Here is a 56,866-nt window from a genome sequence, read left to right on the forward strand (position 1 = left end):
CCGCGCTCGGACTGGGTCTGACGGCCGTCCTGCTGCTGGTGATCGTACGCGGCGACCTGCTCGATGCGTGGCACAACCGGCTGCCGGCCGATGCGCCGAACCGCTTCATCCTGAACATCCAGACCGATCAGCTGGCCGCGGTGCGGGAGGAATTCGCCCGCGCCGGCCTGACACCGCCGGAACTGCTGCCGATGGCGCGTGCCCGGCTGGCCGCGATCAACGGCAAGCCGGCGTCGCCCGACAACTACGACTCGATGCGGGCGCAGCGCCTGGTCGAGCGCGAATTCAACCTGTCCTGGTCGGACAGCTTCCAGGTCGGTAACCGCATCGTCGACGGCACCTGGCGGGCCGACCAGCCGGGTTTCTCTGTCGAAGCCGGGCTGGCGAAGGAACTGGGGTTGCGCGTGGGCGACCGGCTGGCCTTCGACATCGCGGGCCAGCGCGTCGAATCGACGATACACAGCCTGCGCGAGCTGGCCTGGGACTCGATGAATGTCAATTTCTTCGTCGTTGCCTCACCCGGCGTGCTGGAGGACTTTCCGGCCAGTTACATCACATCCTTCCACCTGCCGGCGGCCTCGGCCGGCTTCACCAACGAGCTGGTGGCGCGCTTCCCGAACCTGACGGCGATCGACGTCGATGCCGTGGTGCGCCAGTTCCGCGCGCTGATGGACCAGTTGTCGGCGGCCGTCAGCGTGGTGTTCGGCTTCGCGCTGTTGGCCGGCGTGGTCGTGCTCTTCGCGGCCATCGAGGCGACGCATGACGAACGCCGCTTCGAACTGGCGGTGCTGCGCACGCTGGGCGCGCGCAACCGTCAGCTTCGCGCATCGCTGCTGACCGAATTCGCGCTGCTCGGCGCGCTGGCCGGCATGCTGGCCGCCGCGGGCGCGGTCGTGATGACGATGGTGCTGGCGCGCGAAGCCTTCCAGCTGCCCTACGTGCCATCCATCGTCCAGCCGCTGGGCGGCATGCTGTTCAGCACGCTGGCGGTGGTCGGCGCCGGCATGCTCGGCCTGCGTGCGGCGCTGCGCGCACCGGCGCTGGCCAGCCTGCGCGCCGCCTGAGGCCGGTCAAAGCCACAGCGGCGCCACGAAGGCGAAGAACGCGCCGATCGCATACAGCGCAACCGATGCCGCGTACACGCCGGCCGACAGCCGGCGCGCCCGCTGACAGGTGCGTGCGGCCGCCGGGTCGGACGGGCAGGGAAGCGAGCGGGCACGCCACTGCGCAAGGCCTGCCAGCAGCAGCGCCAATGCCGCCCCGCCGAATACCAGCGCCTTGTGTTCCGACAGCCAGATCAGCTGAGGCACATGACCGGTCAGCGTGACCAGGCTGGCGCCGGCGCCGATCGTCACCAGCAGCGCCGGCAGCGCGCAACACACCAGGGTGGAGCTGCTGGTCAGCAGCGACAGCCAGCTCGCGCCCAGTGTGGCGCGCAGACTTTCCGCCGGCTCCATGTCAGCGCGCCTTCAGGCCGGCGCGCAGGCTGTCCAGCGTGTCGGGCACGCGCTCGATGCTTTTCACCAGATAGCCGGCGTCGGTGATCTGCTTGCGCAGCAGGTCGTCGGCAAGGTCCTGCCCGTCCTTGAGACTCAGCGCAACGATCTTGTGCTCCAGACTGACCAGCACGTCGGCGGTCGCGGCGTTGGTGCGCAACTTCTTTTCGATGGCCGAGCCGCAGAAGGCGCAGACCAGACCGTCCACCTGCATCCGGATGGTCTGGGCCGCCCAGGTCTGACCGACGGACAGGGCGCACAGCGACAAGGCAGCAGTGAAGGTACGAATATTCATTTGATATCTCCTTGAATTCAAAATAGAAGCATGACGTTTACGAAGCCGTCGCCGCGATGCTGGCTGTTGACGCTGACACCGACGTCCACCCACCAGCGGCGCTGGAACAGCCGCACCAGCGGGGTGATCTGGGTTGCGTCCGACAGGGTGCTGCGCCGTTCGGCCTGCAGGCCGAACCACAGCGCGATGTCTTCGTAGTCGGCGGCGTAGGGCGCCCACAGCGCCTGGGCGGTGGTGACCGCCTGGGTCTGGCTGCCGGCGTGGTACAGGTGGGTGGACAGCCGGGTGTAGATGCGCCGGGTTTCGTAGTCCATCCAGAAACCGCCATGCACACCGCTGCGGCTGCCGCTGTCGGTGCCACCTTCGTCGTAGGCGCTGCCGCGTGCGGCGAGTGGTCCGCCATATATATATGCATTGGCGATGCCGTCCCGGCCGTAGTGGCGATGCACCAGCCAGTTGGCCTGCAGCGTGGTGTAACGGCGTTCGATGCTTTCGTCGTCCGACAGGTAGCGCGACTGGCCGGCGGCCACCGACAGGTCGGCGCGGAAGCCGTGCGCCACTTCGGCCATCTGGGCGTCGGGTGACGCAGTGAACATGAACATCGTGATGTCGCGCGGAATGAAGAAACCAGCGTGCGCCTGGCCGGCGAGCGCAGTGAGCGCAAGGGCGGCCAGCGTACGCGAGCGGAAGTCGCGCGCGGGCGAACCCGATGGATCGAGCATGATGAACTCCTGAACGTTGAACAACGGCTGCGACGCGCAGGCGTCGCGATCGGCGTGTTCAGCCGTGTCTGGGCGGACGTTCGGGAGGAAGTGGCGTATGCGACGACCGGTCGGGCGCGGGCTGTGCGCTGACCCGGTCAATTGCCGCCGGACAATGTGTGGCGCCAGTCATCGGCAGCGCGATCGCGTGGGCAGCAGCGCACTGCGCACCGCACTGTCCATCATTCGGGCAGTCGTCGGACACGTCGACCGCACTGTGGCAATCATGGCCGGACATGGCGTCATCCATGGCGGCATCGAGCTGCACCTGCCCGGGCATCGCCGGATCGGCGAGTGCGCAACGAACCTGGCACTGCAGCGCGAACGCCTGCAGCGGCACGGCGCCGACCAGGATCAGCAGGACCAGGGTCCGCATCCAGGGGCGCATCAGGTTGGAAAATGCATTCATCGGAAAAAGGTAACACGGCAACGACGTTGAAGACAGGTCGCGCGTGCGACGGTTCAATCGTGTCGCGGCGTCCCGGTGCGTCAGACCACCTGCGGCCAGTGCAGGTCGCCGCACAGCACGCGCAATTCGTCATCCCAGTCGCGATAGGCGACCGATACGGTGACGCACAGCACGCCGGATGAAATCGACAGGTAGGGACGGGTGACCTGCACCTTGCCCAGATTGTCGACCGCGCGCCGGAAGTAAGGGCGGCGCGACCAGCGGGCGTGGCGGTTGATCGACAGCGCGCGGTACTGGCTTTCTTCAGGGCCGGCGGAATGGGCAGGACGCACATTGCGGCCGACCTGACGGCCCTGCTCATCGAGCAGGAAACAGCAGTCGGCGCGTTCAAGTTGCAGGAAGGCCTGGCAGGCCTCGGCCATCGGCACACCTTCCTCGAGCAGCACGGCGCAGCCGCCCATGGCGTGGATGTAGGGGCCGATCAGTTCGCGGTAACGCTGGGCGCCGGTGCCGCGCGTGGTGTTGAAGCGGTCCCACAGCGCATTGATCACCGGGCTCACTTCGCGCGTATCGATTGGCGCGGCGGCCGGCATGGCGAAATAGAAGCCCTGCACGAAATCGATGTCCGAATCGAATGCGGCCAGGGCCTGCGCTTCGGTTTCGACACCTTCGAGCAGCACCAGCGAGCCGGCTTCGTGGATAAGGCTGACGATCTGCGGCAGCAGGCGACGGGCCGACGGATCATCCACCGACTTGATCGCGAAGGAACGGTCGAGCTTGACGATTTCCGGCTGCAGCGACCAGATGCGATCGAAATTTGAATGGCCGGCGCCGAAGTCGTCGAGCGCAATCATGCAGCCCATTTCGCGCAGGTAGTCGACCGTGCGGGCAAAGCCGGCGTGTTCGGATACGGCTTGCTCCATCACTTCGATGACGATGCGGCGAGCATCGATGTCCGGGTGTTCGCACAACTCGGGCAGGAAGTCCGACAGGTCGCTGTCCGGGCCGCGCCGGAACACTTCCGGATGGATGTTCAGGAACAGCCAGCCGCCGTGAGTATCGTGGGCCGAATGGTTGTTTACGTGCAGATAGCGGCACAGCTGATCGAGATAGCGCAGGTCTTCGTAGCCCGACGTGCTGGCGATGACCCGTCCCGGTGCCACCGGGTTGAGGTCGGCGTCGGCTGCGCGCAGCAGGCCTTCGTGGCCGATGGCGCGGCAGTGCGAGAGGCTGAAGATGGGCTGGAAGTGACTGGTCAGCTTCAAACCCTTGTATCGCGCCGACACGCCACTGGTGCTGTGGACGATGTCGGCTCCGCAGGGCGTTTCGGCCTCCGCTACCACTGCTAACGTTGCTTGGGCCATGAAGGACGCTCGAATGGAGAAGTTAAGTGGTGCTAACGGCAGTGCACCGCGCACTCTTGAATACGTGACCCCGTGATGGCATCAGCGCCCGCTGCTATCCTGCGCGTCGTTCATCCTTCGCAGTTGCCGCCCGCTTCCGTGTTCGAACTCCCTTGTCGTTCGCATTTCACATGCTGCCCGGACTGCCGCGTGGTGCATCCATGAACCCGGCCCTGCAACAGATCCTGCTGGCCGCGCCGCTGTTCGTCCTGGTGTTCGTCGGCTACGCCATCATGAAATGGGGTGGCTGGAACAAGGCCGGCGCCGATGCGCTGGCGAAATTCGTGTTCACCATTGCACTGCCGGCCATGCTGTTCCGCCTGATGAGCGGCTTCGCCAGTCTGCCGCCGGTCGATGCGGGCCTGCTGATTGCCTTTTTCGGTGCCTGCCTGATCGTGTTCGTGATCGGCCGCCTCGTGTCGGCGCGGTTGTTCGGTCTGGACGGCGTGTCGCAGTCGCTGTTCGCGCTGGGGGGCGTGTTTTCCAACAATGTGCTGCTCGGACTGCCGCTGACGCATACGCTGCTCGGCGAGTCGGCCATGCCGTCGGCGGCGCTGGTGGTTGTGTTCAACGCCCTGATCCTGTGGACGCTGGTCACTGTTTCGGTGGAATGGGCGCGCCACGGTGCGCTGACGCTGGCCGGATTCGGCAAGACCGCGCGCGGCGTGCTCACGAACCCGCTGGTGGCCGCGATTCTCGCCGGTACGCTGTTCGGTCTGAGCGGACTGACGCTGCCCGGGCTGATCGATCAGCCGCTGAAAATGCTGGCCGACGCCGCGCTGCCGCTGTCGCTGATTGCGCTCGGCATGGGGCTGGCCGAATTCGGTGTGCGCTCGCACTGGCGGCAGAGCGCGTCGATCAGCGTGCTCAAGCTGGGTCTGCATCCGCTGATCGTCTGGGGACTGGCGGTGGCGCTGGGCCTTCCCGAAACTGAAACGCGCACCGTCGTGCTGCTCGCCTCGCTGTCGGTCGGTGCCAACGTCTATCTGATGTCGCGCCAGTTCCAGGTCATGCAGGGCCCGGTGGCCGGCAGCCTTCTGATATCGACCGCACTGGCCGCCGTGACGACGCCTCTGATGCTCGCGCTGGTCAGCCGATAGGCCCCCGCGCCGGCTTGGTCCGGTTGTCTGAGTCCTGCCCTGCGACAGCGGGATTTTTTACCGCTTCTTCGGGTCTGTGTCCTCAGATGACACAGGTGAACACCCCGACATGACAGACCTTTTTTCCGACCCGCACTTTGCCGACGCCACCGGCGGCGTGGCCGACTTTCCGGCGTCCGTCGCTGCGGCACTGGCACGCATCGACGCCATCCAGCCGATGACGTACGCCCGCACGCGCAACCACATCGATGGCGCGGTCAGCCGCGTGTCGCCGTACCTGACGCACGGCTTCGTCGACGTGCCGCAGGTGATCGAGCGCCTGTCGCAGCGCTGCGCGCTGGCGCCGGAAGACAAGATCGTGTTCGAACTGGCGTGGCGCGAGTATTTCCATCACCTATGGCGGCACTGGGGCGACGACATCTTCGAGTCGCGCCGCCCGCCACCTGCCCCGCACTACGCGCCAGCCATGCCGCAGGATGTCGTCGAAGGACGCACCGGTGTGCCGGTGATCGATCAGGCGGTGCGCACGCTGTACCGCACCGGTTATCTGCACAACCATGCCCGGATGTGGCTGGCCAGCTATGTCGTGCATCTGCGCAAGACCGACTGGCGCGCCGGCGCGATGTGGATGTATCGCCACCTGCTCGATGGCGATCTCGCGTCCAATACGTTGTCCTGGCAGTGGGTGGCCGGCACGCTGACCGGCAAGCCCTATCTGTTCAACGCGGAGAACGTGGAGCGCTACGCACCGCAGTGGGCCAGTCGCGATACGGTGCTCGATGCCGGATACGACGCGCTCGACCAGCTTGCCCGTCACGGCGGCGACTGCCGCCCGCACAGCCTGCGTACCGGAGCGATCGACGAGCCGCCGGTGGGTGCCGTGCTGGATCCCGACAACTGGTCGATGCCGCAGGATGACGAGGTGTGGCTGATGCACCCTTGGTCGCTCGGCTGTCCGCCGCAGGGACGGGTGATCGGCTGGATCGAACCGTCGTTCCACGAACGCTTTGCGTGGAACGAGGCGCGCTGGCAGTTCGTGCTAGCCCGGATGCGCGAGGCCTGCGACGGCATCGTCGTCGGCGATGCGAAGACCCTGCATCGGCAGCTCGGCGGTGTGCGGCTGATGACCATGCAGACGTACAACCCGGGCTATCGCGAGGCGATCGCCGAAGCAGGCATGCTGGCCGAACCGGTGGCGCGGCAGTTCGACGACCCGCCGCGCGCCATGCCGTCGTTCACGCGCTTCTGGCAAAACGTGGCGCCGAAAGCCGTGGTGGGCCGGCCCTGGCACCGCTGATGCCCATGAATACCGTACTGAATCCGCTGGCGCGCGCGCCGGCCCGGGTGCTGGGTCTGGCCGGGCTGATCCCGTTCGTCGGCCTGACGGTCGCGATGTATGTCGACGCCGCGCCACGCGGCTGGATTGCCCTGGCCCAGCTGGCCTATGCGGCCACCATCGTCAGTTTCATCGGTGCGCTGCACTGGGGACTGGCGATGCGTGATGCCACGCTCGACCGCGCCGCGCTGTGGCAGGCGCTCGGCTGGGGCGTGCTGCCGTCGCTGCTGGCCTGGCTGGCGCTGCTGGCGCCGCTCGGCACCGGCTTCTGGCTGCTGTGTGCCGCCGTGCCCGCCTGCTGGTGGATGGACGCGCGGCTCGCGCGCACGCTGACGCTCGAACCCTGGTACCTGCAGCTGCGCACGCTGCTCAGCGTCATCGTCACGATCTGCCTCGCCGCGTCGGCACTGGCGTTGCCCTGAACCGGCGATGCAGGTCGTCTGGTTCAAGCGCGACCTGCGCATCACGGATCACGCGCCGCTGCGCGCGGCGGCGCTGGCTGGCCCGGTGCTCGCCCTGTACGTCTACGAAGACGCGCTGCTGGGCGCGCCCGATGCAGATGCCCGTCACCTTGGCTTCCTGAACGAAGCACTCGATGAGCTCGACGCCGCGCTCGCGGACATCGGCCTGCGTCTGCTGCGCCTGCGCGGCGCGCTGCCCGGGGTGTTCGATGCGCTGCATCGCGGCCAACGCATCGCAGGGCTGTGGAGCCATGAAGAGACCGGCAATGCGTCGAGCTTTGCCAGGGACCGCGCGGTGGCTGCATGGTGCCGTGCCCAGGGGGTTCCGTGGCGCGAGTTTCCCAATGGTGCGGTGGTCCGGCGTCTGCGCGATCGCGACGAGTGGTCCGCGCACTGGATGACGGTCATGCGCCCGGCGCCGGCCGGCCCGCCGCCGCGCATCACACCGGCGAGGCTGGCTGGCATGATGTGTGTGGCGCCGCCGGACGCCGCGGCGATCGGCCTGGCATCGCGCGACATCGACGGGCGTCAGCGCGCGGGCAGGGCGCGGGCGCTGAATGAACTCGATCAGTTTCTCGATGAGCGCGTGCTGCGCTACCGGCGCGGCATGTCCAGCCCGCTGTCGGCCGGCGACGATTGCTCGCGCCTGTCGCCGCATCTGGCCCTGGGTATCGTGTCGTTGCGCGAGGTGGTGCATGCGGTGTGGCGTGCGCGTTCCAGCTGGCTGGCTCGTGCCCACGTTCCGCAGGCTGCGGCGGCGCTGGCCGGCCTGAAGTCGTTCGAAAGCCGGCTGCACTGGCACTGTCACTTTATGCAGAAGCTGGAATCCGAACCGGAGATCGAATTCCACCCGGTGAATCGTCTGTACGAAGGGCTGCGCGAGGCGGACTTTTCGGCTGCCCGCCACGCCGCGTGGTGCCGTGGCGAAACCGGCTATCCGTTCATCGATGCCTGCATGCGCTCGCTCGCTGCCACCGGCTGGATCAATTTCCGCATGCGCGCCATGCTGATCGCGTTTTCGTCCTATCAGCTGTGGAATCACTGGCGCGAGCCTGCATTGCATCTGGCGCGCCTGTTCACCGACTACGAACCGGGCATCCATTACCCGCAGGTGCAGATGCAGTCCGGCGTGACCGGCATCAACACCCTGCGCATCTACAACCCGGTCAAGCAGCAGATCGATCAGGACCCGAAAGGCATTTTCGTTCGCCGCTGGCTGCCGGAACTGGCGCGCGTACCGATCGAATTGCTGGCCGAACCGTGGCGCATGACGCCGGATGAGCAGATGCGGGCGGGTTGCGTGATCGGCCGCGACTATCCGGCGCCGGTGGTCGAGCACCTCGCTGCCGCCCGCGCGGCGCGCGATGCGGTGTGGTCGGTTCGCCGCCTGCCGGAGGCCGGTGCCGAAGCGCGCCGCGTATTCGTGCAGCACGGCAGCCGCAACCCCGATCGCGAAGGCGTGCGTCGCCGTCGCAAGGCGAAGGCCGATGACGGCGGCCAGATGGGCTTCGGGTTCTAGGGCAAGTCACGCACCTGCACCAGGCGTCGCCCAGTGCCTGCTGCAGATCCGCGATCAGGTCATCGGCGTCTTCGATGCCGATGGACAGCCGCAGCATCGCGTCCGGAATGCCGCGTCGGGCGCGCTCTTCCGGTGCGAGGCCGTGATGGGTGGTGGTGCACGGCTGGGTGACCAGACTTTCGACGCCGCCCAGGCTGGGCGCCAGCCTGATCAGGCGCAGGCGGTCGGCGACGCGGGTGGCTTCGCTGCCGTCGCCGCGCACGACGATGCTCAACATGCCGCCGAAGCCGTCCATCTGCGCCTTCGCCAGTCTGTGGCCCGGCGCTTCCGGCAGGCCCGGGTAATGCACGCGAGCGATCTTCGGGTGACGCGCCACGGCCTCGGCCACCGCCAGCGCACTGGCATTGTGCTGACGCACGCGCACGACCAGCGTGCGCAGGCTGCGCGACAGCAGCGCGGCGGTTTCCGGTGACGGCACGGTGCCGAGGTTCTTGCGCCAGGCCCACACCGGTTCGAGCAGCGCCTTGCTGCCCATCAGGACGCCGGCGGTGAGATCGCTGTGACCGCCCAGATATTTGGTCGCGCTGTGCATCACGAGGTCCGCGCCCAGTTCCAGCGGACGCTGGTTCACCGGCGAGGCGAAGGTGTTGTCGATGGCGACCAGCGCACCGTGCGCATGCGCCTTGCCGGCCATGGCGCGGATATCGACGATGTCCAGCGTCGGATTGGTCGGCGTTTCGAAGAACACCAGCTTCACGCCGTCTGCGAGCAGGGCATCCAGCCTGTCACCCTCATTGCCCAGGATGCAGTACGTGCGCAGCCCGAGACCGGGCAACTGCTGGCCCAGCAGTTCCAGCGTGCCGCCATAGGCGTCACCGACGCAGACGATGCCTGCGCGGCCGTGCGTCAGGAACAGCGCGCTCAGCGCCGCCATGCCGGAAGAGAACACCCACGCGGCCTCGGCCGACTCGAGACCGGCGAGCGTCTCCTCCAGCGCGTAGATCGTCGGGTTCAGCCCGTAACGCGTGTACAGCCCGCCGCGCGTGCGGCCGTCGATCACATCGAGCAGGTCGGCCGTCGAACCGAAACCGAAGGTGGTGGTGTTGTAGATCGGCGGGTAGGGACTACCGTAGGCGTCATCGGCGGTGTGGCCGTGAATCGCACGGGTGGCGAGAAGATACTTTCGGGCGTGGTCCATCAAAGACTTCCAATCTGCACAAGTCGCTGAGGATACGCCGCAGGTTCGGTGCGATCAGCCGAGGCAGAAGAACTCGACCACGTCGCTCGCCGCGCTGCGTGGCGAGCCGAAAGCCAGCCAGCCGTGGCCGTCGATGACCACTTCTTCGCGGGTCAGCGCGAATTCCTGCCGGCCTTCGATGGTGACGAAGGTGCCGTTGCTCGAGCGGTCGGTCAGCACGAAGCGGTCGCGCCTGAATTCGAGGTCGCAGTGCTGGCGCGAAGCGCGCGCGTCCTTGATGCCGATGTCGACATCGATGTCGCGCCCCATGCGCAGCCGCGGGTGTTCATCGCCGAGCAGCCAGACGCGGCCGCCGTGATAGACGCGCATTTCGACCCGGCCGCTGCTCATCGTCAGGCCGCCGATCTGGGTGACGTGGTCGGAATGCTCGCAGCGCATCTCGCACAGTTCGACCGAGCGCGCGACGCCCTTCACGACGCGCGGCGGCAGCGGGCGGATTTTCGGTTGCCAGTGTTCGCTCAGCCGCACGGCGGCTTCGGTCGATACGATGGCGCGGCCATGGCTGGCCAGTTCCGAAAGTCGGGCCGCTATGTTCACCGACTCGCCATAGATGTCGTTGCCCGATTCGACCACCGGACCGAAGTGGAAGCCGGTGCGCACGCCGAGTGAAAAGTGCTTGGCCAGCGGCAGACCGTCGATGTCGCGGTGAATGGCTAGCGTCGTTTCAGCAGCGTGGTCGCAGGCGCGGAAAATCGCCAGCAGACCGTCGCCGGTCATCTTTATGACGGTGCCGGAACTGCCGATCACCGAATCGCACATGGTGCGCAGGCAGCGGTCGATCAGCGCGAACGCGGCCGTGTCGCCCATGCGTTCGTAAAGCTGGGTGCTGCCGACCAGATCGGCAAACAGCACGGCACATTCACGGGTACGGGGCGGGCTGGTCGGCATCTGGGGTCAGAAAAAACGGTGTCGCATCGCATCCGGCAGGGCCATGCCGGTGGCGTGGGCACGTGCCAGCAACTCCCAGTAGTAGCGGTAGGACGCACGATCGTGCAGCGTGTCGCGGTGGCGCGTCGGCCCCCAGCTCGCGTCCTGTGCCGCGCACAGGATGGCGATCGCGTCTTCGACTTCGCTGAAATCCGGTCGCATGGCGCTCAGGATAGGCTCGATCTGGTTCGGATGGATGCTCCACATGCGCATGAAGCCGAAATCGTGGCGCGCCTGTTCGGCGTCGCGCCGGATGTACTCGATGTCGCGGATTTCGGTGGTGACGTTGTGCGTAGGCACCACCCCGCACCCATGCGCCGCGGCGGCGATTTCGCACTTGGCGCGCACGATGATCGGGTGCTCGAACTGCTTCGGGCTTTTCATCGCGTCGCCCGGCAGCGCGCCATGGTGGGCGCTGACGAAATCCATCAGCCCGAGATCGAGCGATTCGACGCGATCGAGGCGCGCGATGTCCCACACCTCGCGCAGCGCGCCGTGGCTTTCGATCAGCACATGCACCGGAATCGCGCGCTTCACGCCGGCCAGCGTTTCGCAGGTGCGCAGCCAGTCGAGCTGGGTGCGTACATCGTCGGCGGAGCGCGCCTTGGGCAGCGTGATGAAGGCCAGCCGGTCGCCGGCTTCGCCGACCAGAACATCCATGTCGGCTTTCCACTGCGCATGCGTGACATCGTGGATGCGCACGCCGATCCGCCCGAAAAGGTTGTCGGCATCATTGATGATGGACGCGCACAGCAGGCGGTGTGCGCCTTCGTTGCCGGCCGCGGCACCGTCCTCGCAATCGCAGGTGAGGTCGAACACCGGGCCCCGTTCGCCCTGCAGCGCGAGCGCCTTGCGCATCAGCTTTTCCGAGCCGGCGTAGTGATCGACGGCCGGGAGGATGGGGAAGGCCCGCTCGCCCTGATAGAGGACGTCGCGTGGATGAACCGGCGCGGCTGAGGTCATGCGGGATGTCCGGGCAACAAAAAAGCGGCCACGTTACCGGGCCGCTTCTTCTGTTTCAAGCCTGACGGATCAGAGCAGGTCGGCGACGCCGGCGCGCTCCTCTTCCAGTTCGGCCAGCGTCTTGGCCACATAGGGCTTCGAGAACTCGTCGATTTCCAGGCCCTTGACGATGCTGTACTCGCCGTTGGCGCAGATGCACGGGAAGCCGAAGATCAGGCCTTCCGGAATGCCGTACGAACCATCCGACGGTACACCCATCGTTACCCAGTCGCCATCCGAACCCAGATGCCAGTTGCGCATGTGGTCGATGGCCGCATTGGCGGCCGAGGCGGCCGACGACAGGCCGCGCGCCTCGATGATGGCGGCGCCGCGCTTGCCGACGGTCGGCAGGAAGGTCTTGGCGTTCCACTCCTGGTCGTTCACCAGCTGGGCCACGCTGTCGCCATTCGACGTCGCGAAACGGTAGTCGGCATACATCGTCGGGCTGTGGTTGCCCCACACGGCCATCTTCCTGAACGAAGCCACCGGACGGTTCAGCTTGGTTGCCAGCTGCGACAGCGCACGGTTGTGGTCCAGACGCAGCATGGCGGTGAAATTCTTCGCCGGCACGCGGCCACCCGCCTTGGCAGCGGTCTTCAGCGCGATGTAGGCGTTGGTGTTGCAGGGATTGCCGACCACCAGGATCTTGCAGGTCGGGGCGGCATGCGCGCCGATTGCGGCACCTTGCACGGTGAAGATCTTGGCGTTCTCGGTCAGCAGGTCCTTGCGTTCCATGCCGGGGCCACGCGGACGTGCGCCGACGAGCAGGGCAAAGTCGGCATCCTTGAACGCGACGTTCGGGTCATCGGTGGCGACCATGCCGGCGAGCAGCGGAAACGCGCAGTCGTCCAGTTCCATCATCACGCCGGTCAGCGCCTTCTGGGCCTGCGGCAGGTCGAGCAGTTGAAGGATGACCGGCTGGTCCTTGCCCAGCATTTCGCCGCTGGCAATACGGAACAGCAGGGCATAACCGATTTGACCGGCGGCGCCGGTCACCGCGACGCGGAGGGGCGTCTTTGACATGTGAGTCTCCTGGATGAGGATGGGACGGGTGCGTAAAAATGCGTTGTGCGCGGCAGGATTATGGCCGACCTGCGGTGTTTTGACACACAGCACAAGACAGACGTACCGGAGCGGAACAAGCCGGGTTTCCGGGCGCCTGTCAGCGCGGGAACGATTTATATCATATATAAGACATGAGACACCTTGTAGACGTGATGGGATTTCTGTGCTGAAATTGTTGCATGGCACAGGAATCCCCAACGTTCAGTCCGCTGTATCGCCAGATACGTGTGCTGCTGACCCAGGCGCTGCAGAGCGGCGAATGGCGTCCGGGTGAGTCGATACCGAGCGAAACCGAACTGGCCCAGCGCTTCAGCGTGAGTCAGGGTACGGTGCGCAAGGCCATCGACGAGATGGCGGCCGACAACCTGCTGGTGCGCAAACAAGGCAAGGGGACCTTTGTTGCGACGCATCACGATCCGCGTGCCTTCTTCCGTTTTCTCCGCCTCGCTCCGATCAACGGCAGCATCGAAACATCACAGAGCGTGCCGCTCGAATGCTGGCGGGCCCGCGCAGGCCAGGAAGTGGCCCGCACGCTCGACGTCGAGGTGGGCTCGCAGATCATCATCGTGCGCCGTTTGCTCAAGTTTGCCGGCAAGCCGGTCGTGATAGACGAAATCTATCTGCGCGGAGACCTGTTCCCCGGGCTGAATCTCGATGTGCTCAAGGAACACCAGGGCTCCCTGTACTCTTTTTTCGAAACGCGCTTCGGCGTGCGCATGGTGCGCGCGGAAGAGCGCTTGCGCGCAGTGCCGGCAGATCGCCAGAGCGCCGAATATCTCGAGGTGCAGGAAAACACGCCGCTGCTGTCGGTCGAGCGTGTCGCCTATACCTATGATGACGAACCGGTCGAATGGCGGCGTGGCCTGTGCTCCACCGCTGATCACTACTACCTGAACACCCTGAGTTAGCAGAGCCGGCGCAATCCCGTTTCCTGCCACACGATCATTCTAGGAGAGCGAGCCAGATGGCCAATACAGCCAGCAAGACCCGACCGAAACACCTGCAGCTGACCGCAATACGGCTGCCGATCCCGGGCATCGTGTCCATCCTGCACCGGGTCAGCGGTGCCGGGCTGTTTCTCTGTCTGCCGCTGCTGTTGTGGCTTTTTGCCGCCAGCCTCGGCTCGCCGGAAACCTTCGATACCTTCAGCACGGTGGTGGGTCATCCGCTTGCGAAGCTCCTTCTGCTGGGCCTTATGTGGGCCTACCTGCACCATTTCTGCGCCGGTATCCGTTTCCTGTTGCTCGACATGCACCAGGGGCTGGAACTGGCTGCCGCGCGCAAAAGTTCTGTTGCAGTGCTGGTCGTGAGCTTGACGCTTACCGTGATTCTGGGGGTGAAACTGTGGTGACTCGCGTTGTTGTCGGTGCCCATTACGGGCTGAAGGACTGGCTGGGCCAGCGCATCACTGCGGTCGTGATGGCCGTATATACGTTGATCTTCGCAGTTGGCGTGCTTTTCATGGGCGAATTGAACTACGACAACTGGCGTGGTCTGTTCGCCGGTGGGTTCATGCGTTTCGCGACCTTCCTGTTCTTTGCGTCACTGATGTATCACGCCTGGGTCGGCGTGCGCGACATCTACATGGACTACATCAAGCCCACCAGCGTGCGCCTCGTGCTGCATGCGGTGACCCTGCTGTTGCTGATCGGCTATCTGGGCTGGGCAGCGCAAGTTTTGTGGAGACTGTAAGTGAGCACACCCATACGCAAGTTTGACGCAGTGATCGTCGGCGCCGGTGGCGCCGGCCTGCGCGCCGCGATCCAGCTGTCGGAAGCCGGTCTGCGCACGGCCGTGCTGTCGAAGGTGTTTCCGACCCGTTCCCACACCGTGGCGGCTCAGGGCGGTGTGGCGGCGTCGCTCGGGAATTCCGAGGAGGACCACTGGCACTGGCACATGTACGACACGGTCAAGGGTTCCGACTGGCTCGGCGACCAGGACGCGATCGAATTCATGTGCCGCAAGGCCAACGAAGTCGTGATCGAGCTCGAACACTACGGCATGCCGTTCGACCGCCTGGACAGCGGCAAGATATATCAGCGCCCGTTCGGCGGTCACATGTCGAACTTCGGCGAGAAGCCGGTGCGCCGCTCCTGTGCGGCCGCCGACCGCACCGGTCACGCGATGCTGCATGCGATGTACCAGCGCAACGTCAAGGCCAACACCCAGTTCTTCATCGAATGGATGGCCCTCGACCTGATCCGCGACGACGCGGGTGATGTGGTTGGCGTGACGGCGATGGAAATGGAATCGGGCGAGGTCTACATCTTCCATGCAAAGGCGGTGCTGTTCGCCACCGGTGGCGCCGGCCGCATCTACTACAGTTCGACCAACGCCTTCATCAACACCGGCGATGGCGTGGGCATGGCGGCACGCGCCGGCATTCCGCTGGAAGACATGGAGTTCTGGCAGTTCCACCCGACCGGCGTGGCCGGCGCGGGCGTGCTGATCACCGAAGGCGTGCGCGGCGAAGGCGGCATCCTGCGCAACGCCGATGGCGAGCGCTTCATGGAGCGTTACGCGCCGAACGCCAAGGATCTTGCTTCGCGCGACGTGGTGTCGCGCGCCATGGTGACCGAAATCAACGAAGGTCGCGGTTGTGGTCCGAACAAGGATCACGTGATGCTGGACATCACCCACCTTGATCCGGCCACGATCATGAAGCGCCTGCCGGGCATCCGCGAAATCGGCATCCAGTTTGCAGGTGTCGATGCGATCAAGGAACCGCTGCCGGTGGTGCCGACCTGTCATTACCAGATGGGCGGCATCCCGACCAATTACCACGGCGAAGTCGTCATGCCGAAGAACGGCAACCCGAGCGAGCCGGTACCCGGCTTCTACGCTGCCGGTGAGTGTGCCTGTGCATCGGTGCATGGCGCCAACCGACTGGGCACGAATTCGCTGCTCGACCTGCTGGTGTTCGGCAAGTCGTCCGGCGAGTCGATGGTCGAGTACATCAAGGCGCAGCCGGTGGCACACAAGCCGCTGCCCGTCAACGCGGCCGACTACTCGCTGTCGCGCCTGAACCGGCTCGACACGCAAACAGGTGGCACTGCCGTCGGCGCGACCCGGCTGGCGATGCAGCGCACGATGCAGGCCCACTGTGGCGTGTTCCGCTTCAAGCACATGCTGGAAGAAGGTGTCAGCAAGATCACCGAGATCGAACAGCAGGTGGCCAACACCGAAATCAAGGACAAGTCCAAGGTATTCAATACCGCGCGTCTCGAAGCGCTCGAACTGGACAACCTGATCGAGGTCGCCAAGGCGACCATGGTGTCGGCCAATGCGCGCACCGAATCGCGCGGTGCCCACGTGCGTGACGACGCGATCGACAGCCCGGAGTTTCCGGACGGCCGCGACGACGCCAACTGGCTCAAGCACACGCTGTGGTACCGCGAGGGCAACAAGCTCGACTACAAGCCGGTGAACATGACGCCGCTGACCGTTGACACCATCGCGCTGAAGAAGCGCGCTTACTGAGGATCACAGGATGACCGCCCGTACTGTCGAATTCAGTATCTACCGCTACGACCCGGACCGCGACGAGAAGCCCTACATGCAGTCGATCTCGCTTGAGCTCGACGGCACCGAACGCAAGCTGCTCGATGCGCTGACCAAACTCAAGGATGTGGATGACACGCTGTCGTTCCGCCGCTCGTGCCGCGAAGGCGTGTGCGGCTCGGATGCGATGAACATCAACGGCAAGAACGGTCTGGCCTGTCTGACCGACATGGATTCGATCGCCACGCCCATCGTGCTGCGCCCGTTGCCGGGCCTGCCGGTGGTGCGCGACCTGATCGTCGACATGACCCAGTTCTTCAAGCAGTACCACTCGATCAAGCCCTACCTGATCAACCCGGAACACCCGCCCGAGCGCGAGCGCCTGCAGTCGCCGGAAGATCGCGAGGAACTGAACGGCCTGTACGAGTGCATCCTCTGCGCATGCTGCTCGACATCCTGCCCGTCCTTCTGGTGGAATCCGGACAAGTTCGTCGGCCCGGCCGGTCTGCTTGCCGCCTACCGCTTCATCGCCGACACGCGCGACCAGGCGACCAGCGAACGGCTCGACAACCTTGAAGATCCGTACCGACTGTTCCGTTGCCATACCATCATGAACTGCGTCGATGTATGCCCGAAGGGGTTGAACCCGACGCGCGCCATCGGCAAGATCAAGGACATGATGGTTCGCCGGGCCGTCTGAGCATGGACAGCGCGAACGATCAGCAGGTCAGCCCCGGTCGGCTGCTCTGGCATTGCCGACGCGGTTTGCTCGAGCTCGACCTGATCCTGCAGCGCTTCATCGAGCATCATCTTGAAAGCTTGACTACAGACCAGAGGGCAGAGTTGTTCGAACTGCTCCATTACGACGACATCACCTTGTTGGCGATTGTCAGCGGACGCGAGCAGTGCGAGGAGACGCGTCTGAAGGGGATGGTTGACCTGTTGCGTGCAGCGTAAGAGCGCAACGGAGTCGATCCGGGCCATTTTGAGGAAGTGAAGAGGTTAGACATGACAAATCAACGCACTGCTACGCTGACCATCGAAGGTCAGACCACCGAGTTCCCGATCATGAGCGGCGTCGCTGGCGCTGATGTGGTGGATATCCGTTCGATGTATGCCAAGACCGGCATGTTCACCTACGACACCGGTTACCTCTCCACCGCAAGCTGCAAGTCGACCATCACCTACATCGACGGCGACAAGGGCGAGCTGTGGTACCGCGGTTACCCGATCGAACAGCTGGCCGAGCACTGCGACTTCCTTGACGTGTGTTACCTGCTGAAGAACAGTGAATTGCCCAGCGTCGAAGAAAAGGCCGAGTACGTCAGCCAGATCAAGCGTCACACACTGCTGCACGAACAGTTGGCCCGTTTCTACGCCGGCTTCCGCCGTGACGCGCACCCGATGGCCATCATGGCCGGTGTGGTCGGCGCACTGTCTGCCTTCTACCATGACGGCATGGACATTTCCGATCAGGCGCATCGCGACATTTCGATCAACCGTCTGATCGCCAAGATGCCGACGATCGCCGCCATGGCCTACAAGTATTCGGTCGGCCAGCCCTTCATGTACCCGCGCAACGACCTGTGCTACGCCGGCAACTTCATGTACATGATGTTCGGTACGCCGTGCGAGGAGTACAAGCCGAATCCGGTGCTGGTCAAGGCGCTGGACCGCATCTTCACGCTGCACGCAGACCACGAGCAGAACGCCTCGACCTCGACCGTGCGTCTGGCCGGCTCGTCGGGCGCCAACCCGTATGCGGTGATCGCCGCCGGCATCGCCTGCCTGTGGGGTCCGGCGCATGGCGGTGCGAACGAAGCCTGCCTGCAGATGCTGGAAGAGATCGGCGACGTGTCGCGCGTGCCCGAATTCATTGCGCGCGCCAAGGACAAGAACGACAGTTTCAAGCTCATGGGCTTCGGACACCGCGTCTACAAGAACTTCGATCCGCGCGCCAAGCTGATGCGCCAGACCTGCCACGAAGTGCTGACCGAACTGGGCCTGCAGAACGACCGCCTGTTCAAGCTGGCGATGGAACTGGAACGCATCGCGCTGGAAGACGAGTACTTCATCGAGAAGAAGCTGTACCCGAACGTCGACTTCTACTCGGGCATCGTGCAGAAGGCGCTCGGCATTCCGACCTCGATGTTCACCTGCATTTTCGCGCTGGCCCGTACGGTTGGCTGGATCACGCAGTGGAACGAAATGATCACCGATCCGGAGTACAAGATCGGTCGTCCGCGCCAGCTCTATGTCGGCCCGGCGCGACGCGACATCAAGCCCTGATCGGAGCAGTTTGCGCAACACGCCCTGCGGTCATGCGGAGACCGCAGGGCGAATACGAACAACCGCATGCAGCAGGCCTTCTCGACGCCCACGAGACGCGAGGGTCCGGAGCACGACAGGTGCGCCGGGATCCGACCGCGTGGGTATCGCCATAACAAGCCCGGGCAACCCCGGGCGGGGGAGCGAGTCATGATGCAGATGTTGAGTCATTCCTACCTCTTCGGGGGCAATGCGCCCTTTGTCGAGGAACTGTACGAGTCCTATCTCGCCAATCCGGGTTCAGTACCGGATGCCTGGCGCAGCTACTTCGAATCCCTGCAACATCTGCCTGGCGCTGCTGCCGATGTGGCCCATGCACCGGTCGTCGCGTCGTTTGCCGAACTGGCCAAGCGCGGTCCGACCCGTTCAGCCGGCCCGGCCGCCGACGACAAGCGTCAGGTCGGCGTGCTGCAGATGATCAACGCCTACCGCTTCCTCGGCAATCGCTGGGCTCAGCTTGATCCGCTCAAGCGCGCCGAACGGCCCGACATTTCCGAACTGGAGCCGTCGCACTACGGCTTCACCGAAGCCGATCTGGGCGACGTGTTCAGCACCGGTTCCTTCCGCTTCCCGCCGGATGACCGCGCCAGCTTGCGCGAAATCCTCGAAGCGGTGCGTCAGGTGTATTGCGGCAGCGTCGGCGCCGAATACATGTACATGACCGACATCGCCCACAAGCGCTGGATACAGGCGCGGCTGGAGCCGATGCGCGGCAACTACGGTTACTCGGTCGAAGACCGCAAGCGCTTCCTGGAACGGGTGACGGCGGCCGAAACGATGGAGCGCTACCTGCATACCAAGTATGTCGGCCAGAAGCGCTTCTCGCTCGAAGGCGGCGAATCGACCATCGTCGCCATGGACGAACTGGTGCGTGTGGCAGCCGCGCAGGGCGCCCAGGAAATCGTCATCGGCATGGCGCACCGCGGCCGGCTGAACGTGCTGGTGAATACGCTGGGCAAGGCGCCGTCGATGCTGTTCTCGGAATTCGAGGGCAAGGCGGCGTCCGACCTGTCGGCCGGCGACGTCAAGTACCACATGGGTTTCTCGTCCGACGTGAATACCCCGTCCGGCCCGGTGCACCTGACGCTGGCGTTCAACCCTTCGCACCTGGAAATCGTAAATCCGGTGGTGGTCGGTTCGGTGTATGCGCGCCAGCGCCGCCGTGGCGACAAGAGCGGCACCCAGGTCATTCCGGTCATCCTGCACGGCGACGCGGCCGTGGCCGGCCAGGGCGTCAATCAGGAAATGCTGAACTTCTCGCAGACGCGCGGCTACGGCGTGGGCGGCACGGTGCACATCATCGTGAACAACCAGATCGGTTTCACTACCTCCGATCCGCGTGACTACCGCTCGTCGCTGTACTGCACCGACATCTTCAAGATGGTCGAAGCGCCGATCTTCCACGTCAATGGCGACGATCCGGAGGCGGTGGCCTACGTGACGCGCATGGCGATGGAATTCCGCGCCGAATTCAAGAAGGATGTCGTGATCGACATCATCTGCTACCGCAAGCTCGGCCACAACGAGCAGGACGAGCCGATGGTGACCCAGCCGCTGATGTACAAGAAGATCGCGGCGCACCCGGGTACGCGCAAGATCTACGCCGACCGGCTCATTTCGCAGGCGGTGATCGGCGAGCAGGAGCCGGAGCAGATGATTGCCGACTACCGTGCCGCGCTCGACGAAGGCCGGCTGGCGCAGGACCCTGTGCTGACCAATCACCAGCGTCGTTTTGCTGTCGACTGGACGCCGTTCCTGAAGCAGCCCTACACCGACGAGTGCGACACGCGCGTACCGAGGGACGAACTGGCGCGCCTGGGCAAGCGCCTGACGACGGTACCGGACGGTTTCGCGTTGCATTCCCGGGTGCAGAAGATCATCGACGATCGCGCCGCCATGGCGCAGGGCAGCCTGCCGGTCGACTGGGGCATGGGTGAGAACCTCGCCTATGCGACGCTGCTGGTCGAGGGCTACGGCGTACGCGTGTCCGGCGAAGATGTCGGCCGCGGCACCTTCTTCCACCGCCATGCCGTGCTGCACGACCAGAGGCGCGAAAAGTGGGACAGCGGCAACTACATGCCGCTGCAGCACCTGCAGGAAGATCAGGCGCCGTGCGTGGTGATCGATTCTGTGCTGTCGGAAGAGGCCGTACTGGCTTTCGACTATGGCTACGCAACGACCGAACCGAACGAACTGGTCGTGTGGGAAGCGCAGTTCGGCGACTTCGCCAACGGTGCGCAGGTCGTGTTCGACCAGTTCATCGCATCGGGCGAAGCAAAGTGGGGTCGCCTGTGCGGGCTCGCGATGATGCTGCCGCACGGCTTCGAAGGTCAGGGCCCCGAGCATTCGTCGGCGCGCATCGAGCGCTACATGCAGCTGTCGGCCGAGAACAACTGGCAAGTGACGATTCCGAGTACGCCGGCGCAGATTTTCCACCTGCTGCGTCGCCAGATGCTGCGCAAGGTGCGCAAGCCGCTGGTCATCATCACGCCAAAATCGCTGCTGCGTCACAAGGACGCCGTATCGTCGCTCGATGAACTGGCCAACGGCCGCTTCCAGCCGGTCATTCCGGAAGTCGATGCGCTGGACGACAAGAAGGTCGAGCGCATCATCATGTGCAGCGGCAAGATCTACTACGAACTTCTGGCGCACCGTCGTGCGAACGACATCAAGAACGTCGCCATCGTACGGCTTGAACAGCCCTATCCCTTCCCGTCGTCGGAGGTGACCGCGCAGGTTGCTCGCTATCCGAAGGCGAAGGGCATCACCTGGGTCCAGGAAGAGCCGCGCAATCAGGGCATGTGGTACTGGCTCATTTCGCGTCAGCACCTGGGCAAGGCAGTGGGCGACATGAAACTGGAACTGGTATCACGGCCTGCGGCAGCCTCGCCGGCGGTCGGCTATGCCGCCAAGCACCAGGCTCAGCAGAAGGCGGTCATCGAAGCAGCGTTCGCAGGAGTGGGGCGCTGAGACGCCCCCGACAGGGAGACAGGATCAAATGCTTATCGAAGTGAAGGTTCCGCAGCTGTCCGAATCGGTGGCCGAAGCCACATTGGTCAGCTGGCACAAACAGGTGGGCGACGCGGTCGCCCGTGATGAAAACCTGATCGACATCGAAACCGACAAGGTGGTGCTGGAAACCCCCGCGCCGGACGCCGGCGTACTGGTCGCCATCATCAAGCAGAACGGCGCCCTGGTCACCAGCGGCGAGCTGATCGCGCAGATCGACACCGAAGGCAAGGCAGCCGCGGCCGCACCGGCTGCGGCTGCAGCGCCTGCTGCAGCACCCGCCGCCGCTGTGGTGGCAACCGCCAGCGCGTCCTCGTCGGCGCCCGCCAGCCCGGCCGCACGCAAGATCATGGACGAACGCGGTCTGGCGGGTGGTGACGTGCAGGGCACCGGTCGCGGTGGCCGCATCACCAAGCCGGATGCCGTCGGTGCCGCAGTACCCGCACCGGCCGCCGCGCCCGCCGCGCCACGTGCCGCTGCAGCGCCGGCTCCGGCCGTCGCGTCACTGCCGCAGCCGCCTGTGCCGGTCCGGCTCGAAGAGCTGCTGGCCGACCGGCCGCAGCAGCGCGTGCCGATGTCGCGCCTGCGTGCCCGCGTCGCCGAGCGCCTGCTTCAGTCGCAGGCGCAGAACGCCATCCTGACCACGTTCAACGAAGTGAACATGCAGCCGGTCATGGACCTGCGCAAGAAGTACGCCGAGAAGTTCGAGAAGACGCACGGCGTCAAGCTCGGCTTCATGTCCTTCTTCGTGAAGGCGGCGCTGCAGGCGCTGCGCAAGTTCCCGCTGCTGAACGCCTCGATCGACGGCAACGACATCGTCTATCACGGCTTCTTCGACATCGGCATCGCCGTCGGCAGCCCGCGTGGTCTGGTCGTGCCCATCCTGCGCGACGCCGACCAGATGAGCTTCGCCGACATCGAAATGAAGATCGCCGAATTCGGCCAGAAGGCGAAGGACGGCAAGCTGTCGATGGAAGAGCTGACCGGCGGCACGTTCTCGATCTCGAACGGCGGCGTGTTCGGCTCGATGCTGTCGACGCCCATCATCAACCCGCCGCAGTCGGCCATTCTGGGCGTGCATGCGACCAAGGACCGGCCGGTTGCCGAAAACGGCCAGGTGGTGATCCGTCCGATCAACTATCTCGCCATGTCCTACGACCACCGCATCATCGACGGTCGCGAGGCGGTGCTCGGTCTGGTGACTATGAAGGAAGCGCTGGAAGATCCGGCGCGCCTGCTGTTTGACGTCTGAACCGGATTCAGGTCGAAAGATGCAGGATGCAAGTGGAGACCCCTCCCTTGCATCCTGATGCTTGAATCTGTTTTTTGTGGAGCAAATCTGGATGTCCAAGGAATTTGATGTCGTCGTGATCGGTGCCGGTCCTGGCGGATATGTCGCAGCGATTCGTGCCGCCCAGCTCGGCCTGAATGCCGCCTGCATCGAGTACAACAGTTACGCCGACCCCAAGGGCGAGGTGCGCCTCGGCGGCACCTGCCTGAACGTGGGCTGCATTCCGTCCAAGGCGCTGCTGCAGTCGTCGGAGCTGTTCGAGCAGGCCAATCACAGCTTCGTGATGCATGGCATTTCGGTTGATTCGCCGCGCATGGACGTCGGCGTGATGATGAAGCGCAAGAACAACATCGTCGATCAGCTGACCAGCGGCATCCGCGGCCTGTTCAAGAAGAACAAGGTGACGCTGCTGAGCGGTCTGGGCAGTTTCGCCGGCCGCGAGGATGAAAAATGGAAGATCGCCGTGACGCGCAACGGTGAGACCGAACACGTGATGGCGAAGCACGTCATCGTGGCGACCGGCTCGCGTGCCCGCCATCTGCCGGACATTCCGGTCGACAACGAGGTGATCTGCGACAACGAGGGCGCGCTGGCGTTCGACGGTGCGCCGAAGCGTCTGGGCGTCATCGGTGCCGGCGTCATCGGTCTCGAACTGGGCAGCGTATGGAAGCGCCTCGGCGCCGAGGTGACCATCCTCGAAGCCGCACCGGACTTCCTTTCGGCAGCCGATGCGGCCATCACCAAGGAAGCCTGGAAGACCTTCACCGCCAAGCAGAAGCTCGGCATCAAGCTCGGCGTGAAGATCGGCAAGGTCGAACGCACGGCCGATGGCGTGCGCGTCGAGTACGAACTGAAGGACGAGCAGAAGGTGCTCGAATGCGACCGCCTGATCGTGTCGGTCGGCCGCATCCCGAATACCGATGGCCTCAACGCCGAAGCGGTCGGCCTGAAGGTGAGCGAACGCGGTTTCATCGAGGTCGATGAACAGTGCCGTACCAATCTCGCCAACGTGTGGGCGGTCGGTGACGTCGTGCCGGGTCCGATGCTGGCACACAAGGGCATGGAAGAAGGCGTCATGGTGGCCGAATGCATCGCCGGCCAGAAGGGGCACGTCAATCACGATACCGTGCCCTGGGTCATCTACACCCACCCGGAAATCGCCTGGGTTGGCAAGACCGAGGCGCAGCTCAAGGCGGCCGGCATCGAATTCAAGGCGGGCCAGATTCCGTTCGCCGCGAATGGCCGCGCGCTGGGGCAGGGTGACACCACCGGCTTCGTGCGCATGTACGCCTGCGCCGAGACCGATCGCATCCTCGGCGTGCACGTGATCGGCAACAATGCCTCGGAGCTGATTGCTGAAGCGGTCGTGGCGATGGAATTCGGCGCCTGCTCGGAAGACATCGCACGCATCTGCCATGCCCACCCCACGCTGTCGGAGGTCATGCACGAAGCCGCACTGGCCTGCGACAAGCGACCTTTGCACTTCTGACACCGGGCGATGCCGCACGAAATCCTCCAGGTGCCCGAACGGGGCATGATGGACGCCTTCGAGGCGGCACTCAAAACACACGGCTACCAGGCTGACGCGTCGCAGCGCGCCGCCGCCGACAGGCTGCAGCAGCTCTATACCGAGCTGCTCGGCTTCAAGGCGGCGCGACGTACCCAGCTGCGCAAGCTGCTGTCGCGCGCCCAACCGCCGCGTGGCGTCTATTTCTGGGGCGGCGTCGGACGCGGCAAGAGCTTCCTGATGGATTGCTTCTTTGACGCCGTTCCCTATCGGCGCAAGCGTCGTGTGCATTTCCACGCCTTCATGCAGCAGGTGCACGCGGCGCTCAAACAGCACAAGTCGGAGGCCGATCCCCTGGCCCGGGTGGCCGAAGAGCTTGCGCAGTCCGCTCGCTTGCTGTGTTTCGACGAATTCCACGTGTCCGACATCGCCGACGCGATGATTCTCGGCCGGCTGGTCGAGGCGCTGTTCGAGCGTGGCGTGGTGCTGGTCGCCACCTCCAACTATCCGCCCGACGGCCTTTATCCGAACGGGCTGCAGCGGCAGAACTTCCTGCCCACCATCGAACTGCTGAAGAAAAAGCTCGAAGTGTTCGAACTCGATGCCGGCATCGATTACCGGCTGCGTTCGCTCGAACGCATGGACATCTACATGGTGCCCAACGGTACCGACGCCGACCGCCGGCTGGAAGAGGACTTCCGCGAGCTGTGCGGCGAGCCATCGTCCGACGGCACGCTTGACATCCTCGGTCGCACGCTGAAGACACACGCCTGTTCGCTGGGCGCGGTCTGGTTCGACTTCGAGGAGATCTGCGGCGGCCCGCGCTCGCAGAATGACTACCTCGAACTGGCTCGGCGCTTCCACTCTTTCGTACTGTCCGACGTGCCGAAGATGAGTCGCGAAAAGTCGAACGAGGCGCGTCGCTTCACCTGGCTTGTCGATGTACTGTATGACTTCCGGGTCAAGCTCATCCTGTCGGCCGAAGTCGAGGCGCACCTGCTTTATGTCGAAGGCCCGAATGCCAACGAATTCACCCGCACGGTCAGTCGCCTGATCGAAATGCGCACGCGCGAGTACCTCGCGTCGCCGCACCGGGTGGATTTTGCCGGCGGCACGCCGGCCGCCGGCATCTGACCCGTATTGCAGCAGCTGTGGCGCCGCTCCCACAGCAGGCTCCCACAGCAGGCTCGCCTGAACGCGCTACGCGCTGCGCAGATGCAGGGCGCGGGCGATCAGAATGGCGCTGACGGGCATCAGCACGGCGATGGCGACCACGGTCAGCAGCAGTGATGTGAGGTCGCTGTAGTTGGCGGCGGTCACCACGACACCGGTTGCCGGGTCCTTCACTTCGCGTGCCAGCGTGAAGATCTGATTCAGATACTTGGTGCCGAGCTGGCTGGCCGACAGCGCCAGATTGGTGAACGACGCCATCACCGCGAAGAAGGTCGCCTTCAGATGGGCCGGTGCCGAATTGGCGATCCAGGCCAGCATCGGAATCATCGAAATCTGGCCCAGCGGAGACTCGAGCGCGGTATCGATCACGGCGATGAAGCGTGCATCCACGACGCCGCCGGTCACGCTCGCCGTCCATTCGTGCAGGCCCATGCTCATGCCCAGCGTGGGCAGCGACAGCACAAAGCTGGCTGCCGTGAGGAATCCGACGACGTAGAGGATGGACCGCTCCGCCATGAAGCGGCGGAACAGGAACATGCCGATCAGCGTCAGCGTGCTGGCGATCAGCGACAGCACCGAAAAGAAGGCCTGATCGAAGCCGAGCACATCGATTGACCACCACGATACGCCGGGCCCGGTGCCGGGTGTCGCGCGGAACATGAAGATGACCAGCGCGGTGCCGATCAGCGTGTTGCGTGCTGTCGCGTCCAGTTCGCGTGTGAGCTTCGCCATCAGGAAGGCGATGATGGTGAACGACCCGACGAAGATGATTTCCTGGCTCCACTTCAGGTCCGACAGCCCCATCGTCAGCGTGAACGCCACGAAGGCTGCGCTCCCGCCGATGATCCACCAGTTGGGTCGGGTATTTCCGTCCGCGTCGCGCAGCAGCGCGGCCGCTTCGGCGCGCGACAGGCCGCGCGCCATGTGCGCCCGGATGTGGCGCATCCTGAGCAGCGCCGCGAAGGCGACACCGGCCACCGACACCGCCGGAATGACCAGCGCCATCAGATATATGTCGCGGTACAGCAGCACCTTTTCCGCTTCCGGCAGCGCTTCGGTGCCGGAAAACAGATACAGGTTCACCAGCGCCACCAGCACGCTGCCGCCGATGATGGCGACCCGGCCGAGCGTCTGCATCGTGGTGTGCATCAGCTTGAGGCGTTCGGGCGTGACCGGCGTGCCGTCCTCTTCGACATGCGGCACCGCCTCGACCGTCATCGCATCGGCCACCGCGTCCTGCAGCACGTAGCCGATCGGGCTCAACAGTGCGCTCAGCACGAACCAGGTGTTGATCGGCAGGATGGCCGCCATCGCATCGCGTTCGGCAATCAGGCCGGCCATGATCAGCAGGCTGGCGGCGATGATGCTGGCCCCGAGGTAGATCAGCAGGCTCTTGTGGCGCCACACCAGATCGACCAGATGTCCCATCGGAATCTTCAGCGCCCATGGAATGCCGACCCAGAAACCCAGTGCGGCGAGAAACTCCGCCGACAGACCGAGGTAGTCCTTGACGAAGAAGGTGCCGACGATGCCGGTCAGGCCCTGGATGCCGGCCGCCATGTAGACCATCAGCGGCGGCAGGTAGGAGAGGCGCATGTCGCGCCCGAGCGACAGGATGTTCAGGTCTATCCAGTGCAGCAGTCGGGATGTCATGTCTGTAATTATCGTTATGGCCGTGCCTGTGACCGGCAAGGATAGGGGGAATTCCGCGCCCGGCATACTTTCGCGCGCACAAAACTCGGTATGCTGCAGCGTTGATATCAACGCCCCACCCAACGGAGTCCGACGTGCGCTTGTTTGGCCGCCATGATGCACACAAAGCGCCGCATCCGCTGCGCCAGATCAAGCTGTTTTCGACCCTGAGCCGGCGTGAAATGCCGGTGGTGCAGGCACTGCGCCACGAGCGCAGCTACCTCGCCGGCGAGGTGGTGTTCGACGAAGGCGACGACGGCGAGGCGATCTACGCCATCGTGTCGGGCGAGGTCGAAATCCTGCGCCATGACGGCGGGCGTCAGCAGCGTCTGGCCGTGCTGGCGGCCGGCGAGGTGTTCGGCGAACTGGCGCTGCTCGATCAGGCGCCGCGCGCCGCGCAGGCCCGTGCCACGGCCGACTGTGTGCTGGTCGTGTTCTTTCGCGCCGACTTCATGAACCTGCTGGAAACCCATCCGAAGATCGCGTCGAAGATTGCACTGTCGCTGGCGCGCCACCTGGGCGGTCGGCTGCGTCAGGCCAATGCGGGGCAACCGCAGGACGGTCATCTGTGAGCGTCGCGGCATGAGACGGCTGCGACCGTCCGGTGCCGGGCCACTGGCCTGGTGCGGCATCCTGCTCGCCACCACCCTGGCGCTCTACCTGTTCCAGCAGGTGCTGTGGCTGGTGCTGCCCTTCCTGTTCGGGCTCATCGCCTACTACTTTCTTGCGTACCCGATGCAGCGCCTGATGTTCGCCGGCCTGTCGCAGGAATCGGCCGCCAACATCACGGTGGGCGTGTTCGCGCTGCTGCTGGTCGGCGCCTTCGCCTTCATGCTGCCACGCTTTGCCGCGCAGGCGGTCGGTGTGCAGGAAACCGGCATGCGCTATCTGCAGGGCGGCCTGCTGCTGCTCGACCAGACCCTGCGTGCGCTGGAGCAGCAATCCCGTTTCATGCGCGATGCACATGTGGCCGACGCCGTGTCGTCCTACATTGCGGCGGCCGGCGAGGGCTTTGCGCAGAACCGCCTGCCGTCGCTGATGATGTCGGTCGCCGCCTGGCTGCCGTCCATGCTGCTCGCACCTTTCCTCGCCTATTTCTTCCTGCGCGATGGCCGCCGCTTCCAGCGCTTCCTCGCGCGCGCCGTGCCCAACGCCTACTTCGAGCGCACGCTGCATCTGCTGTACGAGGTCGACCGCACGACGCGCGCCTATTTCCAGGGTCTGGTCAAGCTGACCGTGCTCGATGCGGTCTGTCTGGCGGCCGGCCTGTGGGTCATCGGACTGTCGTCGCCGCTGACGCTGGGCATCATCACCGCGGTGCTGGCGTGGATTCCATTCGTCGGCTCGGTCATCGGCTGCGCGCTCGTGGTCATGGTCGCCGCAACCGATTTCCCCGGTTCGCCGTCGATTGCCTACGCGTCGATCGGCCTGTTCATCCTGGTGCGCCTGCTCGACGACTTCATCTTCATGCCGCTCACCATCGGTCGCAGCCTGCGCATGCATCCGCTGATTACCGTGCTGATGATTTTCGTCGGCGGTGCGGTCGCAGGTGTGGCCGGCCTGCTGCTCGTGCTGCCGGTGCTCGGCGTCATCATGGTGGTCGGCGAAACGCTGAGCATCGTGGCGTCCGATCCGCGTCTGCGCGCCCGCCACGCGCACGCCCGCCGCCTGCGCTGGCAGGCGGTCACGCGCGACCTCTGATTGCGCAGGCATCTTCCGTACCCCGATTCCGCTTGCTAGTATGACAATCGGGTTTATGGAGGCGCGACATGAAAAGGTATGCAACCAGACCGCTGGTAGAGGATGTAGCGGCCGCCCCGGCTGACGGTTCGCCGGTCGCGCAGCTCAAGCACCTGCTCGACGTGCCGGCCGAAGCCTGCTTCCTCGGCTTCGCGCTGACCCACACCGGCACTGGCGATTATCTGTCCGTGGCACCCGATCGGCTGCACGCGGCGTTGTGCAGCTGGTCCGGCAGCCCTGACCGGGCGGTCTTTTTCCGAAACTGGTCCGATACGGTGCAGGCTGCGGCAGCCCGTCCCGAGGCCGACATCGTCCTCATCTTCGATGTCGGCGACGCGCTGCTGGTGTTTCCGGCGCGCTAGCGGCGAACGCCGCCGGGATGGCATCGCAATGCAGCCAAGCTCAGTGCGGTCTCATGTAGCCGTGCAGCCTGATTGTCGTGTCGCGCAGACGCTGCGCCAGCGTACAGGCCAGATTGGCATACAGCAGATTGGCAACCTGCGGATGCTCACGTTGCAGAAGCTCCAGTCCGGTGCGTTCCAGCACCAGACACTCAACCGTCGTGTCGGCGATCGCATCGGCGGTGCGCGGCTGATTTTCGATCAACCCCATTTCCCCGACCACCAGACCGGCGCTCAGACAGGCGATGCGTATCCGCGGCGTGCCGGCATCGCCCGCGCGCAGGATGCTGACGCTGCCCGCCAGCAGCACATACATGGCATCGCTGGCGTCGCCGGCGTTGAACAGCACGTCTCCGCGCACATAAAGCCCCCGCCGCATCAGGCTTTCCAGCGTGGCGGCCTGGTCCTCGCTCATGCCCGTGCATACATCGAGATGACGCAGCTTCGTGGCCGAGTCGAGTCGGCGTGTTGCCATACCCGAGTCCAGCACCTGGTTTTCCGCCCATTCGAGCGCTGCATCGGCATTGGCGAACCATCGCTTGCGCGGCAGTACCTGTGCCAATCCGCTGCTGGCCAGAAAAGTTGCCCGCGCACCGGCCGGATCGAGGCCGGCCAGCGCGAGCCGCGTGTGACGGATACGCAGGCGCGTCGCCATGCGTGACAGCACCTGCGCGGCTGAGAGATCGATGTCGATCAGGCGGGAACAATCGAGCACGATGAAGCGTGCCTCAGCCAGGCGTGTTTCGATCACTTCTTCGAGTTCCTCGGCGGTGCCGAAAAACAGCAATCCCTCAAGCTCGACCAGCGCATAGCGTGTCGATTGGGACGCCAGCCTGATCTGCTGCCAGGCTGGCCTGACCTGCAGGCTGGACGCGACCGAACCGTCGGCGACGCGTCGTACGATGCTTTTGCTGTGATCGCGTGCGAAAAGGAACATGGCGCCCACCAGTCCGGCCGACACCGCCTCCAGCAGACCGACGAACGCCGCCACCAGCGTGACCAGGGCGCTGACGGCCAGATTCGACATCAGCCGCCGTTCCGGGAGCGATCGGCCGCGCAGGCAGTCACGTATCGCATCGACGCTCCAGCGATCGGCCACGCCGACGGACAGCAGCACCAGACCGGCGCCGATGGTCGAGTGTGGAAGCATGGCCAGCATGTCGAGGCCGAACAGCCACAGCAGTGCGATCAAGAGGGCGTAGCACAGCGCCGGAACACGGGTTCGGCCGCCCGCCGAATAGGCTGCATTGGCGCGCGATACCGCACCCGCGGCCGGCAGCGCGCCCGCCGCGGCGAGGGCGAGATTGGCGCCACCGATTGCAGCCAGTTCGCGTCGCGTGTCGTGCCGGCTGTGGGTCAACGTGTCGAGCCGGTTGGCAGCAAACAGGGTTTCCAGTGCCGATACCAGCGCGATGGCAACGCATGAGCCGCCAAGCACGCGCAGCCAGTCTCCCGGGCCGTGCAGCGCCACTGCATCGGGCAGGTGCAGCAGGTGGTCGAAACTGAGCCGGGTGTCGGCCAGCGCGCCCAGTGTCAGGCCCATCGCCATGCCGCGTGAAGCCAGTGCGTGATGCAGCAGTGCGCCGACACACAGCAGCACGGGCAGAAAAGGCCGCTCCGGCCAGCGTTGCTGCAGCACGACGCCAGGCAGCACGATGACTGCCGCCACTAGCGCCGGGCCGGGTGACAGATGCCAGGTGCCGCCCTGCATGAAAACCAGCTTCAACCCGCCGAGCAGCATCAGCAGCGCGACGCCGTTGAAGAACCCGGCCTGTACCGGATAGGGGATGTAACGCACGAAGCGGCCCCAGCCAGCGGCTGCGGTCGTCAGCTGCAGCAGGGCGGCGCCGGTCAGTGCCAGGCCCATCAGGATGAGTGCGCCGTCCTGATGCGGTATGCCGGGCAGCCAGTTGGCCTTGATCAGCGTATGTCCGATCAGGGCCGACACGATGAGCGCCAGCGCTGGTCGTGCACCGTGTATCTGTCCGACCCGGCTGCCCAGCGACAGGGCGACCAGCGTGCCCAGCATGCCCGCGAGCATGGCTGCGAGAATGCCGCGCCCTTCCATTGCCAGGCCCAGAGGCGCCATGGCGAGCAGGCCATAGCTGAGTTCGTTCGGGATGGATCCGGCCGCAACGGTCACGCCTGCGCCGATCTCCTTTCGCCAGAGCCGGGTTCCGACCGACTTTGATTCTTCTGGCACTGCGCTCGATGGCGGTGGCGTACTCATGTGAAGGATGCAGGTCTTGTTGTTATGCGCCTGAGCGAGGGGCTCAGGCCTTCGGCTGCGATTCGGGTGAACAACCTCTCACCTTCGCATCCGATTGTTTCACTTTCGCGTCAGGATGTCGTGCTGTTGCGATACACATGCCGACGACCGCTGACGTCAGTGAAAGTCACGGCTGCGCGGCGTCAGCGCACCGAGCAGTGGCGAGCGGTCGACCAGCCGGCGGGCGATCAGGTGGATCACCTCGCCTTCGCGCGACACCTGGCCGTAGATGCCGAGCAGCGTGGCGCCGAGCACTTCGCTGCGCTGCCTCTCCTGCAGGTCCTTGTGCACGATGATGTTGGCCAGCCCGGTTTCGTCTTCGACGGTGACGAACATGACGCCGCTGGCCGTACCGGGGCGCTGGCGGCAGGTGACGATGCCGGCGGCACGCGCCAGCGCGCGGTCGGGCAGGCGGCGCAGTTCGGCCGCGGTGATGAAGCGCTGCGCGGCGAGCTGGCTGCGCAGCAGCGCCAGCGGATGGCGGCCGAGCGTGAAACCCAGGCTGGCGTAGTCGGCCACGATGTTCTCGCCTTCGCGCGGCGCCGCCAGCGCCAGCATCTTTTCGTGCACCGGTGCATCGCGCAGCAGTGCGTCGGGCCGGCGCGCGGCCGACTGCCAGTGCGCCTGATGGCGGTGGCCGGCCAGTGACTGCAAGGCACCGCCGCTGGCCAGGCAGCCAAGTTGCCGGCGATCCAGCCGGGCGCGGCGGGTCAGTTCGTCGACAGTCGACACCGGCGCCTGCGCACGCGCCGCCACGATGCGCCGCACCGCGTCCTGCTCCATCCCCTTGACCATGCGCAGGCCGAGGCGGACACCCGGTGCCGCGTTGTGCGGTGCCGCTTCAAGCACGCAGTCCCAGTCGCTGACCGACACATCGGCCGGCCTGATGTCGACCCCGTGCGTGCGGGCGTCGGCGATCAGCTGCGCCGGCGCGTAGAAACCCATGGGCTGGCTGTTCAGCAGGCCGCACAGGAAGGTGGCCGGGTGATGGCATTTGAGCCAGGACGAGATGTACACCAGCAGCGCAAAGCTCGCGGCGTGCGATTCCGGAAATCCATAGCCGGAAAAGCCTTCGATCTGGCGGTAGATCTGCTCTGCGAATGCCGGCGTGTAGCCGTTCCCGAGCAGGCCGTCGGTCAGCTTCTGCTGGAATTTTTCCATCGTGCCGCGCTGCCGCCAGGCGGCCATCGAACGACGCATCTGGTCGGCTTCGCCGGCGGTGAAACCGGCCGCGACCATGGCCAGCTGCATCACCTGCTCCTGGAAGATGGGTACGCCCAAGGTGCGTTCGAGCACCGGGCGCAGTGCGTCCGACGGATAGTCGATGCGCTCCGGCGGCAGGTGGCGGCGCGCCAGATAGGGATGCACCATGCCGCCCTGTATCGGCCCCGGCCGCACGATGGCGACCTGGATCACCAGATCGTAGTAGCGGCGCGGCCGCAGCCGCGGCAGCATGTTCATCTGCGCGCGCGACTCGACCTGGAACACGCCGGTCGACTCGCCGCGGCACAGCATGTCGTAGGTCGCCGGATCTTCGTGCGGAATGTCGGCCAGCGTGCGCGGGGCCTTTCTTGCCGCGGCCGGATACCTGTCTTCGAACGCCGCCAGCGCGTCCAGCGACTTGCGGATGGCGGTCAGCATGCCCAGCGCCAGCACGTCCACCTTCATCAGGCCGAGCGCTTCGAGGTCGTCCTTGTCCCACTGGATGACGCAGCGCCCGGCCATGCGGGCGTTTTCGATCGGCACCAGCCGGGACAGCCGGCCGCGCGCGATGACGAAGCCGCCGACGTGCTGCGACAGGTGGCGCGGTGCGCCGATCAGTTCGTTCGACAGTTCGAGCAGCAGCTGCACGCGCGGTGCTTCGGGCCGGAAGCCGGCTTCGAGCAGGCGGTCTTCGCGCACCCGGCCGCCGTCCCACCACATGTGGCCCCGGGTCAGGCGGTCGAGCGCGTCGTCGGTGTAACCGAGCGCGCGGCCGACGTCGCGCAGTGCCGAGCGCGGCCGGTAGGTGGTCAGGCTGGCGGCGAGGGCCGCACGGTCGCGGCCGTACTTGCCATAGATGTACTGGATGACCTCTTCGCGCCGTTCGTGCTCGAAGTCGACGTCGATGTCCGGCGCCTCGTTGCGTTCGCGCGAAATGAAGCGGCCGAACAGCATGTTGGCGCGCCACGGGTCGACTTCGGTCACGCCGATGCAGTAGCACACGGCCGAATTCGCCGCCGACCCGCGGCCCTGGCACAGGATGCCCTGCGTGCGCGCCCAGGCGACGATGTCGTACACGGTCAGGAAGTAGGGCTCGTATTCAAGCTCGGCGATCAGCGCGAGTTCGATTTCGATCTGTGCGCGCATCTCCCGCGCCTTGCGCGCGAAGGTGACGTCGTCCAGCGTGACGATGCGGCGGATCTGCGCACAGCGCTCGACGTAGCCGCGCTCGGTCAGTTCGCGCAGCCAGGAGGTGGTGGTATGGCCGGGCGGCGCGATTTCCTCCGGGTATTCGTAGCGCAGTTCGGCGAGCGAGAAATGGCAGCATGCGGCCACCTTCAGCGTTTCGGCCCGCAGTGCTGCGGGGTATATGCCGGCCAGCTTGTGCGGCAGGCGCAGGTGGCGCTCGCCGTTGGCGTACAGCGCGTAGCCGCACTCGGCCAGCGTGCGCCCGAGCCGTATCGCAGTGATCGTGTCCTGCAGGCGGCGGCGCTTGCGCACATGCATGTGCACGTCGCCGGCGGCGCACAGCGGCAGTCCGCTGGCGGCACCGGTGGCCTGCAGCCGGTGCAGCCGGGTGGCGTCGTCCGGACCATGGTGCAGTTCGACGGCCAGCCAGGCACGTTCCGCAAAGCGCTGCTTCAGCCAGCCGGCGTGCGCCGCCAGTGCAGCATCCGTGTCGGGCCGGGGATCGCCGGGTACCAGCAGCGCGACGCAGCCGGGCAGGCCGTCGTCCAGATCGGCGCAGCTCAGGTGGTAGCGGCCTTTCTCCGCCCGCATCCGGCCGAGCGTGATCAGTTCCGACAGATTGCCGTAACCGTCGCGGTCGCAGGCGAGCAGGACCAGCTTCGGTCCGTCGGCCAGCTGCACTTCGCAGCCGATGATCAGCTTCATCCGCGGTTCGGGCAGATTGCGCCAGGCCAGGTGGGCGCGCGCGGCGCCAGCCAGCGAACATTCGTCGGTGATGGCCAGGGCGGCATAGCCCAGTTCCGCGGCGCGCGTCACCAGTTCGTCCGGTGCGGAGGCGCCGCGCAGGAAGGTGAAGTGGCTCAGGCAATGCAGTTCGGCGTATTCGACGAGTGGGGCTGGCATGGTGCATCGGCACGAATGAATGGGGTGATACGAATGTACTGTTATTTTATACAGTAATACGGGGTGGTGAATCGCGTGTTGCGGCATCGGTCGGGTTGCGTCAGGCACCTTGATGGTGCATTTCCGGGCGCTACCAGTGCATGGCGACGCAAGGTGCAGCGCATGCCGCAACACGCGCCGGATACGTCTCCGCGGTGGCCGGTCGTGGCGGCTTCCGCCTGCAGGCCGCGTGCGGCGAGGCTGTACCCGACTTCGTCTGCCACCCATCCGGTGCGGTCGGGCATGACCTTGCGGAATGCCCGACGTGAACTGGACCGCTACTTGCTGAACACCGGTCAACGGTCTGGATTGCCGGCGCGTCAACTGCTTGAAAGAGGAAGTGTGTCGCGCGCTGACCGGACCACCCGGAACGGGGAACTTAGGGGGCATCGCGACATCGACATCGACAGATGTTTCGACATCGCGCGGCACGGGTGTTCGACCGGATCAGAATGGTGATTGCAGTGTTTATCGAACTTTGCACAAGCGCTGCCGTAGACCAAGCTGAAAGCAGTACGAACGATAGTGCGCCGCGGGTCGCGCATGCCGGGCAACAGGTGTTTTGCAGCTCAACGGATTGTGGAGATCAACATGGACATCGTCAGTCATTTCGCCGCACGCTACGAACGCACGCGTGAGGAAGAGCTTTCGCTGGAAGAGTATCTGGCGGAGTGCAAACGTGACCCGCTGAGCTACGCCAGCGCGGCCGAGCGCATGCTGAAGGCGATCGGCGAACCGCAGACGGTGGATACGCGCAACGATCCGCGGCTGTCGCGGCTGTTTGCCAACAAGGTGATCAAGATCTATCCGGCCTTCGCCGAGTTCTACGGCATGGAAGACGCAATCGAGCAGGTCGTGAGCTATTTCCGCCACGCCGCCCAGGGGCTGGAAGAGAAGAAGCAGATCCTCTACCTGCTCGGGCCGGTCGGCGGCGGCAAGTCGTCGATCGCCGAGCGGCTGAAGTCGCTGATGCAGGAAGTGCCGTTCTATGCGATCAAGGGTTCGCCGGTGAATGATTCACCGCTCGGACTGTTCGATGCGATCGAGGACGGCGCCATCCTGGAGAAGGAATACGGCATCCCGCGCCGCTACCTCAACCGCATCCTGTCGCCGTGGGCGGTCAAGCGACTGGAGGAATTCGGCGGCGACATCCGCAAGTTCCGCGTGGTCAAGCGCTACCCGTCGGTGCTGAAGCAGGTCGGCATCGCCAAGACCGAGCCGGGCGACGAAAACAACCAGGACATTTCGAGCCTGGTCGGCAAGGTGGACATCCGCAAGCTGGAAACCTTCGCGCAGGACGATCCGGATGCCTACAGCTTTTCCGGCGGCCTGTGCCTGGCCAATCAGGGCCTGCTCGAATTCGTCGAAATGTTCAAGGCGCCGATCAAGGTGCTGCACCCGCTGCTGACCGCGACCCAGGAAGGCAACTTCAAGGGCACCGAAGGTTTCGGCGCCATCCCGTTCGACGGCGTGGTGCTGGCGCACTCGAACGAGAGCGAATGGAAGGCCTTCCGCAACAACAAGAACAACGAAGCCTTCCTCGACCGCATCTACATCGTCAAGGTGCCGTACTGCCTGCGCGTCAGCGAGGAAGTGAAGATCTACGAAAAGCTGCTGCGCGGCTCGTCGCTGGCCGAAGCCATCTGCGCCCCGGGCACGCTGAAGATGATGGCGCAGTTCGCCACGCTGACCCGCCTGAAGGAACCGGAAAATTCCAGCCTGTATTCGAAGATGCAGGTGTACGACGGCGAAAACCTGAAGGACACTGATCCGCGCGCCAAGAGCTATCAGGAGTACCGCGACTACGCCGGGGTGGACGAAGGCATGAGCGGCGTGTCCACCCGCTTTGCGTTCAAGATCATTTCCAAGGTGTTCAACTTCGATTCGACCGAAGTCGCGGCGAACCCGGTGCATCTGATGTACGTGCTGGAACAGCAGATCGAGCGCGAGCAGTTTCCGCAGGATGTCGAGCAGAAGTACATATCCTTCATCAAGGAACACCTGTCGCCGCGCTACGCCGAATTCATCGGCAAGGAAATCCAGACCGCCTACCTGGAGAGCTACAGCGAGTACGGGCAGAACATTTTCGACCGCTACGTCACCTACGCTGACTACTGGATCCAGGACAGCGAGTACCGCGATACCGACACCGGCGAGGTGTTCGACCGCGCGTCGCTGAACGCCGAACTGGAAAAGATCGAAAAGCCGGCCGGCATCAGCAACCCGAAGGATTTCCGCAACGAGATCGTCAATTTCGTGCTGCGTGCGCGGGCCAACAACGGCGGCAAGAATCCGGTGTGGAGCAGCTATGAAAAGCTGCGCACGGTGATCGAGAAGAAGATGTTCTCCAACACCGAAGAACTGCTGCCGGTGATCAGCTTCAATGCCAAGGCGAGCGCCGACGATGCGAAGAAGCACGAAGATTTCGTCACCCGCATGGTGGACAAGGGCTACACCGCGAAGCAGGTCAGACTGCTGTGCGAGTGGTACCTGCGTGTGCGCAAGAGCTCGTGAGGGCGCCGGCGCAAAAAGGGCAGGGACGTAGATGTCGGATCGACTGACGGCTCGGAGAACACATCTTGCAGCAGATCATTGATCGACGGCTGGCCGGCAAGAACAAGTCCATCGGCAACCGCGAACGCTTCCTGCGCCGCCACAAGGAACAGATCCGCGAGGCGGTGCGCCGGGCCGTTGAAGGGCGCGGCATCCGCGACATCGCGCAGGGCGAGGACATCCACATCCCGCGGCGCGACATCAGCGAGCCGGTGTTCGGTCACGGTCAGGGCGGCAAGCGCGAAATGGTGCACCCGGGCAACAAGGACTTCGTGCGCGGCGACCGGATCGAGCGGCCCAAGGGCGGGCAGGGCGGTGGCGGCGGCCAGGCAAGCGATTCCGGCGGGGGTGAGGACGACTTCGTGTTCCACCTTTCGAAGGAAGAGTTCATGCAGGTCTTCTTCGACGACCTCGCGCTGCCGAACCTGATCCGCACCACGCTGGCCGACACGCCGGAGTACAAGACGCATCGCGCCGGCTTTTCCAGCGACGGCACGCCGAACAACCTGCACGTCGTGCGTTCGATGCGCGGCGCCATCGGCCGGCGCATCGCGCTCGGCAGCGAGTCGCGGCGCGAACTGCACCGGCTCGAAGACCTGCTGACCGAGTTGCGCGCCCAGCCCGCCAGCGCTGAACGGCTGCACGAAATCGAGCAGCTCGAAACCGACATCGCGGCATTGCGCGCGCGCATCGACCGCATTCCCTACCTCGATCCGATAGACCTGCGCTACCGCAGCCGGGTACGCACGCCGGTACCGACGGCCAAGGCGGTCATGTTCTGCGTGATGGACGTGTCCGGCTCGATGGACGAGGCGCGCAAGGATCTGGCCAAGCGCTTCTTCATCCTGCTCTATCTGTTCCTGACGCGGCACTACGAAAAGATCGACATCGTGTTCATCCGCCACCACACGCAGGCGCAGGAGGTGGACGAGCACGACTTCTTCCATGCCACCGAAACCGGCGGCACCGTGGTGTCGAGCGCGCTGGTGCTGATGGAAGAGATCATCCGCGCGCGCTACCCGCGCAACGAGTGGAATGTTTACGGGGCGCAGGCCAGCGACGGCGACAACTGGCACGATGACAGTCCGCGCTGCCGCCAGTTGCTGGAACACGGCATCCTGCCGCTGTGCCGTTACTTCGCCTACATACAGGTGGTCGATCAGGAACAGAACCTGTGGCATGAGTACGCCTCGCTGGCGGAAGAATCCGACACCTTCGCGATGCGCAAGGCGAGCGAGGTCGACCAGATCTACCCGGTGTTCCGCGACCTGTTCAGGAAGGAAGGAGCGGCAAAATGAGCGACACCTTCAATCGCCGGCATGTCGGTCAGGCGGCCACGCCCGACGAATACGGTGGTCGCCGTCCGCGTCCGCCGCTGCGCGTGCCGCTGCCGCCGACCGACAGACCGGCGCAGACACTGCCCGGTCCGAGCGACTGGACCTTCGATCTGATCGATCAGTACCACACGGTGATCCGCGCCACGGCACAGCGCTTCAGTCTCGACACCTACCCGAACCAGCTGGAAATCATCACTGCCGAACAGATGATGGACGCCTATGCGTCGGTCGGCATGCCGGTCAACTACCGGCACTGGAGCTACGGCAAGGAATTCATCAGCACCGAAAAGAACTACCGGCGCGGTCAGATGGGGCTGGCGTACGAAATCGTCATCAACAGCAATCCGTGCATCAGCTATCTGATGGAAGAGAACACGATGGCCATGCAGGCCCTCGTGATCGCGCACGCGGCTTACGGGCACAACAGCTTCTTCAAGGGCAACTACCTGTTCCGCATGTGGACCGACGCAGGTTCGATCGTCGATTACCTCGTGTACGCGAAGAATTATGTCGCGGCCTGCGAGGAGCGCCATGGCGTCGACGCCGTGGAACTGCTGCTCGACAGCTGCCATGCGCTGATGAATTACGGCGTCGATCGCTACCGCCGCCCGGGCAAGCTGAGCCTGACGCAGGAACTCGAACGCGCGAAAGACCGCGAGGCGTATGCGCAGCAGCAGGTGAATGAAATCTGGCGCACCCTGCCGCCGAAGTCGGGCAAGGACGCCGCGGAGAAGGAGCAGGCGCGCTTTCCGGCTGATCCGCAGGAAAACCTGCTGTATTTCATCGAGAAGAATGCGCCGCTGCTCGAACCCTGGCAGCGCGAAATCGTGCGCATCGTGCGCAAGATCGCGCAGTACTTCTATCCGCAACGCCAGACCCAGGTGATGAACGAGGGTTGGGCCACGTTCTGGCACCACCACCTGCTGAACACGATGTACGACGACGGCTATCTCGAAGACGGCATCATGATCGAGTGGTTGAAGTCGCACACCAATGTGGTGTTCCAGCCGCCGGTCGATCACCCGGCCTACAGCGGCATGAACCCGTACGCGCTCGGGTTCGCGATGTACAGCGACATCAAGCGCATCTGCGAGGCGCCGACCGACGAAGACCGTTACTGGTTTCCCGACATCGCCGGCCGCGACTGGCTGGAAACGCTCGACCACGCGATGCGCAATTTCAAGGACGAAAGCTTCATCGGCCAGTATCTGTCGCCGCGCGTCATGCGCAATTTCCGGCTTTTCTCTATCGTCGACGACGAGACCGATCCGACGCTGGAAGTGTCGGCCATCCATGACGAAGCCGGTTACCGCAGCCTGCGCGAAGCGATGTCGCGCCAATACGATCTGGGCTCGCGCGAGCCGAACATCCAGGTGTGGTCGGTCAATCTGCGCGGTGACCGCTCGCTGATGCTGCGCCACACGCAGCACAACGAGCGCCCGCTGCATGACAACGCCTACGAGGTGCTCAAGCACGTCGCCCGGCTGTGGGGCTTTCCGGTGCATCTGGAAAGCGTCGGCAGCCTGGGCAATGTGTCGCGCCGCTGGACGGTGGACCCGAGCACGGCCTGAGCCGGTCGTGACTTGACGTGCTCGCGGTTGCGCGATTCCGGTCGGCGCCGTTTCAGTCCGATCCGGACTCGCCGGCGCCCGCCCGGATCAGCGCCACCAGTTCGGGCAGTCGGCGTGCAGCGGCGACGCGCGCGTCCTCCTCGATCGCCCGGTAAAGCGCGAGCACCTGCTGTCCGGTGGGGGTGAGCCGGGCGCCGCCGCCCGCCGTGCCGCCGCGCTGCTTGATGACCAGCGGTTCGACGAAATCCTTGTTCAGCGCATCCACCAGCGACCAGATCCGCTGGTAGCTCATGCCCAGCCGGCGACCGGTTTCGGCCAGCGACCCGGTCGCGGCGATGCCCTGCAGCACGTCCGCCTTGCCCGGGCCGATCGCGACGGCGTGCTTGATCTGCACGCGAAACCGCGTGCTGTGTTCGGGCGTGTCGGGCGCGGCGTTCCTGGTCATCGTTGATCGGCGTCCATCGGGCGCGATGGACGCACTTGGGGCAAGTTGATGCATGGACGACCATGCACGGCATACGGTACTCGTTATACTCGTTGAACGATATCCATACGAATGTATATCGAACCGTGCGGAGGCCTGTCGCCCGTGAAACCTGTTCGCCTGATCCACCGAATCCTGCTGTTGTGCGTCGTTGCGTTCTCCGTCGCGTCGCCTGCGCGCGCTGCCGAGCCGCCGACCGTGGCGGCGGCATCCGATCTGAAGTTTGCGATTGAGGAACTGGCGGCCCGCTTCGAGCGCGACACCGGCCACAAGCTGCGTCTGGTGTTCGGCTCGTCCGGAAATTTCTTCTCGCAGATCCGGCAGGGCGCACCGTTTCATCTGTTCATGTCGGCCGACGAAGATTTCGTGTTCAAGCTCGCCGAGCTGGGGCTGACGCAGGACCGCGGCCGGCTGTATGCCTACGGCCGGCTCGGCGTGATGGTGCCCAGGGGTTCGTCGCTGAAGGCCGACGGCGAATTGAAGGATCTGGCGCTCGCGCTGCGTGACGGACGACTGAAGAAGTTCGCCATCGCCAATCCCGAGCATGCACCCTATGGCGCGCGGGCGAAGGAGGCGCTGCAGCATGCCGGACTGTGGGCCGACATCGAACCGCGTCTGGTGCTGGGCGAAAACATTTCACAGGCGGCCCAGTTCGCCACCTCCGGCTCGGGTCAGGGCGGCATCATCGCGTTGTCGCTGGCCATGGCGCCGCAGGTGGGCGGTCTGGGAGAGTTCGCGCTGATACCCGAGAGCTGGCATCGCCGACTGGCCCAGCGCATGGTGCTGCTGCGCGGTGCGCCACCGGCCGCGCGGGCCTTCTACGATTACATCGCTACGCCGGTTGCGCAGGACACGATGCGTCGTTACGGTTTCGAAATGCCGAAGGAGTGACCATGCGGGCGCCACTGCGGCTGACGCCGGCCTGCCGATCCGGAAACGGAGACTGAAATGGACTGGCAGGCATTCTCGTTGTCGATCGAACTGGCGGTGGTCACGCTGCTCGTGCTGCTGCCGCTCGGCGTGCTCGCCGGGCGCTGGCTGGCGCGCACGCGATTTGCCGGCAAGGCCTGGATCGAAGCGTTCGTCGTGCTGCCGCTGGTGCTGCCGCCGACGGTGCTGGGCTACTACCTGCTGGTGTCGCTGGGTGCGGGCTCGCCGCTCGGCCGCTGGCTGCTCGACAGCTTCGATGTCAGGCTGACCTTCAATTTCGCCGGCCTGCTGATCGCGTCACTGGTATTCAACATCCCGTTCATCGTACAGCCGGTGCAGCGCGCCTTCGAAGGGATACCCGAAAACCTTGCCGAAGCGGCGTCGGTCTGCGGGCTGAGCGGCTGGCAGACCTTCTGGCGTGTCGAATTGCCGTTGGCCTGGCCGGGCATCCTGTCGGCCATGGTGCTGACCTTTGTACATACGCTGGGCGAATTCGGCGTGGTGCTGATGATGGGCGGCAGCATTCCGGGCGAAACCCGGACTGTGGCCATCGCCATCTACGATCGCGTACAGTCGTTCGACCTCGCCGGGGCCGACCGCATGGCGCTGCTGCTTCTTGTGCTGTCGCTTGGCGCGGTCGCGGCATCGTTCTTCGCGTCGGCCAGACTGGTGGCCCGGCGATGAGCGACCGGCGCGACGGACGGCGCGCCTTGCGCGTCGAGATCGATCAGCAAGAACCGATGCCGCTGCGCGGCCGCTTCGAGTGTTCAGCCGGCGAACTGCTGGCGCTGGTCGGCCCGTCGGGTGCCGGCAAGACATCGATGCTGCGCGTGCTGGCCGGGCTGATGCGCCCGCAGCGCGGACGCGTCGAGGTCGGCGGGCAGCTGTGGTGCGACAGTGATCAGGGCGTCTTCCTGCCGCCACAGCGTCGGCATGTCGGGCTGGTGTTTCAGAACTACGCGCTGATGCCGCATCTGAGCGCCGCCGACAACGTCGCATTGGCCATGCTGCACCTGCCGGCGGCCGAGCGCGACGCGCAGGCCCGGCGCTGGCTCGACCATGTGCACCTGTCCAGCGAACAGCAACAGCGACGGCCGGCTGCGCTGTCCGGTGGCCAGCAGCAGCGCGTGGCGGTGGCGCGTGCGCTGGCCCGCGAACCGAAGCTGCTGCTGCTCGACGAACCCTTCTCGGCGGTCGACCAGATGAGCCGGCAAGGGCTTTACCGCCTGCTGGCCCAGCTGCGCAGCGATCTCGACATCCCGATCCTGCTGGTGACCCACGACCTGAACGAGGCGCGCCTGCTGGCCGACCGTCTGGTGGTGATGGATGCCGGCGCGGTATTGCAGGAAGGGCCGCCCGAACACATCCATCGGGCGCCGCGCAATGCGCGCGTGGCCGATCTGGTGGGCATGCACAACCGTTTTCAGGGGGTCTGGATGGGGCCTTCGGGTCGCGCCGGCTGGGGCCTGCTGAAGTGGGTGACGGCATCGACGGTCGAAGGCGAGGCCGGGGACATGCTGCTCGAAGTGCGGGACAAGGGAAAGATCAAGCCGGGCCAGCCGGTGAACTGGGTCGTGCCGGGTGACGGCATCCTGCTGGGTGCGGAAGGCAGCGGTCAGGCGCTGCACGCGCGGGTCAGCGACGCCCGCCATCTGGGCGAAATCACGCTGGCATCGCTGACGCTGGAGCGCAATCCGCAGATCAGTCTGCGCATCACGCTGGCCGGGCCGCAGCGTCAGCGCATCGCCAACGGCGACCGGCTGGCCGTGCGTCTGGACTCAGCCCTGGTGCACGTGATGCCGCTGCATCCGCGTCCGCCACTTGAGGTGGAGCAATAGTCGATTGCAGCCGGCCGCGCCGGTCAGGTGACCGGCTCGGGCTTGCGCGGCAGCAGCATGCGCGCGATCGCGCTCGCAGCCAGCCCCATCAGCAGGAAGCCGAGGGCACCGATCAGCCACACCGCCCAGACGATGGCGCTCAGCCAGCCGGTCAGGTCGGGAATCTGCTGCAGCGACGCCTGTATCGTCGGTCCCCAGTCAAGCAGGGTGTGCCGCGCCATGTCGAGCCAGCCTTCAGGCAGCCAGGGCGCCAGCCACACCGGCGGCTGCAGGCTCACCACCCAGCCCGGCCAGGTCGCCAGTGCGTCGGCATTCCAGCCCGGCCACGTGAGCACGGCGTCGGCCGTCCAGGTCAGCAAGGTCCAGAAGCCGAGCAGGAGCGCGGTGATGATCCAGATGATTGCGTATGTCATGGGGTCCTCTGTGCTTCTTCGGGCAGTTTCGTCAGATGGTGTGGGTCTGCGGGAGCGGCGATCCCGCCGCTCCCGCAAAACCGGCGCCGAGGTCAATCCTCCTGCACCAGCTTCTTCAGCGCATACAGCGCATCAAGGGCTTCGCGCGGGCTCAGGCTGTCGGGGTCGAGCGCGGCCAGCGCATCGACCGCGGCATGCACGGGTGGTTCCGGCGGCGGGGCGGCAGGGGCGAACAGATCGGCCTGCGGACCGGCGCTGATGCGGCTGGCTTCGAGCTGCTGCAGCGCGCGTCGCGCGTCGCGGATCACCGTGCCGGGCACACCGGCGAGCGCCGCCACTTCGATGCCGTAGGACTGCGACGCCGGGCCCTCTTCGATGGCGTGCAGGAACACGATGCGCCTGCCGTGCTCGACCGCGTCCAGGTGCATGTTGGCGCAGGTCGGGTGGGTCTGCGCCAGCTGCGTCAGTTCGAAGTAGTGGGTGGCGAACAGCGTCCAGCTGCGGTTGCGCGTCAACAGATGGCGGGCGATGGACTGGGCCAGCGCCACGCCGTCGAAAGTAGAGGTGCCGCGACCTATTTCGTCCATCAGCACCAGGCTGCGCTCGGTCGCGCCGTGCAGGATGCCGGCGGCTTCGGTCATTTCGACCATGAAGGTCGAACGGCCGGAAGCCAGATCGTCGGACGCGCCGATGCGCGTGTGGATGGCGTCCAGCGGACCGAGCCGCACCGACTGCGCAGGCACCGGGCAGCCGCAATGCGCCATCAGCGCGATCAGTGCGACCTGTCGCATATAGGTCGACTTGCCGCCCATGTTCGGACCGGTGATCAGCAGCATGCGCCGCGCGTCATGCAGGGCGGTGTCGTTGGCGATGAAGCTGTCGACCTGCTGTTCGACCACCGGGTGGCGCCCGCGCACGATCGTGATTTCGGGTTCGTCGACGAACTGCGGCCGGCAATAGTCGTGGCGCTGCGCGGCGCGCGCGAAGGCGAGCAGGCCGTCGAGCTGCGCCAGCGCACGGGCGATGTCGCCGAGTGCCGGCAGATCCGGGGCGAGTGCGTCCAGCAATTGTTCGTACAGGTGCTTTTCGCGCGAAGTGGCGCGTTCGGCGGCCGACAGCGCGCGGTCCTCGAAGGTTTTCAGTTCCGGCGTGATGTAGCGCTCGGCGTTCTTCAGCGTCTGCCGCCGGCGATAGTCGTCCGGAATGCGTTCGACGTGGGCGTTCGTCACCTCTATATAGAAGCCGTGCACGCGGTTGTATTCGACCTTCAGGTTGGCGATGCCGGTGCGGCTGCGTTCACGCGCTTCGAGCGCGAGCAGGAATTCGCCGCAGTTGTCCTGCAGGCCGCGCAATTCGTCGAGTTCGGCATCGAAGCCGGCGCGCATCACGCGACCGTCGCGCAGCTGCGAAGCCGGTTCGTCCATGATGGCGCGGGCAAGCAGGGCGCAGGCGTCGAGCGGCTGCGCCAGTGTGGCGCGGGCGTCGTCGAGCAGGCCACCGTCCGGCGGCACGGCGGCAGCGATGTCGCCCAGCCGCGCCAGACTGTCGCGCAGGCTCGACAGATCGCGCGGTCGCGCGGTGCGCAGCGCGATGCGTGCGCCGATGCGCTCGATGTCGGCCAGCCCGCGCAGCGCGTCGTGCAACGAATCGGCGGTGCTGTCGGCACGCAGGGCCTCGACCGCCTGATGCCTCGCCTCGGCCTGTGCGCGTTCGCGCAGCGGGTGGTGCAGGCAGCGGCGCAGCCAGCGCGACCCCATCGAGGTGGCGCAGGTATCGAGCAGCGACAGCAGCGTCGGTGACGCTTCGCCGCGCAGCGTTTCGGTCAGTTCGAGATTGCGCCGGGTGGCGGCGTCCATGCGCAGCCAGGCGGAATCGTGTTCGACGGCGAGCGTCGTCACATGCGACAGCGCGCGCTGCTGGGTCGCCTGGGCGTAGCTGAACAGCGCACCGCAGGCGGCCAGCGCGATTGGAACCTCGGTCACGTCGAAGGCGGCGAGGTCGCGACTGCCGAAGTGCTCGCACAGCAGGCGCGTGGCTTCGCCCGCGTCGAACTGCCAGGCGCTGCGCGACGTGACGGCCCAGCTGCCGTCCGGTGCCGTGCCGCTGTCGGCCACCAGCAGTTCGGCCGGGCGCAGCCGGTCGAGCAGCGAAGGCAGCACATTGGCGGCGACTTCGGTCAGTTTCAGTTCGCCGCTGGCCAGATTCAGCCAGGCGACACCGGCCCGGGCGCGCTCGACATGCAGCGCCATCAGCAGCGAATCGGCACGCTCGTCGAGCAGGCTGGCATCGGTCAGCGTGCCCGGCGTGACGATGCGTGCGATCGCGCGCTCGACCGGTCCCTTGGACGTCGCCGGGTCGCCGATCTGTTCGACGATGACCACCGACTCGCCCAGCTTCACCAGCCGCGCCAGATACTGCTCGACTGCGTGGAAGGGCACGCCCGCCATCGGGATCGGCTGTCCGGCCGACTGGCCGCGGTGCGTCTGCGTGATGTCGAGCAGCCGCGCGGCGCGGATCGCGTCCTCGAAAAACAGCTCGTAGAAATCCCCCATCCGGTAGAACACCAGCAGATCGGGGTGTTGCCGCTTGAAGCCCAGGTATTGGGCCATCATCGGCGTGTGCGCAGACAGGTCGGTGTTCGCCATCCTGGTCAACGTTGTCCGGCACGGATCACGCGCGCAGCGCGTCCGTCAGGTGCGGTTCGATTGCGGCCAGCAGGGCCGGGAAGATGCGCGGCGTGGAGGCGACCAGATTGCCGCTGTCGAGGTAGCCGGTTTCACCGGTCAGATTGCCGACCAGACCGCCGGCTTCGGTCACCAGCAGGGCGCCGGCGGCGATGTCCCATGGCGACAGGCCGATTTCGAAGAAGCCGTCGAAGCGGCCGCACGCGACATAGGCCAGGTCGAGCGCGGCAGCGCCCGGGCGGCGCAGGCCGGAGGTCTTTTCCATCAGTTCCTTGAACATGCCCAGATAGGCATCGACGTGGTCCCACACACGGTATGGAAAGCCGGTGCCGACCAGTGCTTCGCCCAGCTTGGCGCGGCGCGAGACGCGGATGCGGCGGTCGTTCAGGAAGGCGCCGCGGCCGCGGCTGGCGGTGAACAGCTCGTTGCGCACCGGATCGAACACGACGGCCGACTGCATCAGGCCGCGGTGTTCGAGCGCGATCGATACCGCGTACTGCGGCATGCCGTGGATGAAGTTGGTCGTGCCGTCGAGCGGATCGATGATCCAGCGGTATTCGGATTCACCCGATGCGCCGCTCTCCTCCGCCAGGATGGCATGGTCCGGGTAGGCTTCGCGGAGGATGCCGATGATGGCGTCCTCGGCTGCACGGTCGACCTCGGTGACGAAATCGTTCTGGCGCTTGCTGCTGACTTTCAGCAGGTCTACATCCTGGCTGGCGCGGGTGATGATCTGGCCTGCGCGGCGGGCGGCCTTGACGGCGGTGGTGAGCGTCGGATGCATGGGAAGTGTCTGTGCGCGGACCGTGCGGTCCGCAAGTCGGCGGGAAAGCCGAGCATTTTAGGGGCTGTTGCGATTTAATTCGAGGCCCGCACCTGAATTGACCTTTGACCGCACATTCGATGGACGCCCTTTCTTCCCCTTCCGATCGTCACGCCGCCCTGGACCGGGTGCGCGTGGTCATGTCGCACACCACCCATCCGGGCAATATCGGCGCCTGCGCGCGGGCGATGAAGGTGATGGGGCTGTCGCGCCTCTATCTGGTCAATCCGAAGCACTTTCCGCACGACGAAGCGGTTGCGATGAGTTCCGGCGCGACCGATGTGCTGGACAACGCGGTGGTGGTCGATACGATCGAAGCCGCCCTGGCCGGCACCGTGGCGCAGGCGGCGCTGACTGCGCGCCGGCGTGAAATGGCGCTGCCGGTGCGCGATGTCAGGTCGGCGGCGACCGAACTGGCGACCTTGCTGGCCGCCGGCGACGCCGAGGTGGCGCTGGTGTTCGGCACCGAAAGTTCGGGGCTCACCAATGAAGAAGTTGCGATGTGCTCGCTGCCGGTCACCATTTCGACCAGCGACACCTACCGCTCGCTGAATGTGGCGGCAGCCGCGCAGATCATGTGCCACGAACTGCGCGTGGCCGTCGCCGCCACACCGACCTTTGTCAGTGAAGTACCGGTGCTGGCCAGCCACGAAGGGCTGGAAAGCCTGTACGCGCTGCTCGAGCAACTGATGCTCGATGCGGGCTTTCTCGACCGGGTCAATCCGGGCCGCGCCCTGCCGCGCCTGCGCCGCCTGTTCGGACGTACCCGGGTCGAGGCCGAAGAACTGCATCTGCTGATGGGCGCGCTGAAGGCGATCGGCGGCATTCCGAAGAAGCGCCCGGGGTCGAACGGATAAGGACGGTTGCGGTCCGCGCTGTTGCAGCCACGCCCGTGGTTCAGCGTGCGGCCACGACGGGCGATCGACAGACTCTGACGCAGGTGCACAAAAACCGACTAAAATCGTCGGGTTTCAACTGGCTGCGAACGCCACCGGCGTCTCATAGGGAAAAAGGATGTTCCAACACCTGCGCGAAGACATTGCCAGCGTGCTCGCACGCGACCCGGCAGCCCGTTCGTCGTTCGAAGTCCTCACCTGCTACCCGGGCATCCACGCCCTGATCCTGCACCGCATGGCGCACGCCTGCTGGGGCGCGGGCCTGCACTGGCTGGGGCGCTTCATTTCGCACATCGGCCGCGTGCTGACCGGCATCGAAATCCACCCGGGTGCGTCGATCGGACGGCGCGTGTTCATCGATCACGGCATGGGCGTGGTGGTCGGCGAAACCGCGGTCATCGGCGACGACTGCACGATCTATCAGGGCGTGACGCTGGGCGGTACCTCGCTGTACCGCGGCGCCAAGCGCCATCCCACACTCGGTCGCGGTGTCGTGATCGGTGCCGGCGCCCAGGTGCTGGGCGGTTTCGAAGTCGGTGATGGCGCCAAGATCGGTTCCTGCGCAGTCGTCGTGAAGCCTGTTCCGGCCGGCGCCACGGCGGTTGGCAATCCGGCGCGCATCATCGAAGCCAGCGCGCCGGGCGCCGACGACGAGAAGAAGCGGCGGGCCGAGCAGGCGGGTTTTACCGCCTATGGCGTCACCCGCGACATGGAAGACCCGATGGCCAAGGCGCTCACGGCGCTGGTGGATCATGCGCTGGAGAACGACCGGCGCATCGCCTGCCTGATGGAAAAGCTGGAAAGGGCAGGCGTCAGGCTCGACGACGAGGCGCGCGAGGAGATGGCCGATCACTCGCACGTCGATCTGGACAAGATCCGGCCTAATTGTTGACTGAACTTGTCGGGAATTATAAAGTCGACTGAATTGATCGGGAATTGGACTGTGTGCTCAAGCGTGAACCCAATCGTGGATTCCCCGAGCCGCTCCATCGAGGAGATCGCTTCATGAGACTGACTACCAAAGGCCGCTTCGCAGTCACCGCGATGCTGGACCTTGCACTGCGCCAGGACAACGGTCCGGTGACGCTGGCCGGCGTGGCCGAGCGCCAGCGCATCAGCCTGTCCTATCTCGAACAGCTGTTCGGCAAACTGCGTCGCCAGGAACTGGTGGCCAGCGTGCGGGGGCCGGGTGGCGGTTACTGCCTGGCGCGCGACGCGCGCAATATTTCGGTCGCCCAGATCATCACCGCGGTCGATGAACCGCTGGACGCCACACAGTGCGGCGGCAAGGAAAACTGTCTGGATGAACATCGCTGCATGACGCACGACCTGTGGTCGAGCCTGAGTCGGCGCATGTATGACTACCTGGATTCGGTGAATCTGCACGAACTGATGGTGCAGCAGCGCGACAAGACGACCCATCGCGTGGTCGTGCACGACCATGCGGCGCGACCGGGTGTGTCCGAAATGGTGCGGGTACAGCTCTGATCATGTTTGCACCGGTCTATCTCGATCACAACGCCAGTACGCCGCTCGCCGATGCGGTGCGCGAAGCGATGCTGCCCTGGCTGGGCGCACGTTTCGGCAATGCGTCGAGCCGGCACGAGTACGGGCGCGCTGCGCGCCGGGCGATCGACGAGGCACGGGCACAGGTGGCTGCCGCAGTGAATGCGCATCCGACCGAAGTGGTATTCACCAGCGGCGGCTCGGAAGCGAACAATCTGTTCGTCAAGGGTGCCGCCGCGCGACTCAAGCCCGGCGTGATCGCGATTTCGGCGATCGAGCACCCCTGCGTGCGCGAGCCGGCGCGCCAGCTGGTGCGCCGCGGCTGGACGCTGAAGGAACTGCCGGTCGACGCGCAGGGCAGGGTGCAGGTCGACGGCTTCGATGGCGAGGCATCGCTGGCGTCGGTCATGCTCGCCAATAACGAAACCGGCGTGCTGCAGGACGTCGCATCGCTGGCGGCGCAGGTACGCCACGCCGGCGGCTGGCTGCATACGGATGCGGTGCAGGCGCTGGGCAAGATCGCCGTCGATTTCCGTGCGCTGGGTGTGTCGGCGATGACGCTGTCGGCGCACAAGATCGGCGGTCCGCAGGGTGCGGGTGCGCTGATTCTGGACAAGCGGGTCGATGTCGAACCGCTGATCGCAGGCGGCGGGCACGAACATGGCCTGCGTTCGGGCACCGAAAACATCGCGGCGATCGTCGGTTTCGGCCGCGCCTGCGAGCTGGCGATGTCGCAGCCGGCGGCGCGACGCGAACTGCTCGAAGCGCAGCGCGAACGCATCGAGCGCTGCGTGCTGGCGCTCGGCGGCACGGTATTCGGCGCCCAGGCGCCGCGCCTGCCGAACACCTGTTACTTCGCACTCGATCACATCGACGGCGAAACGCTGGTCGGCAAGCTCGACCGCGCAGGTTTCGCAGTGGCCAGTGGTTCTGCCTGCTCGAGCGCCTCACCGGAACCGTCGCGCACGCTGACCGCGATGGGCGTGCCACCCGAACAGGCGCGCGGTGCGGTGCGCGTGAGCACCGGCGCGATGACGAAAATGCAGGATGTCGATGATTTTTGCAGCGCGCTCGCGCAGGTGGCGGATCAACTCCGCGGTCTGCGGGCGATGGCTGAAGCGTAATGAAGAACCCGAAGGAGCAACCCGTATGCTGAAATTTCCGATCTATCTCGACTACTCGGCGACGACGCCGGTCGACCCGCGCGTCGCGGCGAAGATGATTCCTTACCTGACCGAGCACTTCGGCAACCCGGCGTCGCGCAGCCACGCCTACGGCTGGGAAACCGAAGCGGCCGTGGAAGAGGCGCGCGACCAGGTTGCCCGTCTGGTGAATGCGGATCCGAAGGAAATCGTCTGGACCTCGGGTGCCACGGAATCGAACAACCTTGCCATCAAGGGTGCGGCGCATTTCTATTCCGGCAAGGGCAAGCACATCATCACGCTGCGCACCGAACACAAGGCGGTGCTGGACACCTTCCGCGAACTGGAACGCGAAGGCTTCGAGGCGACCTATCTCGATCCGCTGCCCAATGGCCTGATCGACATGGATGCGTTCAAGGCGGCGCTGCGTCCGGACACCGTGCTGGTGTCCATCATGTTCGTGAATAACGAGATCGGCGTCATCCAGCCGATCGCCGAACTGGGCGAAATCTGCCGCGACAAGGGCATCATCTTCCACGTCGATGCGGCGCAGGCAACCGGCAAGGTGGTCATCGATCTCGACAAGCTGAAGGTCGACCTGATGTCGTTCTGCGCGCACAAGACCTACGGGCCGAAGGGCATCGGCGCGCTGTACGTGCGCCGCAAGCCGCGCATCCGCCTCGAGGCGCAGATGCACGGCGGCGGTCACGAGCGCGGCATGCGCTCGGGCACGCTGGCGACACACCAGATCGTCGGCATGGGCGAAGCCTTCCGCGTCGCGCGCGAAGAAATGGGGGCCGAGAACGAGCGCGTGCGCATGCTGCGCGACCGCCTGCTGAAGGGCCTGTCGGACATCGAGGCGACCTTCGTCAATGGCGACCTCGAAGCGCGCGTGCCGCACAACCTGAACATCAGCTTCGCCTATGTCGAAGGCGAATCATTGATCATGGCGATCAAGGATGTCGCGGTGTCGTCCGGTTCGGCCTGTACCTCGGCCAGCCTTGAACCGTCCTATGTACTGCGCGCGCTCGGCCGCGAAGACGAGCTGGCGCACAGCTCGATCCGCTTCTCGATCGGCCGCTTCACGACCGAAGAGGAAATCGATTTCACGATAGACCTGCTGCACCGCAAGATCGGCAAGCTGCGCGAATTGTCGCCGCTGTGGGAAATGGTGCAGGAAGGCGTTGATTTGAATAGCGTCCAGTGGGCCCACCACTGATTGCGCGTGCACGGCGACTGAAGGAGAACTGTTATGGCCTATAGCGAAAAACTTCTGGATCACTACGAAAACCCGCGCAATGTCGGCGCATTCGGCAAGGACGACGACGATGTCGGCACCGGCATGGTCGGCGCACCCGCCTGCGGCGATGTGATGAAGCTGCAGATCAAGGTGGGTGCGGACGGCATCATCGAAGATGCGAAATTCAAGACCTACGGCTGCGGCTCGGCCATCGCGTCGAGCTCGCTGGTGACCGAATGGGTCAAGGGCAAGACGCTCGACGAGGCGATGACCATCAAGAACACCGCAATCGCCGAAGAACTGGCTCTGCCGCCGGTCAAGATCCACTGCTCCATCCTCGCGGAAGACGCCATCAAGGCGGCGATCGACGACTACCGCAAGAAGCACGGCGATGCGGCCGCGCCGGCCGAAGCCGCGTAAGGAGAGCGATATGGTGAGCGATATGGTGAGCGATATGGTGAGCGATATGGTGAGCGATACGGGGAGAGCGACATGGGCGTGACACTGACCGAAAAAGCAGCCACACACGTGAGCAACTACATCGCCAAGCGCGGCCGCGGCGTCGGCCTGCGCCTGGGCGTGCGCACCAGCGGCTGTTCCGGCATGGCGTACAAGCTCGAATTCGCCGACGACACGACGCCGGAAGACCTGATTTTCGAAAGCCACGGCGTGAAGGTGCTGATCGACCCGAAAAGCCTGGCCTATCTCGAAGGCACCGAACTCGACTTCGTGCGCGAAGGCCTGAACGAAGGCTTCAAGTTCAACAACCCGAACGTCAAGGACGAGTGCGGTTGCGGCGAAAGCTTCAATGTCTGAGCGGCGATCGCCGCCGACACTACTGAACGATGACTTCTGACCCCACCATCCCCGGTCTGCCGGACGTCGAACTGTTCGGTCGCGACCATTTCGAGCTGTTCGCACTGCCGCGCCGCTTCGTCATCGACGACCGCTCGCTCGAATCGCGCTATCACGAGCTGCAGTCGTCGGTGCACCCCGACCGCCATGCCAGCAGCCCGGAAGCCGAGCGGCGGCTGTCGATGCAGTGGTCGACACGCATCAACGAAGCCTACCGGCTGCTGCGCACGCCACTGAGCCGCGCACGCTACCTGCTTGAACTCGATGGCATTGACGTGGCGGCTGAAAACAATACCGCGATGCCGGCCGATTTCCTGATGCAGCAGATGGAATGGCGCGAAGCACTCGACGAGGCGCGCGACGCCCGCGATGCCGGCGCGCTCGACGAACTGGCGCGCATGCTGCGGCACGCCCGGCGCGACGCGGAGGAGCTGCTTGTCCGGCAGCTGGATGCAGAACACGACACCGTCGGTGCTGCCGCGACGGTGCGCCGCATGATGTTCATCGCCCGTCTGGACGAGGATGTCGCCGAAGCACACGAAACACTGGACAACTGATGGCCCTGCTGCAGATCGCCGAACCCGGCGAATCCACCGCGCCGCACCAGCACAGGCTGGCTGCGGGCATCGATCTCGGAACGACCAATTCACTGGTGGCCAGCGTGCGCAACGGCGTACCGCTGGTGCTGAACGACGAGCACGGCCGTGCGCTGCTACCCTCCGTGGTGCGTTATCTCGCCGACGGAACGGCTGTGGTCGGCCATGCCGCACGTGCCGCCCAGGCACAGGACCCGCGCAACACCATCGCGTCGGTCAAGCGCTTCATGGGACGAGGCGTTGCCGACGTCGCGCATGTCGAATCGATGCCCTACGTATTCGAGGACGCGCCCGGCATGGTGCGGTTGCGCACCACACAAGGCGCGAAAAGCCCGGTTGAGGTGTCGGCCGACATCCTGCGTGTGCTGCGCGAGCGGGCTGAAGCCAGTCTTGGCGGGCCGCTGACCGGCGCGGTCATCACCGTACCGGCGTATTTCGACGATGCGCAGCGCCAGGCCACGAAGGACGCCGCCCGGCTGGCCGGCCTCGACGTGCTGCGCCTGCTGAACGAACCGACTGCCGCCGCGATCGCCTATGGTCTGGACAACGCTTCCGAAGGCATCTACGCGGTGTACGACCTGGGCGGCGGCACCTTCGACATATCCATCCTGAAGCTGTCGCGCGGCGTGTTCGAAGTGCTGGCCACCAGTGGCGACGCGGCACTGGGCGGCGATGATTTCGACCATCGCGTCTATTGCTGGCTCATCGAGGCGTCGCGCATCGGACCGCCCAGCCTGGAAGACATGCGTACGCTGTACATGGAAGCCCGGCGCGCGAAGGAAGCACTCAGCAGCGCCGATGACGTGCATGTCGGGCTCAAGCTGTCGTCGGGCGACGAAATCGACGTGCATCTCACGCGCGATGCGTTTGCCGCCATGACCAGGACGCTGGTCGACAAGACGCTGGTGCCGACGCGCAAGGCGCTGCGCGACGCCGGCCTGTCGGTCGAGGACGTCAAGGGCGTGGTCATGGTGGGGGGTGCTACGCGCATGCCGCAGGTGCAGCGCGCGGTGGGCGAGTTCTTCGGCCAGGTGCCGCTGACCAATCTCGACCCGGACAAGGTGGTGGCCATCGGTGCCGCGATCCAGGCCAATGTGCTGGCCGGCAATCGCGCGGCCGGCGAAGACTGGCTGCTGCTCGACGTCATTCCCCTGTCGCTTGGTCTGGAAACGATGGGTGGCCTGGTCGAGAAGATCATTCCGCGCAATTCGACGATACCGACCGCGCGCGCGCAGGAATTCACCACCTACCGCGACGGCCAGACGGCGATGGCCATCCATGTGCTGCAGGGCGAACGCGAACGCGTCACCGACTGCCGCTCGCTCGCCCGCTTCGAATTGCGCGGCATTCCGCCGATGGTGGCGGGTGCGGCACGCATCCGCGTGTCGTTCCAGGTGGACGCCGACGGCCTGCTGGCCGTGTCCGCGCGCGAGCTGGGCACCGGCATCGAGGCGCGCATCGAGGTCAAGCCGAGTTACGGGCTGGGTGATGACGAAGTCGCGCGCATGCTGCGCGACGGCTTCGATCACGTGCAGGACGACATCGCGGCACGCGCGCTGGCCGAACAGAAGGTGGACGCCACGCGCCTGATCGACGCCACGCAGACTGCGCTGGCTGCCGACAGCGATTTGCTCGACGGCGCTGAACGGGCCGCGGTCGATGCGGCCGTCCGCGCGCTGGCCGAGGTCGTCGAGGGCGACGATACGGCGGCGTTGCGCGCCGCCGTCGACGTGCTCGGCCGCGCCACCGACGAGTTCGCCGCGCGCCGCATGAATCGCGGCATCCAGCGTGCGCTGGCCGGGCGCAGCATCGAATCACTCTGATCGACGGAACACCCTGCAATGACCCAGATCGTCGTATTGCCCCATGTCGAGCTGTGCCCGGACGGTGCGGTGTTCGATGCCGAGCCCGGCACCACCATCTGCGACGCACTGCTGGCCAACGGCATCGAAATCGAACATGCGTGCGAAAAATCGTGCGCCTGCACGACCTGTCACGTCGTCGTGCGCGAAGGTTTCCGCAGTCTCGTGCCGGCCGAAGACCTGGAAGAGGACCTGCTGGACAAGGCCTGGGGGCTGGAGCCGAACTCGCGCCTGTCCTGTCAGGCAGGGGTGGCGGGCGAGGCGCTGGTGATCGATATTCCCCGTTACACCATCAATATGGTCAGTGAAGGAAAGAGGTGAGCATCATGAAATGGACCGATACACTGGATATCGCGATTGCGCTGACCGAAGCACACCCCGAAGTCGATCCGGGCAAGGTCCGCTTCACCGACCTGATGCAGTGGGTGCTTGATCTGCCGGGCTTCGATGACGACCCGAAGCGCTGCGGCGAAAAGATCCTCGAAGCCATCCAGCTGGCCTGGATCGACGAGGCGGACTGAAGCGACGCGGACTGATCGTCGTCATGGCCGTCCATCAGGTCGGCCAGGGTCGTATTTGCCTGCCGGTCGGCTTCAAGCTGCGGGACTTTTCCGGTAAACTAGGAATTTCCCGCTGCAGTGCAATAAATGACAAAGTACGTGTTCGTCACCGGCGGTGTGGTGTCCTCGCTAGGCAAGGGCATCGCAGCCGCGTCCCTGGGCGCGATTCTCGAATCGCGTTCCATCCGTGTCACCCATCTGAAGCTTGACCCCTACATCAACGTCGATCCGGGCACCATGAGCCCGTTTCAGCACGGCGAGGTGTTCGTCACTGAAGACGGGGCCGAAACCGACCTCGAT

The 56,866-nt window shown here is 65.3% G+C and carries 52 protein-coding genes and 1 pseudogene (2 of these 53 running past the window's edge); 37 read left to right on the forward strand and 16 right to left on the reverse strand.

Features of this window, described 5'->3' with window-relative positions; all coding sequences use genetic code 11:
* Positions 1-1,064 carry the 3' portion of an ABC transporter permease gene (locus tag NMQ14_RS12180; protein ID WP_257096522.1) on the forward strand. Its footprint begins 1,417 nt before the window's first position, so only the last 1,064 of its 2,481 coding nucleotides appear in the window; the start codon falls outside the window, past its left edge; it ends in the stop codon at positions 1,062-1,064.
* Between the two features lie 6 nt (positions 1,065-1,070).
* Here NMQ14_RS12180 and NMQ14_RS12185 read toward each other — a convergent pair whose 3' ends face one another.
* The 5 genes from NMQ14_RS12185 to NMQ14_RS12205 form a co-directional block, all read right to left on the reverse strand.
* A complete protein-coding gene (locus NMQ14_RS12185) occupies positions 1,071-1,457 on the reverse strand; it encodes a hypothetical protein (protein ID WP_257096524.1) in 387 nt (128 codons plus the stop codon).
* A gap of 1 nt (position 1,458) precedes the next feature.
* Positions 1,459-1,791, reverse strand: coding sequence for a heavy-metal-associated domain-containing protein (locus NMQ14_RS12190; protein WP_257096526.1), 333 nt, complete (start codon positions 1,789-1,791; stop codon positions 1,459-1,461).
* 17 nt (positions 1,792-1,808) lie between these two features.
* The gene (locus tag NMQ14_RS12195) at positions 1,809-2,513 is read right to left on the reverse strand and encodes a hypothetical protein (RefSeq protein WP_257096528.1); all 705 of its coding nucleotides are present in this window, start codon (positions 2,511-2,513) and stop codon (positions 1,809-1,811) included.
* Positions 2,514-2,571: 58 nt separating this feature from the next.
* Positions 2,572-2,928 carry a hypothetical protein gene (locus tag NMQ14_RS12200; RefSeq protein ID WP_257096530.1) on the reverse strand — a complete coding sequence of 119 codons (357 nt, stop codon included), beginning with the start codon at positions 2,926-2,928 and terminating at the stop codon, positions 2,572-2,574.
* A gap of 113 nt (positions 2,929-3,041) precedes the next feature.
* Positions 3,042-4,325 (reverse strand): EAL domain-containing protein, encoded by a 1,284-nt coding sequence (locus NMQ14_RS12205; RefSeq protein ID WP_257096532.1) that lies wholly within the window; start codon positions 4,323-4,325, stop codon positions 3,042-3,044.
* Positions 4,326-4,525: 200 nt separating this feature from the next.
* On the opposite strand from NMQ14_RS12205, the gene NMQ14_RS12210 reads away from it, so the two are divergent.
* From NMQ14_RS12210 to NMQ14_RS12225, 4 genes are all read left to right on the forward strand, one after another.
* Entirely contained in the window at positions 4,526-5,464 is a 939-nt protein-coding gene (locus NMQ14_RS12210; RefSeq protein WP_257096534.1) for an AEC family transporter, read from the forward strand.
* 109 nt (positions 5,465-5,573) lie between these two features.
* Entirely contained in the window at positions 5,574-6,761 is a 1,188-nt protein-coding gene (locus NMQ14_RS12215) for an FAD-binding domain-containing protein (protein WP_257096536.1), read from the forward strand.
* Positions 6,762-6,766: 5 nt separating this feature from the next.
* Positions 6,767-7,222 (forward strand): DUF3429 domain-containing protein, encoded by a 456-nt coding sequence (locus tag NMQ14_RS12220; RefSeq protein ID WP_257081161.1) that lies wholly within the window; start codon positions 6,767-6,769, stop codon positions 7,220-7,222.
* A gap of 7 nt (positions 7,223-7,229) precedes the next feature.
* Positions 7,230-8,780 carry a cryptochrome/deoxyribodipyrimidine photo-lyase family protein gene (locus NMQ14_RS12225; RefSeq protein WP_257096538.1) on the forward strand — a complete coding sequence of 517 codons (1,551 nt, stop codon included), beginning with the start codon at positions 7,230-7,232 and terminating at the stop codon, positions 8,778-8,780.
* Positions 8,781-8,823: 43 nt separating this feature from the next.
* On the opposite strand, the pseudogene NMQ14_RS12230 reads toward NMQ14_RS12225, so the two are convergent.
* The 4 genes and pseudogenes from NMQ14_RS12230 to NMQ14_RS12245 all read right to left on the reverse strand — a co-directional run.
* Positions 8,824-9,978 (reverse strand): annotated as a pseudogene (locus NMQ14_RS12230) (PLP-dependent aspartate aminotransferase family protein); the annotation flags it as partial.
* A gap of 54 nt (positions 9,979-10,032) precedes the next feature.
* A complete protein-coding gene (locus tag NMQ14_RS12235) occupies positions 10,033-10,926 on the reverse strand; it encodes an adenylate/guanylate cyclase domain-containing protein (protein WP_257096540.1) in 894 nt (297 codons plus the stop codon).
* 6 nt (positions 10,927-10,932) lie between these two features.
* A complete protein-coding gene (locus NMQ14_RS12240; protein WP_257096542.1) occupies positions 10,933-11,928 on the reverse strand; it encodes a CoA ester lyase in 996 nt (331 codons plus the stop codon).
* 69 nt (positions 11,929-11,997) lie between these two features.
* Positions 11,998-12,990 (reverse strand): malate dehydrogenase, encoded by a 993-nt coding sequence (locus NMQ14_RS12245; RefSeq protein ID WP_069037599.1) that lies wholly within the window; start codon positions 12,988-12,990, stop codon positions 11,998-12,000.
* A 221-nt stretch (positions 12,991-13,211) separates the two neighbouring features.
* Here NMQ14_RS12245 and NMQ14_RS12250 point away from each other — a divergent pair, with 221 nt between their 5' ends.
* From NMQ14_RS12250 to zapE, 11 genes are all read left to right on the forward strand, one after another.
* The gene (locus NMQ14_RS12250) at positions 13,212-13,940 is read left to right on the forward strand and encodes a GntR family transcriptional regulator (protein ID WP_257096545.1); all 729 of its coding nucleotides are present in this window, start codon (positions 13,212-13,214) and stop codon (positions 13,938-13,940) included.
* A gap of 56 nt (positions 13,941-13,996) precedes the next feature.
* On the forward strand, positions 13,997-14,383 hold the full coding sequence (gene sdhC, locus NMQ14_RS12255) for a succinate dehydrogenase, cytochrome b556 subunit (RefSeq protein WP_257096548.1): 387 nt from the start codon (positions 13,997-13,999) through the stop codon (positions 14,381-14,383).
* A complete protein-coding gene (gene sdhD, locus NMQ14_RS12260) occupies positions 14,377-14,724 on the forward strand; it encodes a succinate dehydrogenase, hydrophobic membrane anchor protein (protein WP_257096550.1) in 348 nt (115 codons plus the stop codon). Before sdhC ends, sdhD begins: the two co-directional genes overlap by 7 nt.
* Positions 14,725-16,512 (forward strand): succinate dehydrogenase flavoprotein subunit, encoded by a 1,788-nt coding sequence (sdhA, locus tag NMQ14_RS12265; RefSeq protein ID WP_257096552.1) that lies wholly within the window; start codon positions 14,725-14,727, stop codon positions 16,510-16,512.
* Positions 16,513-16,522: 10 nt separating this feature from the next.
* Positions 16,523-17,233, forward strand: coding sequence for a succinate dehydrogenase iron-sulfur subunit (locus NMQ14_RS12270; protein WP_069037594.1), 711 nt, complete (start codon positions 16,523-16,525; stop codon positions 17,231-17,233).
* Between the two features lie 2 nt (positions 17,234-17,235).
* A complete protein-coding gene (locus NMQ14_RS12275) occupies positions 17,236-17,490 on the forward strand; it encodes a succinate dehydrogenase assembly factor 2 (protein WP_257081172.1) in 255 nt (84 codons plus the stop codon).
* Between the two features lie 51 nt (positions 17,491-17,541).
* Entirely contained in the window at positions 17,542-18,822 is a 1,281-nt protein-coding gene (gltA, locus tag NMQ14_RS12280; protein WP_257096553.1) for a citrate synthase, read from the forward strand.
* Between the two features lie 189 nt (positions 18,823-19,011).
* A complete protein-coding gene (locus NMQ14_RS12285; protein ID WP_257096554.1) occupies positions 19,012-21,831 on the forward strand; it encodes a 2-oxoglutarate dehydrogenase E1 component in 2,820 nt (939 codons plus the stop codon).
* 28 nt (positions 21,832-21,859) lie between these two features.
* Positions 21,860-23,122, forward strand: coding sequence for a 2-oxoglutarate dehydrogenase complex dihydrolipoyllysine-residue succinyltransferase (odhB, locus tag NMQ14_RS12290; RefSeq protein WP_257096555.1), 1,263 nt, complete (start codon positions 21,860-21,862; stop codon positions 23,120-23,122).
* A 91-nt stretch (positions 23,123-23,213) separates the two neighbouring features.
* A complete protein-coding gene (gene lpdA / locus NMQ14_RS12295; RefSeq protein ID WP_257096556.1) occupies positions 23,214-24,650 on the forward strand; it encodes a dihydrolipoyl dehydrogenase in 1,437 nt (478 codons plus the stop codon).
* Between the two features lie 9 nt (positions 24,651-24,659).
* A complete protein-coding gene (gene zapE, locus NMQ14_RS12300) occupies positions 24,660-25,802 on the forward strand; it encodes a cell division protein ZapE (protein WP_257096557.1) in 1,143 nt (380 codons plus the stop codon).
* 66 nt (positions 25,803-25,868) lie between these two features.
* Here the strand turns inward: zapE and NMQ14_RS12305 are convergent, their stop codons facing one another.
* A complete protein-coding gene (locus NMQ14_RS12305) occupies positions 25,869-27,494 on the reverse strand; it encodes a hypothetical protein (RefSeq protein ID WP_257096558.1) in 1,626 nt (541 codons plus the stop codon).
* A gap of 134 nt (positions 27,495-27,628) precedes the next feature.
* Between NMQ14_RS12305 and NMQ14_RS12310 the strand changes: the two genes are divergently transcribed.
* From NMQ14_RS12310 to NMQ14_RS12320, 3 genes are all read left to right on the forward strand, one after another.
* Positions 27,629-28,105 carry a cyclic nucleotide-binding domain-containing protein gene (locus tag NMQ14_RS12310; RefSeq protein WP_257096559.1) on the forward strand — a complete coding sequence of 159 codons (477 nt, stop codon included), beginning with the start codon at positions 27,629-27,631 and terminating at the stop codon, positions 28,103-28,105.
* A gap of 10 nt (positions 28,106-28,115) precedes the next feature.
* Positions 28,116-29,234 (forward strand): AI-2E family transporter, encoded by a 1,119-nt coding sequence (locus tag NMQ14_RS12315; RefSeq protein ID WP_257096560.1) that lies wholly within the window; start codon positions 28,116-28,118, stop codon positions 29,232-29,234.
* Positions 29,235-29,302: 68 nt separating this feature from the next.
* Positions 29,303-29,635, forward strand: coding sequence for a hypothetical protein (locus tag NMQ14_RS12320; protein ID WP_257096562.1), 333 nt, complete (start codon positions 29,303-29,305; stop codon positions 29,633-29,635).
* Between the two features lie 40 nt (positions 29,636-29,675).
* Here NMQ14_RS12320 and NMQ14_RS12325 read toward each other — a convergent pair whose 3' ends face one another.
* Positions 29,676-31,904 (reverse strand): SLC26A/SulP transporter family protein, encoded by a 2,229-nt coding sequence (locus NMQ14_RS12325; RefSeq protein WP_257096564.1) that lies wholly within the window; start codon positions 31,902-31,904, stop codon positions 29,676-29,678.
* A gap of 156 nt (positions 31,905-32,060) precedes the next feature.
* A complete protein-coding gene (locus NMQ14_RS12330; RefSeq protein WP_257096566.1) occupies positions 32,061-35,237 on the reverse strand; it encodes an error-prone DNA polymerase in 3,177 nt (1,058 codons plus the stop codon).
* A gap of 630 nt (positions 35,238-35,867) precedes the next feature.
* Between NMQ14_RS12330 and NMQ14_RS12335 the strand changes: the two genes are divergently transcribed.
* The 3 genes from NMQ14_RS12335 (at position 35,868) to NMQ14_RS12345 (ending at position 40,737) form a co-directional block, all read left to right on the forward strand.
* On the forward strand, positions 35,868-37,790 hold the full coding sequence (locus tag NMQ14_RS12335; RefSeq protein WP_257096568.1) for a PrkA family serine protein kinase: 1,923 nt from the start codon (positions 35,868-35,870) through the stop codon (positions 37,788-37,790).
* A 65-nt stretch (positions 37,791-37,855) separates the two neighbouring features.
* The gene (locus NMQ14_RS12340) at positions 37,856-39,127 is read left to right on the forward strand and encodes a YeaH/YhbH family protein (protein ID WP_257081191.1); all 1,272 of its coding nucleotides are present in this window, start codon (positions 37,856-37,858) and stop codon (positions 39,125-39,127) included.
* A complete protein-coding gene (locus tag NMQ14_RS12345; protein ID WP_257081192.1) occupies positions 39,124-40,737 on the forward strand; it encodes a SpoVR family protein in 1,614 nt (537 codons plus the stop codon). The genes NMQ14_RS12340 and NMQ14_RS12345 overlap by 4 nt, the downstream gene beginning before the upstream one ends.
* Positions 40,738-40,789: 52 nt before the next feature.
* On the opposite strand, the gene NMQ14_RS12350 is transcribed toward NMQ14_RS12345, so the two are convergent.
* Positions 40,790-41,182, reverse strand: coding sequence for a winged helix-turn-helix domain-containing protein (locus NMQ14_RS12350; RefSeq protein WP_257096570.1), 393 nt, complete (start codon positions 41,180-41,182; stop codon positions 40,790-40,792).
* 144 nt (positions 41,183-41,326) lie between these two features.
* Between NMQ14_RS12350 and modA the strand changes: the two genes are divergently transcribed.
* Genes modA through NMQ14_RS12365 form a run of 3 tightly spaced genes read left to right on the forward strand, consistent with a single transcriptional unit; the run spans position 41,327 to position 43,989 of the window.
* Positions 41,327-42,112 carry a molybdate ABC transporter substrate-binding protein gene (gene modA / locus NMQ14_RS12355; protein WP_257096572.1) on the forward strand — a complete coding sequence of 262 codons (786 nt, stop codon included), beginning with the start codon at positions 41,327-41,329 and terminating at the stop codon, positions 42,110-42,112.
* A gap of 57 nt (positions 42,113-42,169) precedes the next feature.
* A complete protein-coding gene (gene modB, locus NMQ14_RS12360) occupies positions 42,170-42,835 on the forward strand; it encodes a molybdate ABC transporter permease subunit (RefSeq protein WP_257096575.1) in 666 nt (221 codons plus the stop codon).
* Positions 42,832-43,989, forward strand: a complete 1,158-nt coding sequence (locus NMQ14_RS12365; RefSeq protein ID WP_257096577.1) for an ABC transporter ATP-binding protein — start codon at positions 42,832-42,834, stop codon at positions 43,987-43,989. Before modB ends, NMQ14_RS12365 begins: the two co-directional genes overlap by 4 nt.
* 23 nt (positions 43,990-44,012) lie before the next feature.
* On the opposite strand, the gene NMQ14_RS12370 is transcribed toward NMQ14_RS12365, so the two are convergent.
* The 3 genes from NMQ14_RS12370 to NMQ14_RS12380 all read right to left on the reverse strand — a co-directional run bounded on the left by NMQ14_RS12370 (position 44,013) and on the right by NMQ14_RS12380 (position 47,870).
* Positions 44,013-44,402 (reverse strand): hypothetical protein, encoded by a 390-nt coding sequence (locus tag NMQ14_RS12370; RefSeq protein ID WP_257096579.1) that lies wholly within the window; start codon positions 44,400-44,402, stop codon positions 44,013-44,015.
* Positions 44,403-44,494: 92 nt separating this feature from the next.
* On the reverse strand, positions 44,495-47,047 hold the full coding sequence (gene mutS, locus NMQ14_RS12375) for a DNA mismatch repair protein MutS (RefSeq protein WP_257096581.1): 2,553 nt from the start codon (positions 47,045-47,047) through the stop codon (positions 44,495-44,497).
* A gap of 25 nt (positions 47,048-47,072) precedes the next feature.
* Positions 47,073-47,870, reverse strand: a complete 798-nt coding sequence (locus tag NMQ14_RS12380; RefSeq protein WP_257096583.1) for an inositol monophosphatase family protein — start codon at positions 47,868-47,870, stop codon at positions 47,073-47,075.
* Between the two features lie 119 nt (positions 47,871-47,989).
* On the opposite strand from NMQ14_RS12380, the gene NMQ14_RS12385 reads away from it, so the two are divergent.
* From NMQ14_RS12385 to NMQ14_RS12440, 12 genes are all read left to right on the forward strand, one after another.
* Positions 47,990-48,766, forward strand: coding sequence for an RNA methyltransferase (locus NMQ14_RS12385; RefSeq protein ID WP_257096585.1), 777 nt, complete (start codon positions 47,990-47,992; stop codon positions 48,764-48,766).
* A 157-nt stretch (positions 48,767-48,923) separates the two neighbouring features.
* A complete protein-coding gene (cysE, locus tag NMQ14_RS12390; RefSeq protein ID WP_257096587.1) occupies positions 48,924-49,697 on the forward strand; it encodes a serine O-acetyltransferase in 774 nt (257 codons plus the stop codon).
* 113 nt (positions 49,698-49,810) lie between these two features.
* Entirely contained in the window at positions 49,811-50,293 is a 483-nt protein-coding gene (iscR, locus tag NMQ14_RS12395) for a Fe-S cluster assembly transcriptional regulator IscR (protein WP_257096588.1), read from the forward strand.
* 2 nt (positions 50,294-50,295) lie between these two features.
* Positions 50,296-51,435: a cysteine desulfurase family protein gene (locus NMQ14_RS12400; protein ID WP_257096590.1), complete on the forward strand. Its 1,140-nt coding sequence runs from the start codon at positions 50,296-50,298 to the stop codon at positions 51,433-51,435.
* 25 nt (positions 51,436-51,460) lie between these two features.
* Positions 51,461-52,672, forward strand: a complete 1,212-nt coding sequence (locus tag NMQ14_RS12405; RefSeq protein ID WP_306441225.1) for an IscS subfamily cysteine desulfurase — start codon at positions 51,461-51,463, stop codon at positions 52,670-52,672.
* A gap of 33 nt (positions 52,673-52,705) precedes the next feature.
* On the forward strand, positions 52,706-53,113 hold the full coding sequence (gene iscU, locus NMQ14_RS12410) for a Fe-S cluster assembly scaffold IscU (protein WP_257096591.1): 408 nt from the start codon (positions 52,706-52,708) through the stop codon (positions 53,111-53,113).
* 72 nt (positions 53,114-53,185) lie between these two features.
* Positions 53,186-53,509 carry an iron-sulfur cluster assembly protein IscA gene (gene iscA / locus NMQ14_RS12415; protein ID WP_257081217.1) on the forward strand — a complete coding sequence of 108 codons (324 nt, stop codon included), beginning with the start codon at positions 53,186-53,188 and terminating at the stop codon, positions 53,507-53,509.
* Positions 53,510-53,538: 29 nt separating this feature from the next.
* Positions 53,539-54,105 carry a Fe-S protein assembly co-chaperone HscB gene (gene hscB / locus NMQ14_RS12420; protein ID WP_257096593.1) on the forward strand — a complete coding sequence of 189 codons (567 nt, stop codon included), beginning with the start codon at positions 53,539-53,541 and terminating at the stop codon, positions 54,103-54,105.
* Positions 54,105-55,967, forward strand: a complete 1,863-nt coding sequence (gene hscA / locus NMQ14_RS12425) for a Fe-S protein assembly chaperone HscA (protein WP_257096595.1) — start codon at positions 54,105-54,107, stop codon at positions 55,965-55,967. Before hscB ends, hscA begins: the two co-directional genes overlap by 1 nt.
* Positions 55,968-55,985: 18 nt before the next feature.
* Entirely contained in the window at positions 55,986-56,327 is a 342-nt protein-coding gene (gene fdx / locus NMQ14_RS12430) for an ISC system 2Fe-2S type ferredoxin (protein ID WP_257096597.1), read from the forward strand.
* Positions 56,328-56,332: 5 nt separating this feature from the next.
* Entirely contained in the window at positions 56,333-56,527 is a 195-nt protein-coding gene (iscX, locus tag NMQ14_RS12435) for a Fe-S cluster assembly protein IscX (protein ID WP_257096599.1), read from the forward strand.
* 126 nt (positions 56,528-56,653) lie between these two features.
* A protein-coding gene (locus tag NMQ14_RS12440) for a CTP synthase (RefSeq protein ID WP_257096601.1) crosses the window boundary here: on the forward strand, positions 56,654-56,866 show its start. Its footprint extends 1,467 nt past the window's final position; 213 of the gene's 1,680 nt are visible here — the first part of the coding sequence; it begins with the start codon at positions 56,654-56,656; its stop codon lies off the right edge, out of view.

The organism is Methyloversatilis sp. XJ19-13, from assembly GCF_024580155.1.
Lineage (GTDB): Bacteria > Pseudomonadota > Gammaproteobacteria > Burkholderiales > Rhodocyclaceae > Methyloversatilis.

Excerpts from the sequence above, each read along its gene's own strand:
- NMQ14_RS12370 (WP_257096579.1), bottom strand. The coding sequence starts at position 44,402 with ATGACATACGCAATCATCTGGATCATCACCGCGCTCCTGCTCGGCTTC.
- NMQ14_RS12285 (WP_257096554.1), top strand. The coding sequence starts at position 19,012 with ATGATGCAGATGTTGAGTCATTCCTACCTCTTCGGGGGCAATGCGCCC.
- NMQ14_RS12345 (WP_257081192.1), top strand. The coding sequence starts at position 39,124 with ATGAGCGACACCTTCAATCGCCGGCATGTCGGTCAGGCGGCCACGCCC.
- fdx (WP_257096597.1), top strand. The coding sequence starts at position 55,986 with ATGACCCAGATCGTCGTATTGCCCCATGTCGAGCTGTGCCCGGACGGT.
- NMQ14_RS12400 (WP_257096590.1), top strand. The coding sequence starts at position 50,296 with ATGTTTGCACCGGTCTATCTCGATCACAACGCCAGTACGCCGCTCGCC.
- NMQ14_RS12185 (WP_257096524.1), bottom strand. The coding sequence starts at position 1,457 with ATGGAGCCGGCGGAAAGTCTGCGCGCCACACTGGGCGCGAGCTGGCTG.
- NMQ14_RS12245 (WP_069037599.1), bottom strand. The coding sequence starts at position 12,990 with ATGTCAAAGACGCCCCTCCGCGTCGCGGTGACCGGCGCCGCCGGTCAA.
- NMQ14_RS12385 (WP_257096585.1), top strand. The coding sequence starts at position 47,990 with ATGGACGCCCTTTCTTCCCCTTCCGATCGTCACGCCGCCCTGGACCGG.
- lpdA (WP_257096556.1), top strand. The coding sequence starts at position 23,214 with ATGTCCAAGGAATTTGATGTCGTCGTGATCGGTGCCGGTCCTGGCGGA.
- NMQ14_RS12205 (WP_257096532.1), bottom strand. The coding sequence starts at position 4,325 with ATGGCCCAAGCAACGTTAGCAGTGGTAGCGGAGGCCGAAACGCCCTGC.
- zapE (WP_257096557.1), top strand. The coding sequence starts at position 24,660 with ATGCCGCACGAAATCCTCCAGGTGCCCGAACGGGGCATGATGGACGCC.
- NMQ14_RS12190 (WP_257096526.1), bottom strand. The coding sequence starts at position 1,791 with ATGAATATTCGTACCTTCACTGCTGCCTTGTCGCTGTGCGCCCTGTCC.
- NMQ14_RS12210 (WP_257096534.1), top strand. The coding sequence starts at position 4,526 with ATGAACCCGGCCCTGCAACAGATCCTGCTGGCCGCGCCGCTGTTCGTC.
- NMQ14_RS12305 (WP_257096558.1), bottom strand. The coding sequence starts at position 27,494 with ATGACATCCCGACTGCTGCACTGGATAGACCTGAACATCCTGTCGCTC.
- iscX (WP_257096599.1), top strand. The coding sequence starts at position 56,333 with ATGAAATGGACCGATACACTGGATATCGCGATTGCGCTGACCGAAGCA.
- NMQ14_RS12220 (WP_257081161.1), top strand. The coding sequence starts at position 6,767 with ATGAATACCGTACTGAATCCGCTGGCGCGCGCGCCGGCCCGGGTGCTG.
- NMQ14_RS12325 (WP_257096564.1), bottom strand. The coding sequence starts at position 31,904 with ATGAGTACGCCACCGCCATCGAGCGCAGTGCCAGAAGAATCAAAGTCG.
- NMQ14_RS12380 (WP_257096583.1), bottom strand. The coding sequence starts at position 47,870 with ATGCATCCGACGCTCACCACCGCCGTCAAGGCCGCCCGCCGCGCAGGC.
- sdhC (WP_257096548.1), top strand. The coding sequence starts at position 13,997 with ATGGCCAATACAGCCAGCAAGACCCGACCGAAACACCTGCAGCTGACC.
- hscB (WP_257096593.1), top strand. The coding sequence starts at position 53,539 with ATGACTTCTGACCCCACCATCCCCGGTCTGCCGGACGTCGAACTGTTC.
- gltA (WP_257096553.1), top strand. The coding sequence starts at position 17,542 with ATGACAAATCAACGCACTGCTACGCTGACCATCGAAGGTCAGACCACC.
- NMQ14_RS12195 (WP_257096528.1), bottom strand. The coding sequence starts at position 2,513 with ATGCTCGATCCATCGGGTTCGCCCGCGCGCGACTTCCGCTCGCGTACG.
- NMQ14_RS12350 (WP_257096570.1), bottom strand. The coding sequence starts at position 41,182 with ATGACCAGGAACGCCGCGCCCGACACGCCCGAACACAGCACGCGGTTT.
- mutS (WP_257096581.1), bottom strand. The coding sequence starts at position 47,047 with ATGGCGAACACCGACCTGTCTGCGCACACGCCGATGATGGCCCAATAC.
- NMQ14_RS12315 (WP_257096560.1), top strand. The coding sequence starts at position 28,116 with ATGAGACGGCTGCGACCGTCCGGTGCCGGGCCACTGGCCTGGTGCGGC.
- iscR (WP_257096588.1), top strand. The coding sequence starts at position 49,811 with ATGAGACTGACTACCAAAGGCCGCTTCGCAGTCACCGCGATGCTGGAC.
- NMQ14_RS12330 (WP_257096566.1), bottom strand. The coding sequence starts at position 35,237 with ATGCCAGCCCCACTCGTCGAATACGCCGAACTGCATTGCCTGAGCCAC.
- NMQ14_RS12320 (WP_257096562.1), top strand. The coding sequence starts at position 29,303 with ATGAAAAGGTATGCAACCAGACCGCTGGTAGAGGATGTAGCGGCCGCC.
- iscU (WP_257096591.1), top strand. The coding sequence starts at position 52,706 with ATGGCCTATAGCGAAAAACTTCTGGATCACTACGAAAACCCGCGCAAT.
- NMQ14_RS12405 (WP_306441225.1), top strand. The coding sequence starts at position 51,461 with ATGCTGAAATTTCCGATCTATCTCGACTACTCGGCGACGACGCCGGTC.
- NMQ14_RS12225 (WP_257096538.1), top strand. The coding sequence starts at position 7,230 with ATGCAGGTCGTCTGGTTCAAGCGCGACCTGCGCATCACGGATCACGCG.
- NMQ14_RS12335 (WP_257096568.1), top strand. The coding sequence starts at position 35,868 with ATGGACATCGTCAGTCATTTCGCCGCACGCTACGAACGCACGCGTGAG.
- NMQ14_RS12215 (WP_257096536.1), top strand. The coding sequence starts at position 5,574 with ATGACAGACCTTTTTTCCGACCCGCACTTTGCCGACGCCACCGGCGGC.
- iscA (WP_257081217.1), top strand. The coding sequence starts at position 53,186 with ATGGGCGTGACACTGACCGAAAAAGCAGCCACACACGTGAGCAACTAC.
- odhB (WP_257096555.1), top strand. The coding sequence starts at position 21,860 with ATGCTTATCGAAGTGAAGGTTCCGCAGCTGTCCGAATCGGTGGCCGAA.
- NMQ14_RS12275 (WP_257081172.1), top strand. The coding sequence starts at position 17,236 with ATGGACAGCGCGAACGATCAGCAGGTCAGCCCCGGTCGGCTGCTCTGG.
- NMQ14_RS12270 (WP_069037594.1), top strand. The coding sequence starts at position 16,523 with ATGACCGCCCGTACTGTCGAATTCAGTATCTACCGCTACGACCCGGAC.
- NMQ14_RS12200 (WP_257096530.1), bottom strand. The coding sequence starts at position 2,928 with ATGCGGACCCTGGTCCTGCTGATCCTGGTCGGCGCCGTGCCGCTGCAG.
- NMQ14_RS12240 (WP_257096542.1), bottom strand. The coding sequence starts at position 11,928 with ATGACCTCAGCCGCGCCGGTTCATCCACGCGACGTCCTCTATCAGGGC.
- NMQ14_RS12235 (WP_257096540.1), bottom strand. The coding sequence starts at position 10,926 with ATGCCGACCAGCCCGCCCCGTACCCGTGAATGTGCCGTGCTGTTTGCC.
- modB (WP_257096575.1), top strand. The coding sequence starts at position 42,170 with ATGGACTGGCAGGCATTCTCGTTGTCGATCGAACTGGCGGTGGTCACG.
- NMQ14_RS12365 (WP_257096577.1), top strand. The coding sequence starts at position 42,832 with ATGAGCGACCGGCGCGACGGACGGCGCGCCTTGCGCGTCGAGATCGAT.
- cysE (WP_257096587.1), top strand. The coding sequence starts at position 48,924 with ATGTTCCAACACCTGCGCGAAGACATTGCCAGCGTGCTCGCACGCGAC.
- hscA (WP_257096595.1), top strand. The coding sequence starts at position 54,105 with ATGGCCCTGCTGCAGATCGCCGAACCCGGCGAATCCACCGCGCCGCAC.
- NMQ14_RS12250 (WP_257096545.1), top strand. The coding sequence starts at position 13,212 with ATGGCACAGGAATCCCCAACGTTCAGTCCGCTGTATCGCCAGATACGT.